The organism is uncultured Psychrobacter sp., from assembly GCF_947495825.1.
Taxonomy (GTDB): Bacteria; Pseudomonadota; Gammaproteobacteria; order Pseudomonadales; family Moraxellaceae; genus Psychrobacter.
In genome coordinates this window covers 57,672-115,342 of record NZ_CANMAH010000008.1, presented here as the reverse complement: position 1 = coordinate 115,342, position 57,671 = coordinate 57,672, and the positions used below count along the sequence as shown (strand labels likewise).

54 protein-coding genes and 1 other RNA gene (2 of these 55 cut by a window edge) are annotated in these 57,671 nt (G+C 40.3%); 37 read left to right on the top strand and 18 right to left on the bottom strand.

Annotation, left to right across the window (positions count from 1 at the left end; translation table 11 throughout):
• Positions 1–1,187, top strand: the 3' portion of a protein-coding gene (locus Q0895_RS09915; RefSeq protein ID WP_299188386.1) for an NAD(P)/FAD-dependent oxidoreductase. 196 nt of this gene lie to the left of the window's left edge; only the last 1,187 of its 1,383 coding nucleotides appear in the window; the start codon falls outside the window, past its left edge; the stop codon is at positions 1,185–1,187.
• Between the two features lie 106 nt (positions 1,188–1,293).
• Here Q0895_RS09915 and Q0895_RS09910 read toward each other — a convergent pair whose 3' ends face one another.
• Positions 1,294–1,896 carry a LysE/ArgO family amino acid transporter gene (locus tag Q0895_RS09910; protein WP_299188383.1) on the bottom strand — a complete coding sequence of 201 codons (603 nt, stop codon included), beginning with the start codon at positions 1,894–1,896 and terminating at the stop codon, positions 1,294–1,296.
• 175 nt (positions 1,897–2,071) lie between these two features.
• On the opposite strand from Q0895_RS09910, the gene Q0895_RS09905 reads away from it, so the two are divergent.
• The 3 genes from Q0895_RS09905 to Q0895_RS09895 all read left to right on the top strand — a co-directional run bounded on the left by Q0895_RS09905 (position 2,072) and on the right by Q0895_RS09895 (position 4,271).
• On the top strand, positions 2,072–2,794 hold the full coding sequence (locus tag Q0895_RS09905) for a hypothetical protein (RefSeq protein ID WP_299188380.1): 723 nt from the start codon (positions 2,072–2,074) through the stop codon (positions 2,792–2,794).
• 141 nt (positions 2,795–2,935) lie between these two features.
• A complete protein-coding gene (locus tag Q0895_RS09900; protein WP_299188377.1) occupies positions 2,936–3,547 on the top strand; it encodes a hypothetical protein in 612 nt (203 codons plus the stop codon).
• A 166-nt stretch (positions 3,548–3,713) separates the two neighbouring features.
• Positions 3,714–4,271 carry a hypothetical protein gene (locus Q0895_RS09895; RefSeq protein WP_299188374.1) on the top strand — a complete coding sequence of 186 codons (558 nt, stop codon included), beginning with the start codon at positions 3,714–3,716 and terminating at the stop codon, positions 4,269–4,271.
• A 164-nt stretch (positions 4,272–4,435) separates the two neighbouring features.
• On the opposite strand, the gene rluB is transcribed toward Q0895_RS09895, so the two are convergent.
• Positions 4,436–5,374: a 23S rRNA pseudouridine(2605) synthase RluB gene (gene rluB / locus Q0895_RS09890; protein ID WP_299188371.1), complete on the bottom strand. Its 939-nt coding sequence runs from the start codon at positions 5,372–5,374 to the stop codon at positions 4,436–4,438.
• A 544-nt stretch (positions 5,375–5,918) separates the two neighbouring features.
• Here rluB and Q0895_RS09885 point away from each other — a divergent pair.
• The 19 genes from Q0895_RS09885 (at position 5,919) to Q0895_RS09795 (ending at position 28,313) form a co-directional block, all read left to right on the top strand.
• Complete coding sequence (locus Q0895_RS09885) at positions 5,919–7,043, top strand: polysaccharide biosynthesis/export family protein (RefSeq protein ID WP_299188368.1); 1,125 nt, start codon at positions 5,919–5,921, stop codon at positions 7,041–7,043.
• Between the two features lie 15 nt (positions 7,044–7,058).
• Positions 7,059–7,490, top strand: coding sequence for a low molecular weight protein-tyrosine-phosphatase (locus Q0895_RS09880; RefSeq protein ID WP_299188365.1), 432 nt, complete (start codon positions 7,059–7,061; stop codon positions 7,488–7,490).
• A gap of 15 nt (positions 7,491–7,505) precedes the next feature.
• Positions 7,506–9,713, top strand: coding sequence for a polysaccharide biosynthesis tyrosine autokinase (locus Q0895_RS09875; RefSeq protein ID WP_299188362.1), 2,208 nt, complete (start codon positions 7,506–7,508; stop codon positions 9,711–9,713).
• Positions 9,714–9,740: 27 nt separating this feature from the next.
• Positions 9,741–11,702, top strand: coding sequence for a nucleoside-diphosphate sugar epimerase/dehydratase (locus Q0895_RS09870; protein WP_299188359.1), 1,962 nt, complete (start codon positions 9,741–9,743; stop codon positions 11,700–11,702).
• A 73-nt stretch (positions 11,703–11,775) separates the two neighbouring features.
• Positions 11,776–13,053: a Vi polysaccharide biosynthesis UDP-N-acetylglucosamine C-6 dehydrogenase TviB gene (tviB, locus tag Q0895_RS09865; RefSeq protein ID WP_299188357.1), complete on the top strand. Its 1,278-nt coding sequence runs from the start codon at positions 11,776–11,778 to the stop codon at positions 13,051–13,053.
• A 31-nt stretch (positions 13,054–13,084) separates the two neighbouring features.
• Entirely contained in the window at positions 13,085–14,116 is a 1,032-nt protein-coding gene (locus Q0895_RS09860) for an NAD-dependent epimerase/dehydratase family protein (protein ID WP_299188355.1), read from the top strand.
• Positions 14,117–14,146: 30 nt separating this feature from the next.
• A complete protein-coding gene (locus Q0895_RS09855) occupies positions 14,147–15,382 on the top strand; it encodes an oligosaccharide flippase family protein (RefSeq protein ID WP_299188353.1) in 1,236 nt (411 codons plus the stop codon).
• A 267-nt stretch (positions 15,383–15,649) separates the two neighbouring features.
• Positions 15,650–16,720, top strand: a complete 1,071-nt coding sequence (locus tag Q0895_RS09850) for a sugar-transfer associated ATP-grasp domain-containing protein (RefSeq protein WP_299188350.1) — start codon at positions 15,650–15,652, stop codon at positions 16,718–16,720.
• Between the two features lie 247 nt (positions 16,721–16,967).
• The gene (locus Q0895_RS09845; protein ID WP_299188348.1) at positions 16,968–18,008 is read left to right on the top strand and encodes a hypothetical protein; all 1,041 of its coding nucleotides are present in this window, start codon (positions 16,968–16,970) and stop codon (positions 18,006–18,008) included.
• A 139-nt stretch (positions 18,009–18,147) separates the two neighbouring features.
• Positions 18,148–19,119, top strand: a complete 972-nt coding sequence (locus tag Q0895_RS09840) for a hypothetical protein (protein ID WP_299188345.1) — start codon at positions 18,148–18,150, stop codon at positions 19,117–19,119.
• A 165-nt stretch (positions 19,120–19,284) separates the two neighbouring features.
• A complete protein-coding gene (locus Q0895_RS09835) occupies positions 19,285–20,277 on the top strand; it encodes a hypothetical protein (RefSeq protein WP_299188342.1) in 993 nt (330 codons plus the stop codon).
• A complete protein-coding gene (locus tag Q0895_RS09830) occupies positions 20,270–21,400 on the top strand; it encodes a glycosyltransferase (protein WP_299188339.1) in 1,131 nt (376 codons plus the stop codon). Before Q0895_RS09835 ends, Q0895_RS09830 begins: the two co-directional genes overlap by 8 nt.
• A 23-nt stretch (positions 21,401–21,423) precedes the next feature.
• Positions 21,424–22,587, top strand: a complete 1,164-nt coding sequence (locus Q0895_RS09825; RefSeq protein WP_299188336.1) for an O-antigen ligase family protein — start codon at positions 21,424–21,426, stop codon at positions 22,585–22,587.
• A gap of 21 nt (positions 22,588–22,608) precedes the next feature.
• On the top strand, positions 22,609–23,736 hold the full coding sequence (locus Q0895_RS09820; RefSeq protein WP_299188334.1) for a glycosyltransferase family 4 protein: 1,128 nt from the start codon (positions 22,609–22,611) through the stop codon (positions 23,734–23,736).
• Between the two features lie 6 nt (positions 23,737–23,742).
• Complete coding sequence (locus Q0895_RS09815; protein WP_299188331.1) at positions 23,743–24,345, top strand: sugar transferase; 603 nt, start codon at positions 23,743–23,745, stop codon at positions 24,343–24,345.
• Positions 24,342–25,310 carry an ATP-grasp domain-containing protein gene (locus tag Q0895_RS09810; RefSeq protein WP_299188328.1) on the top strand — a complete coding sequence of 323 codons (969 nt, stop codon included), beginning with the start codon at positions 24,342–24,344 and terminating at the stop codon, positions 25,308–25,310. Before Q0895_RS09815 ends, Q0895_RS09810 begins: the two co-directional genes overlap by 4 nt.
• A gap of 108 nt (positions 25,311–25,418) precedes the next feature.
• Entirely contained in the window at positions 25,419–26,366 is a 948-nt protein-coding gene (locus Q0895_RS09805) for a DUF4184 family protein (RefSeq protein ID WP_299188325.1), read from the top strand.
• Positions 26,367–26,676: 310 nt separating this feature from the next.
• Positions 26,677–27,012 (top strand): hypothetical protein, encoded by a 336-nt coding sequence (locus Q0895_RS09800; protein ID WP_299188323.1) that lies wholly within the window; start codon positions 26,677–26,679, stop codon positions 27,010–27,012.
• A gap of 95 nt (positions 27,013–27,107) precedes the next feature.
• The gene (locus Q0895_RS09795; RefSeq protein ID WP_299188321.1) at positions 27,108–28,313 is read left to right on the top strand and encodes a DegT/DnrJ/EryC1/StrS aminotransferase family protein; all 1,206 of its coding nucleotides are present in this window, start codon (positions 27,108–27,110) and stop codon (positions 28,311–28,313) included.
• Between the two features lie 27 nt (positions 28,314–28,340).
• Here the strand turns inward: Q0895_RS09795 and scpB are convergent, their stop codons facing one another.
• From scpB to mrdA, 8 genes are all read right to left on the bottom strand, one after another.
• Positions 28,341–28,886: an SMC-Scp complex subunit ScpB gene (gene scpB, locus Q0895_RS09790; RefSeq protein WP_299188318.1), complete on the bottom strand. Its 546-nt coding sequence runs from the start codon at positions 28,884–28,886 to the stop codon at positions 28,341–28,343.
• Positions 28,887–28,909: 23 nt separating this feature from the next.
• On the bottom strand, positions 28,910–29,710 hold the full coding sequence (locus Q0895_RS09785) for a segregation/condensation protein A (RefSeq protein ID WP_299188529.1): 801 nt from the start codon (positions 29,708–29,710) through the stop codon (positions 28,910–28,912).
• Between the two features lie 188 nt (positions 29,711–29,898).
• Complete coding sequence (gene trpS, locus Q0895_RS09780) at positions 29,899–30,984, bottom strand: tryptophan--tRNA ligase (RefSeq protein WP_299188316.1); 1,086 nt, start codon at positions 30,982–30,984, stop codon at positions 29,899–29,901.
• Positions 30,985–31,094: 110 nt separating this feature from the next.
• Entirely contained in the window at positions 31,095–32,135 is a 1,041-nt protein-coding gene (locus Q0895_RS09775) for a lipid A biosynthesis acyltransferase (protein WP_299188526.1), read from the bottom strand.
• A gap of 364 nt (positions 32,136–32,499) precedes the next feature.
• Positions 32,500–32,886, bottom strand: a complete 387-nt coding sequence (gene rpsI, locus Q0895_RS09770; RefSeq protein ID WP_299188314.1) for a 30S ribosomal protein S9 — start codon at positions 32,884–32,886, stop codon at positions 32,500–32,502.
• Positions 32,887–32,896: 10 nt separating this feature from the next.
• Complete coding sequence (rplM, locus tag Q0895_RS09765; protein ID WP_075103600.1) at positions 32,897–33,325, bottom strand: 50S ribosomal protein L13; 429 nt, start codon at positions 33,323–33,325, stop codon at positions 32,897–32,899.
• Positions 33,326–33,521: 196 nt separating this feature from the next.
• Positions 33,522–34,205 (bottom strand): 16S rRNA (guanine(966)-N(2))-methyltransferase RsmD, encoded by a 684-nt coding sequence (rsmD, locus tag Q0895_RS09760; RefSeq protein WP_299188309.1) that lies wholly within the window; start codon positions 34,203–34,205, stop codon positions 33,522–33,524.
• Between the two features lie 12 nt (positions 34,206–34,217).
• On the bottom strand, positions 34,218–36,197 hold the full coding sequence (gene mrdA, locus Q0895_RS09755) for a penicillin-binding protein 2 (protein ID WP_299188307.1): 1,980 nt from the start codon (positions 36,195–36,197) through the stop codon (positions 34,218–34,220).
• 527 nt (positions 36,198–36,724) lie between these two features.
• On the opposite strand from mrdA, the gene Q0895_RS09750 reads away from it, so the two are divergent.
• From Q0895_RS09750 to adk, 6 genes are all read left to right on the top strand, one after another.
• Positions 36,725–38,059, top strand: a complete 1,335-nt coding sequence (locus tag Q0895_RS09750; RefSeq protein WP_299188304.1) for a hypothetical protein — start codon at positions 36,725–36,727, stop codon at positions 38,057–38,059.
• Between the two features lie 258 nt (positions 38,060–38,317).
• On the top strand, positions 38,318–40,330 hold the full coding sequence (locus Q0895_RS09745; protein ID WP_299188302.1) for a heme lyase CcmF/NrfE family subunit: 2,013 nt from the start codon (positions 38,318–38,320) through the stop codon (positions 40,328–40,330).
• 1 nt (position 40,331) lies between these two features.
• Positions 40,332–40,985: a DsbE family thiol:disulfide interchange protein gene (locus tag Q0895_RS09740; protein WP_299188300.1), complete on the top strand. Its 654-nt coding sequence runs from the start codon at positions 40,332–40,334 to the stop codon at positions 40,983–40,985.
• Positions 40,982–41,539 (top strand): cytochrome c-type biogenesis protein, encoded by a 558-nt coding sequence (locus tag Q0895_RS09735; protein WP_299188298.1) that lies wholly within the window; start codon positions 40,982–40,984, stop codon positions 41,537–41,539. The genes Q0895_RS09740 and Q0895_RS09735 overlap by 4 nt, the downstream gene beginning before the upstream one ends.
• Positions 41,536–42,816, top strand: coding sequence for a c-type cytochrome biogenesis protein CcmI (gene ccmI / locus Q0895_RS09730; protein ID WP_299188295.1), 1,281 nt, complete (start codon positions 41,536–41,538; stop codon positions 42,814–42,816). Before Q0895_RS09735 ends, ccmI begins: the two co-directional genes overlap by 4 nt.
• 198 nt (positions 42,817–43,014) lie before the next feature.
• Positions 43,015–43,671 (top strand): adenylate kinase, encoded by a 657-nt coding sequence (gene adk / locus Q0895_RS09725; protein ID WP_299188291.1) that lies wholly within the window; start codon positions 43,015–43,017, stop codon positions 43,669–43,671.
• Positions 43,672–43,822: 151 nt separating this feature from the next.
• Here adk and secB read toward each other — a convergent pair whose 3' ends face one another.
• The 4 genes from secB to rsgA form a co-directional block, all read right to left on the bottom strand.
• Positions 43,823–44,275 (bottom strand): protein-export chaperone SecB, encoded by a 453-nt coding sequence (gene secB / locus Q0895_RS09720; protein ID WP_058369127.1) that lies wholly within the window; start codon positions 44,273–44,275, stop codon positions 43,823–43,825.
• A 205-nt stretch (positions 44,276–44,480) separates the two neighbouring features.
• Entirely contained in the window at positions 44,481–44,744 is a 264-nt protein-coding gene (gene grxC, locus Q0895_RS09715; RefSeq protein WP_299188287.1) for a glutaredoxin 3, read from the bottom strand.
• 238 nt (positions 44,745–44,982) lie between these two features.
• Positions 44,983–45,438 carry a rhodanese-like domain-containing protein gene (locus Q0895_RS09710; protein ID WP_058369125.1) on the bottom strand — a complete coding sequence of 152 codons (456 nt, stop codon included), beginning with the start codon at positions 45,436–45,438 and terminating at the stop codon, positions 44,983–44,985.
• 151 nt (positions 45,439–45,589) lie between these two features.
• On the bottom strand, positions 45,590–46,693 hold the full coding sequence (rsgA, locus tag Q0895_RS09705) for a ribosome small subunit-dependent GTPase A (RefSeq protein ID WP_299188280.1): 1,104 nt from the start codon (positions 46,691–46,693) through the stop codon (positions 45,590–45,592).
• A 229-nt stretch (positions 46,694–46,922) separates the two neighbouring features.
• On the opposite strand from rsgA, the gene orn reads away from it, so the two are divergent.
• Entirely contained in the window at positions 46,923–47,510 is a 588-nt protein-coding gene (orn, locus tag Q0895_RS09700) for an oligoribonuclease (protein ID WP_299188277.1), read from the top strand.
• 129 nt (positions 47,511–47,639) lie between these two features.
• On the opposite strand, the gene Q0895_RS09695 is transcribed toward orn, so the two are convergent.
• Together Q0895_RS09695 and Q0895_RS09690 are read right to left on the bottom strand one after the other, a co-directional pair.
• Positions 47,640–48,482, bottom strand: coding sequence for a UDP-2,3-diacylglucosamine diphosphatase (locus tag Q0895_RS09695; RefSeq protein ID WP_299188275.1), 843 nt, complete (start codon positions 48,480–48,482; stop codon positions 47,640–47,642).
• 56 nt (positions 48,483–48,538) lie between these two features.
• Positions 48,539–49,054, bottom strand: a complete 516-nt coding sequence (locus tag Q0895_RS09690; protein WP_075103604.1) for a peptidylprolyl isomerase — start codon at positions 49,052–49,054, stop codon at positions 48,539–48,541.
• Between the two features lie 236 nt (positions 49,055–49,290).
• Here Q0895_RS09690 and Q0895_RS09685 point away from each other — a divergent pair, with 236 nt between their 5' ends.
• From Q0895_RS09685 to Q0895_RS09660, 6 genes are all read left to right on the top strand, one after another.
• A complete protein-coding gene (locus tag Q0895_RS09685; RefSeq protein ID WP_299188272.1) occupies positions 49,291–51,018 on the top strand; it encodes a glutamine--tRNA ligase/YqeY domain fusion protein in 1,728 nt (575 codons plus the stop codon).
• A gap of 126 nt (positions 51,019–51,144) precedes the next feature.
• Positions 51,145–52,158, top strand: a complete 1,014-nt coding sequence (locus Q0895_RS09680; protein ID WP_299188270.1) for a patatin-like phospholipase family protein — start codon at positions 51,145–51,147, stop codon at positions 52,156–52,158.
• Positions 52,159–52,300: 142 nt separating this feature from the next.
• Positions 52,301–53,059, top strand: coding sequence for a phospholipase D family protein (locus Q0895_RS09675; RefSeq protein WP_299188267.1), 759 nt, complete (start codon positions 52,301–52,303; stop codon positions 53,057–53,059).
• A 194-nt stretch (positions 53,060–53,253) separates the two neighbouring features.
• A complete protein-coding gene (locus Q0895_RS09670; RefSeq protein ID WP_299188266.1) occupies positions 53,254–53,892 on the top strand; it encodes a peroxiredoxin in 639 nt (212 codons plus the stop codon).
• 163 nt (positions 53,893–54,055) lie between these two features.
• Positions 54,056–54,712: a glutathione S-transferase family protein gene (locus Q0895_RS09665; RefSeq protein WP_299188263.1), complete on the top strand. Its 657-nt coding sequence runs from the start codon at positions 54,056–54,058 to the stop codon at positions 54,710–54,712.
• Positions 54,713–55,148: 436 nt separating this feature from the next.
• Positions 55,149–56,015, top strand: coding sequence for a DUF4377 domain-containing protein (locus tag Q0895_RS09660; RefSeq protein WP_299188261.1), 867 nt, complete (start codon positions 55,149–55,151; stop codon positions 56,013–56,015).
• Between the two features lie 124 nt (positions 56,016–56,139).
• Here Q0895_RS09660 and ruvC read toward each other — a convergent pair whose 3' ends face one another.
• Positions 56,140–56,724: a crossover junction endodeoxyribonuclease RuvC gene (ruvC, locus tag Q0895_RS09655; RefSeq protein ID WP_058368404.1), complete on the bottom strand. Its 585-nt coding sequence runs from the start codon at positions 56,722–56,724 to the stop codon at positions 56,140–56,142.
• 152 nt (positions 56,725–56,876) lie between these two features.
• On the opposite strand from ruvC, the gene Q0895_RS09650 reads away from it, so the two are divergent.
• Positions 56,877–57,497, top strand: coding sequence for an FxsA family protein (locus tag Q0895_RS09650; RefSeq protein WP_299188258.1), 621 nt, complete (start codon positions 56,877–56,879; stop codon positions 57,495–57,497).
• A gap of 112 nt (positions 57,498–57,609) precedes the next feature.
• On the opposite strand, the gene ssrS is transcribed toward Q0895_RS09650, so the two are convergent.
• A non-coding RNA gene (ssrS, locus tag Q0895_RS09645) (6S RNA) lies at positions 57,610–57,671 on the bottom strand; it runs 134 nt beyond the window's last position.

The window sequence follows — 57,671 nt, the reverse complement described above, 5'->3', positions numbered from 1 at the left end:
GCAGTATGTACCGCTATCTATGGTCAAATGGTCCAAAAGAGTGCTTGGAGTTTGCGGATTACTCTTTTGATGAGCACTTTGGTGAGCCTATCCCCTCATATCCTCCACGTGAAGTCCTAAAAGACTACATTATGGGCCGTATTGATAAGCAAGATATTCAAAAGTATATTCGCTTTGAATGCCCAGTACGTTGGGTGGCTTTTGACGATGACACGCAAAAATTCACCGTGACGGTGATGAACCATAAAACCAATGAACAAGAAGTTGAAGAGTTTGACTATGTCGTGGTTGCGACGGGTCATTTTTCAACGCCAAATATGCCGTATTTTACAGGTTTAGAGACTTTCCCAGGTCGTATCTTGCATGCTCATGATTTTCGCGATGCATTAGAGTTTAAAGACGAAGATATCTTACTGATTGGCAGTAGCTATTCTGCTGAAGATATTGGCACGCAGTGCTATAAGTATGGCACCAAATCAGTCACTATCAGCTATCGCACGCAAGCGCTTGGGTACGACTGGCCAGACGGCATTAAAGAGGTGCCGTTAGTGACGCATTTTGAAGGTGATGTGGCGCATTTTGCAGATGGTACCAGCCAGAGCTTTGACGCCATCATTATGTGTACCGGCTACTTGTTCCATTTCCCATTCTTGCCGGATGAGCTGCGTTTGCAAACGCATAACTGCTTGTACCCTGCCAACCTTTATAAAGGTATCTTTTGGCAGCCAAACCCCAAGCTTATCTATTTAGGAATGCAGGATCAGTACTTTACCTTTAATATGTTTGACGCCCAAGCGTGGTATGCGCGTGATGTCATCATGGGTGAGATGGCGCTGCCGGATTTGGCAACGCGTGAGGCTGACGAGCAAAAATGGCTGGACACCTATGCCAAATGCGTCACGGTTGATGATTCTATCGATTTCCAAGCCGCATATATTCGCGACTTAACCGATGCGACTGACTATCCTGAGTTTGCAGTAGAAAAGCAAGGTGAGATCCTAAAAGAATGGCAAGAGCACAAAAAAGAAGGCATCATGACCTTTAGAGAAAAGGCTTATCGTTCTACTTTGACAGGTACACTAGCACCTGAATTGCCAGAGCCTTGGTTGGATGTTCTTGATGACTCATTAGAGCACTTTTTGAACTTAAGCTTTGTTAAGCCCAAAAAACGTAAAAAGGCATCATAAGCCGTAAATTATAAATCATTATCATTGTTAACCAAGCATGTTCAATGAACGTGTTTGGTTTTTTCGTTTTTGCAGCCTTTATTTATAGTTGGGTTTGCCCATTGTTTTAACTTTGATATAAATGCCATGCCAAGTACAGCATCAGTATGCCGACTAAAGCATCTAGTATATTCCACGCTTTTGGTTTGGCAAATAAGGGTCTGAGTAAGCGTGCACCATAGCCTAGCGCAAAAAAGAAAAAGAACGAGGCGCTGACCGCCCCAGCTGCAAAGACAACTTTACTGCTTGCTCCTGTTGAAACCATTCCAACTAGCACCAATGTATCTAGGTAGACGTGTGGATTAAGCCACGTAAAGCCAAAACAGAGAAGGAGCGCCTTTTTTAGACTGGTGACCACCTGTCCATCAACATCAAGAGCATGTGATACGCGCACACTGGCATATAAGCTTTGTAACCCGTAACCTAACAAAAAGATGACACCAGCGACTTTGGCAATATTGACCACTTGTGGATAGCGTGCTGTAACTGTACCAAAACCGCCAACGCCAGCAGATATTAAGATTGCATCACTGAGAGCACAAAACAGGCAGACGAAAAATATATGTTCGCGTTTGAGGCCTTGCTTTAAGACAAAAGCATTTTGTGAACCGATGGCTATAATGAGTGATAAACCAAGTAAGAAGCCAGAGATATAATCGGGAGCATTCATAATATGATAGTGATTCATGTTTTGAGGTGTAGGAATGTTGACATTTTGCGTACTGGCAGCGCTCTAAAAAGCTGTTAAGATACGCTATTGATTTAATCTATGCAATACAAGATAAACACAATCTGACTGCAAGGAATGAGGGGCACAGTACGTCATGGTCGTAAGTCTGACAAGAATGCTACAATCATTTGGCCAAGCTCAAGATGACTTGCCAACACTCGCGGCACAAAATGTCCAACAGACAGCGGGCAGCCCTGAGGTAGATACGACTGAGCTCAGCGATCAAAGCAGTAGTGAGCATTCTATATTGACCCCGCCTGAGCGTGCAGATCGTATCTGTGCTGCGCTGGCACAAGTTAATGACATTCAAACGCCAACGCCGTTAACGGATCGTTATTTGTCCAATCGATCCCAGATGCGCCCGGCGAATAGACCTCCTTTTGACCCAGATACGTTATGGTATCTAAAACATGGAAGCTGTCCGATTATGACCGAGCTTGTTGATGTGGTCGATGAAGCCACCCTAAATGCAATGCCCATTGAGGCTGTTGCAATACTAGACCGAATCAATGGTAAGCTTAAGCGCTACCGTGAGTGGAGTAGTGAGCTCAACGAGCAGCAACAACAGCAGCACAACGAACGTCAATTTGTCATCGATAAACTGGTGTCTGAGAGTATCCCAGAGGCATTGTATCATTATGAGCAACTTCAACGTTTTAGCCCGCACCGTACCAAAAACAATATGGTACAAGGAAAAATGACGGCAGGCGATATGTTGACAGATTTGTTTTTGGAGATTGATTACGAGCTTGATGAGTTATTGGATGAGTTGCATCAAACCGTTATGGATCGTCTTGCTTCAACGCATCGTTATGTGAAAAGCCGCACCCAAAGCTGACGTTACCAACATAAAGTAAGTTAGTAATATTAAATATAGTGTATTTAATGCATAACAATATAAGGCTTTAATACGGCCTTATTTTTTTGTTTAATAATAAGAGTTTGCCAAATAATTCTGCCAAATGACGAGGACAATCTAATGACCCAAGTAACTGCAATGTTAGTGATGTTTGTTTTGTATGGGTTGCTACCAGCAGCAGGATTATATTTGGGGTATCGTGGCATCAAAAAAGTAACCGCCCCTAAAATGCTAGAATATGAAGCAATGCCGCAACTGGGTTATATCCCCGAAAAAAGCTTGCCTATTGACGTCAAGACAGCGCTTGCTCAGATTAATCAAAAAGGCGAAAAACTGCGTGCTATCTATGGGGATACCAATAATGATGGCAAAATCGATGACACAGATATGGTCACAGAGACCTATGTCATGATCCAAAATTTGATGGACAAGCATATTCCAGAAGCGGTAGCTGATTATCGCCGCTTGCATGACTTGGATGAGGGTCGCGCTGATACCACCAAAATCAAGCATTCCAATGTCACTGGTAAAGAAGCGCTGCTTGAGGTGCTGAGCACTATCAATACACAGTTTGATGATTTGCTCAATGCCTCATATCACCAAGATGGTCAAAAGCTACTTGCAACCAATCGTTATTTGCAGCAGCGTTTTGATGGCCCTGTCTCTAATACTCAGAGCTTACAGGTAAACGATGATAACGATGCTAGCGATAGCAAAAATCAAAGCCAGTGAAAGTATAACGAGTGCAAGCATAATTGGTTCAATATAAAAGGAGTGATATATCCTAGTACTGCGTAAAAATACAACGTATCTATTTTATAGCTACTATATAAGCACTGAGGTACTAAACTACAAAGGCAAGGTGAGTATAGTAGAAGATCATAAAGAGTAAGCGTATATGAGTGTTTTAATAGGTGTTGGCATTGCGACCACGATTACTACTATTTATTTGGGTAAAAAAGGCTGGCAAGCATTTCATAAAGCGGTTGGCATTACACCAGGCGTGCTCAAATATCATGATTATAATGCACCATTGTCGTTATCTACGATGAATTGGCGACAGCTAAATTTGAATAAAAAACACTTGCAGGTTTTGCCAGATCATCAGTTACGTCAGTTGCAACGTATTGATGAAAAAGTAAGTAGCTATTATGACTATCAAAAAGCGCTCCAAACTCATAATAAAACGTCTGCGCCAACCGAGCCGCAGTTTGTAGTGGACAAGATGCTGCATACTCGCTTACCTGAAATGCTGGCCAGTCGTTATCATCTAGCAAGCGTTCGTACAAATGCCAAGCAGATGGATAATCAAAAAAACATAGAAGCCGATGAATTATTGCAGCAAGTATTGAATAATATTGAACAGCGCTTAGATGAGCTATTAGCGCAAATGCAGACGCAGCACTTGCAAGAGTTACAAGTCATGAAAAACTATATCGATAGTCATGATAGCTAACTTTTGCTTTAGTAATGTTATCGCAGAAGATGTACAAAAAAAGCTGCCAATGATTATGATTCATTGGCAGCTTTTTGCTGTTTCACGCTAAATTTTCAAAGTTTTATTGATCAAATACTTATTGATACAAGCTGTATTAAACAAAGCTTCGAACAATATTTAAATTAACGTTTATTGCTATTGTTGTTACTACGCTCTCGATTATTACGCGTACCACGGCTTGCTGGGCTAGCACTGCTCTTAGCTTTTGTGCTATTACCGCGACTGTCATTGCGATTATCACTACGACGCGCTTTTAGTGGCTTACTCTTAATGCGCTCTTGCTTTTCTTTAGCGGCGCCATGCAAACCAGTACCATAACGTGGACGTAAACTTACTAGGTCCGTTAACGTGTTGATATCTTTTTTATCGAGCTCTAAAAAGCGTCCAGTACGTAACTCTTTTGGTAGTGAAATCGTACCGTAGCGGGTGCGTAGTAGACGACTGACTTTGAGACCTTGCGACTCAAACAGACGACGTACTTCACGGTTGCGCCCTTCTTTTAGCTTGACGTGATACCATTTATTGACGCCTTCGCCGCCGCCTTCTTTAATATCTTCAAACTGTGCCATGCCGTCTTCTAACATGATACCAGCGGTCAAGTTGCGCGCGATATCAGAGGTCACTTCACCCAGTACACGAACCGCATATTCGCGAGTCACTTCGTTAGATGGATGCATCAAGCGATGTGCCATCTCACCATCATTGGTAAACAGTAACAACCCAGTTGAATTGATATCGAGGCGTCCAACCATCACCCAGCGATCGTGAGTCAGCTTTGGTAAACGTTCAAAAACCGTTGGTCGACCTTCTGGGTCTTTGGCAGAGCAAACTTCACCTTCAGGCTTATAATAAGCAATCACTCGGCGACGCTTCTCGTTTTCGGCTGTATATTTAATTTGGCGACCATCAACGCGAATCTCATCACCTTGCTCGACGCGATCACCAATCGTTGCGGGTCCATTATTGACAGTTACTCGCCCTGATTTGATGACTTCTTCCATCTGACGACGTGAGCCAAGTCCCATACGGGCGAGTGCTTTTTGCAGTTTTTCATCTTTCATAATCATGTCCTTGAGTCGGTTAGGTTACATTTCGCAATGTATCAACATCATTGAGTGAGTTTTAACGTGTATTCTACGCTATTTTAAAATATTTAGCGCATAAATTCCTTAATTTACAATTTTTTAAACATTTTTGTATGGTTCAGGTTGTTAATAAATGCTTTTTATTGACAATCATTCATACCTTAAATACTGCGTTCATATTTTATTGATTACGTTTTACAGATAATCTTTTATGGTTTAAACCGTTAAAAGAGATATTAACACCGTTCATGCTATTGGTTAATAATTCTATTTCTCTTAAGTTATGTCGGTTGTTACTATATAAGTTGTAAGAAAAGAAACCTTTAATGTTGTGAATTGCCCATCATGTAAGCATTCTTCCATTACAAAAGTTTATAGAATATTGCGTTGTATTTGATTTAAGTGTATATTCATCGGTAATTAATCCGCTATTTCGAATATATGTATTTTTTTAATCCGTTTTTGCGAATATATGTAATCAATATACTCGTTTTGAAGGATATAAGGTTGAGTAGACATTATGGTCAATAAGCATTTTACCCCTACGCAAAACTCCTCAAAGTTGTTGAACGCATTATGTTTATCAGCTGTTGTGTTTCTCACTGGTTGTGCGACCACTATCAACGCAGGTTTGCAGTCTGGAGATTTACCCCCTAATGGTACTTTTGTAGCAGAGAACGGTATTCGATTTAATGTTCAGCCATTAAATTTGGCCACGCTACCACCTAAGCAAGTGGCTGTGCGTAATGATGATGTGACACGTCTGATTCAATCCTCTAATCCAGTCAATTACCGTATCGCTGATGGCGATATTTTAAGTATTGATCTTGTTGGTTATCCAGATATTGCATCTGCATCCTCAGCCGGAAGCTCCAACCCTTATGCTTCAGGTTTTCCTGTCGATCAGCAAGGATTTATTCAGTTTCCTATGATAGGCCGTATTAAAGCAAGTGGTTTGAGCGTGCCGCAATTTACGAACAACTTACGCACAAGATTACAGAAGTATCTTAAGTATGCAGATCCACAAGTAAAAGTCGTTAATTATCGTGGTAATAAGTTCTTTATTGATGGTGCAGTCAGACAACCTGGTGAGTTTAATATTGACGACGCTCCTGTCACGCTTTATGGAGCGATTTCTATGGCGGGCGGTGCAACTGAAACTGGCGACTCAAACAATATCATATTAAATCGCAATGGGAAGAGCTACGAACTAGGTCTACAGTCATTACGTGAAATGGGTTCATCAGCCAACCAAATATACTTACAAGATGGTGATTCTATCCACGTCAACAGCCAAAGCCGTAATAGGGTGCTTGTTTTGGGTGAGTTTGGACAAATCGAGCCTATTCCAATCCTTGAGCAAGGACTAACCTTATCTAGTGTCATAGGAGAGTCAAGAGGACTCAATGCTAGTACTGCTGATGCTGCCAAGATCTACATCGTTCGTGACAATAAAGAAGCGCAATATACCAACATTTATTATGTCGATATGCAGACTATTACAAGCTTTGCCTTGGCCAATCGTTTTGAGATGCAGCCAAATGACATCGTCTATGTCGATCCAACCGGTCTTACTCGCTGGAACCGTGTGATTAGCGCCTTATTACCATCGACTTCTGCAGCAAACCTAATTTCAGGTTTATAGATAAAAGCGTCGATTATGGCATTTGATAATATTTTAATCGTTTGTGTAGGCAATATATGCCGTAGTCCGATGGCAGCTGCAATGCTAGCCAAGCGCTATCCACAAAAGCATATCGACTCCGCTGGCGTGTCAGCATTGGTAGGTTATCCTGCTGACGCCAAAGCAATTGAAGTAATGGCCACTGACGATACAGATATTGAATCACACATTGCCAAACAGATTAGCGAAGACTTAGTACGACAGGCTGATTTGATTTTGACAATGTCAACCAGTCAAACCAAGTGGATTGAAGACAAGTGGCCACATTGCCGAGGCAAAACGTTTCGAATTGGTCATTGGATCGGTAAAGATATTGAAGACCCTTATGGGTTACCTACATCGGTGTTTGAGATTGCTAAGAGCAATATTATTGATAGTCTCGAGCAATGGAATGAAAAAATCATTTAAGTAGCGGATATAAATATGAATACAGACTCACAGAAATTATCAACAGCTGACAGTGATCGAGATAATAAAGAAATCGATCTCTCAAGCCTACTTGGGTCGTTGTTACGTGGCTGGAAAACCTTGCTTTTTTTCACTCTGTTGGGGTTAATAGCAGGAATATTATATACCCGCTACGTCAATCCAACGTTCCAATCAGATGCCTTGGTACAAATTGATGCCAATCCGCAAGGTGTCTCAGCACTGGGTGAAAACATCTCTAACTTAGTTGGCTCTGGGATTAGTCAATCTCAAGAAGAAGCTCAATTAATAAAATCACGAATGGTATTAAAACCAGTCGTCGATTCTCTGCACTTACAGATTCGCTTAAAAAATCCTGAGATTAACGCGATAGATAGAATAGTAGAAGATCGAATCAACACACCTGTGCATTCTGAAGAGGGAGTGTCATTACAGACTGAAAATGGCGAAGTAAAAGTCAGTCAGTTTGATGTAGCAGAAGAATACCTAGATCAAGGTTTCACTCTAAGCAGATCCGATACTGGTTTTGTATTAAGTAGTGGCGCTGATACTTTTAAAGGTCAGCTTAATCAGCCTCATCAATTTAAAGGCACAAAAGGTCCAATTGAAATTACGGTAGAAGAACTGCCTGCCAAGGGTCAGCCTATTGGTATCACTAAGCAATCGTTAAAAATCACAACAGATGCCATAAACGGTAATTTGACAGTTGAAGAAACAGGCAATATGACCGGCCTTATTCAGTTGTCTTTGACCGGGCCAAATCAGCAACAAACGACCTTGATTCTAAATGAAATCGTAATGTCTTATGTCAATCAAAATAAGGCTCGTAGCTCTGAAGAAACCACCAAAACGCTCGACTTTATGGAAACACAGATTCCAGTTTTAAAGCAAAAGCTTGAAGAGTCTGAATCAGCGTTTAATGAGTTTCGTAAAAGATATGGCACTATCGATGTTGCTCAAGAAGCCCAGCTATTGTTAGCTGAGGAATCTCGAATCGATGGTCAATTGAGTGATCTAAAGCTTCAACAAGCAGAACTATCTACTTATTACACTGATGAGCATCCATTGGTTGTTCAGATCAACGATCAATTGAGAGTATTAAACAACAGAAAGCAAGAGATCAACAATACGGTTGCAGGCTTGCCTGAGATTCAAAGAGAGTTTTTGAAGTTATCAGAAGATGTCGATATCAATAGAGAGATTTATCTCACTATGCTCACAAACTATGAGCAACTAAAAATCGTCAAAGCAGGTCAGATCGGTTATGCACGCATTGTTGACTTGCCTGTTAGTACTTATAACGCTATCGCACCAAAAGATAAGTTAGTGATTTTGTTAGCTACTGTATTAGGCGCGATATTAGGTGCCCTGATAGTACTACTTAGAAGTGCAATGCGTAACGTGGTTCGAGATCCTGAAATGGTCGAGTCTAATACGGGTGTTCCAGTGATAGCAACAGTGCCGCGCTCAAAAGCACTAAACCGTCTAGGCAAAAACAAGCGCGTGACTAACAGATTATTGTCTTACTCTGATCATAATAGTGCGACTTATGAAGCCATAAAAAGTTTAAGAACCTATTTAATGTTTGGTATGCCAAGCGTTGCCAAGACCAATCAGCGCAGCCGTATCATTGTTGTCACAGGCGAGAGTCCAAACGTTGGTAAATCCTTCATTGTCGCAAATTTAGCAGAAGTCTTTGCCCAATTGAACAAAAAGGTTTTGGTCATAGATGCAGACATGCGCCTTGGTAGTCTTCATAACGTGTTCAATATGGAACAAGACACAGGTCTTACAGACTTCTTTACAGAAGAGCAAAGTACAGCGGTGAGCATCACTCATCCTACCAATATAGACAATCTTGACTTTATTTCACGTGGTCACAATGCTCGTAACCCATCTTCAATGCTAGCCAGTGAAAAGTTTGGTGGTTTGATGAACGAACTGGCGGCTCATTATGATTACATCATTATTGACACACCACCTGTGCTCGCAGCCACAGATGCCGTCATACTTTCTAAATATGCTGATCAAGTAGTAATGGTAACTCGTCACAACGATTCGCTAGAAGGTCAGTTGAATTACGCTGTCAAGCAGATGAATAAAGCAAATATCGAGGTAGATGGCATTATCATCAATGATCTGCAGCAAGGTATCTTGAGTAAGAATAGCTATCACTATACTTACACTTACGGTAACGCCCAATAATATCGATAACACAACCAGTTGAGTATTATGTCTATGAAGCCAGAGCTTAATAAAACGTATTCTGCAAATAACAACACTGGTAATCGGTTATATAGTACTGCCCAGCGATTGTTAGAGATGCCACGTGTTGCAAAGCGTGGGGTCTTTCTGACCACAGATATTGTGATGTCAATGGTCTGTTTATTCTTTGCCTTGGCCTTACGGTATGGCGACATTGCTAACCATCTGAGTCCTTTAGCACTGTTTTTATATGCCCTACCACCTGTTGTTGGCCTTTATTTCATAGGCTTTTACAGGGGTGTTGCCCGTATCTTCTCTGATAGAGTCATGCGCAATGTATTACAGTTATTTATAGTACTGATCATTGCGTATGAAGTGATGAATTTCTTCGATATCTTAACTGATATACCGCGTTCAGTTCCTATCTTATACCTATTCTTATTTTTTGTTTGGTTGTGGGGCAGTCGCTTAAGTATACGAGAGTTACTAGAGCGTAGTAATGGTGGTCAGCCTAACCGTCTTAGCGATAAAGAAACTCAAGAGAACGTTATCATTTATGGAGCAGGTGCAGCAGGTAGAGAGTTGTTCGATGCGTTAGAGCGCTCAAATAAATACCGTACGGTCGCTTTTGTCGATGACAATCAACAGCTGGCTGGTGGTTACTTATTGGGTAAGAAGATTCATGACGCTGCTGAAACCGTAGAGTTGGTAGATAAGCTAGAGGTCTCACAAGTATTTTTGGCCATGCCTTCTATTAGTCGCGCACGTCGCCGACAGATTATTGAAGAGTTTGCAGAAGTATCGGTCAAGATTAAACAGCTGCCAAGCTTACATGAGATTGCTGCTGGACAAGTGACCGTAAGCACGATGCGTCCTGTCGATATTTTGGATGTACTAGATAGACAAACCGTTGAGCCTGACGCTGTTTTATTGAGCAAAAATATATCAGGCAAAAACATACTGGTTACTGGTGCTGGTGGATCTATTGGTAGTGAGCTATGCCGGCAAATAATCAAAAACAAACCTCAGTGCCTAATTCTTTATGAGTTGTCTGAATACGCTTTATATAGTATTCATCAAGAGCTTAAAAACCAGCAAACGCTCAACCCTGATTATAGTGATATTCAAATCATTGCCATGATTGGTAATGTGACCAATGAAGATAAGCTTATTAGAGTCTTTAAGAAGTATAAGATTCATACGGTATATCATGCTGCGGCATACAAGCATGTACCTATTGTTGAGCATAATCCTTTTGAAGGTGTCATCAATAATGCTAAAGGGACTTACCACTGTGCTTATGCCGCACTGCAGGCCAAAGTTGAGACCTTTGTACTTATCTCTACTGATAAAGCGGTAAGACCTACCAATGTCATGGGCGCATCTAAACGTTTGGCTGAGCTTGTATGTCAAGGCTTGAGTCAAGTTAATAGTAAAACCTGCTTTAGCATGGTGCGTTTTGGAAATGTACTTGGTTCTTCAGGGTCGGTCATTCCATTGTTTACCAAACAAATCGAACAGGGCGGTCCGATTACCGTGACTCACCCAGATGTAACCCGTTACTTCATGACTATTCCAGAAGCGGCAAGTTTGGTTATTCAAGCAGGTGCGATGGCGACAGGTGGTGAAGTATTCGTATTGGATATGGGAGAGCCTGTCAAAATCGTAGATCTTGCTAAACGTATGATCTATCTGACAGGTTGCAAGCTTAAAGACAAGAACAATCCAGATGGTGATATGGAGATTGTCGTCAGCGGACTCAGACCAGGAGAAAAACTCTACGAAGAGCTTATCATCGGTGACGATAACGTAGAGCCTACGCAGCATCCCTTAATTCGCCAAGCGATGGAGCAAAGCTTCCCGCTAATGGACATCGAAAACATGCTGTCTCAACTGAATCGTAGATCACAGCCACATGATGTTAAATGGCTAAAAGAAGAGTTCAAATATTTTGTAGAAGGATATCATGAAGGTTCAGCACCTTCGTAAACCTTTTCACGCACATCAAGCGTTACGTTAAATGATCAAAAATATTTTATAAACTTATATAGTAAGGAATGTTATGAGAGACATCAAAGATATAAAGATAGCAGTTATTGGCCTAGGTTATGTGGGTCTACCTCTAGCAGTTGAGTTTGGCAAAAAAGTCCCTGTCATAGGCTTTGATATCAATGCCGGTCGTATTGCAGATTTGCAATCAGGTACAGACCATACCCTAGAGGTGAGTGACGAAGAATTGGCTCAAGCGACCCATCTAAGCTATACCTCAGATATTCAAGCGCTCAAAGACTGTAACTTTTTTATCGTTACCGTACCAACGCCTATTGATGATTTTAAACAGCCTGATTTGACACCTTTAATTAAAGCTTCAACAGCGTTAGGTGGCATTATCAAAAAAGATGACATCGTTGTCTATGAGTCTACCGTTTATCCAGGGGCAACAGAAGAAGTCTGTATCCCTGTTCTTGAAGACGTGTCCGGCTTGGTATTTAACCAAGATTTTTATGCAGGTTACAGTCCTGAACGTATCAATCCCGGTGACAAAGAGCACAGAGTTGTCAATATTTTAAAAGTCACTGCAGGCTCTACACCTGAAATAGCAGATTTTGTAGATGATGTATACAACCTAATTATCATCGCTGGCACACATAAAGCTGCGAGCATCAAGGTTGCAGAGGCGGCTAAAGTTATTGAAAACACTCAAAGAGATGTAAACATTGCGCTGATTAATGAGTTGGCCGTCATTTTTAACAAGATGGACATCGATACCGAAGCGGTACTTACCGCAGCAGGTACTAAATGGAACTTTTTACCGTTCCGTCCAGGTTTAGTTGGCGGGCATTGTATCGGTGTCGACCCTTACTATCTAACGCATAAGGCACAAGCTATCGGTTATAACCCTGAGATCATTTTGGCTGGTCGTCGTCTTAACGATGGGATGGGAGAGTATGTTACAACTCAGCTTATCAAAAATATGATCAAAAAACGTATTCAAGTAGAAGGAGCAAAGGTACTCATACTTGGACTAAGTTTTAAAGAGAACTGTCCTGACGTACGTAATACCAAAGTTATCGATATTGTCCATGAGTTAAAAGAATATAACATTGAAGTCGATATTTATGATCCTTGGGTAGATAAAGAAGAAGCTCAGCGTGAATATGGCATCACACCAATCAGTGAGCCTCAAGCAGGAAACTATGACGGTATTATTCTAGCAGTTGCTCACTCACAGTTTACCGATATGGGCGTCAGCAGTATCAGAGAGTTAGGTAAAGAAAAACATGTGCTTTATGACTTAAAATACGTATTTGCAAAAGATGAAGCTGATATTCGCCTGTAAATACAAGTTGTACTAATAATAAGGAAGTACCATGACGCAATATGAACAAACAACACAAGAACTAGCAAACAATCCAAAGCACTGGTTGATTACCGGCGTGGCAGGTTTTATTGGCTCAAACTTACTTGAGACCTTATTAAAGCTGGATCAAACCGTCGTAGGCTTGGATAACTTTGCGACAGGCCATCGAAAAAACCTAGATGAAGTACAGTCATTAGTGACTGCAGAGCAATGGCAACGTTTTCGCTTTATTGAAGGCGACATAAGAAAAGTAGATGACTGCCATAAGGCTTGTGAAGGTGCAGATTACGTATTGCATCAAGCTGCGCTAGGCTCTGTTCCTCGCTCTTTGGCAGACCCTATTGCCACTAATGAGACTAACATTTCAGGATTTTTAAATATGTTAGTTGCAGCGCGTGATGCAGAGGTTTCAAGCTTTACTTATGCTGCAAGTAGCTCAACCTATGGCGATCATCCTGCATTACCTAAAGTAGAGGACGCTATTGGTAAGCCACTGTCTCCATACGCTGTGACCAAATACGTCAACGAGTTGTACGCAGAAGTGTTTGCCCGCAGTTACGGTTTTAAGTCTGTCGGTTTGCGCTATTTCAATGTATTTGGCAGACGTCAAGATCCAGACGGCGCTTATGCTGCGGTTATTCCAAAGTGGACAGCAGCGATGATTGCTAATGATGATGTCTATATCAATGGTGACGGCGAAACCAGCCGTGATTTTTGTTATATCGACAACACCGTACAAGCGAACATATTAGCAGCAACATCTACCAATCCTGAAGCCAAGGATCAAGTCTACAACGTAGCAGTAGGTGATAGAACGACGTTAAATGAGTTATTTAACTCCATTAAGTCAGCATTAGCAGAAAATAACGTGAAATACGATAAAGAGCCTGTATATCGGGACTTTAGAGAAGGTGATGTAAGACACTCTCAAGCGGATGTGACTAAAGCGAAAAACTTATTGGGATATCAGCCTCAGTTTGACATCAGTCAAGGTATCGATAAAGCCATGCCTTGGTATGTTAAGTCGTTAGCAAGTAAATAGTTGAGTTTTATGATTAGTAAAGTTCGCACCATGCTAGGTAATAAAGATACTAGCCAGCTGTTTAAAAACTTTTTTTCTCTGTCTTTATTGAAACTTATTAATTCAATTTTACCTTTCGTTACGCTACCTTATTTGATTAAAGTATTGGGAATAGGACAGTATGGTGCGATCGTATTAGGCATAGCTTTAATTGCTTATTTTCAGGCTGTAACAGATTATGGTTTTAACTTATCAGCTACTAGAGAAATTGCAAGAAGTAGAAATAGTCAGAAAAGTTTAAGCTATATATACAGTAAAACCATGATAACCAAATTCTATTTGTTGGTATTTTCTTTAAGTATATTAATACCAGTTATTTTTATCGTACCACAGTTCAAAGAAGACTTAGTAGTGTATTTATTAATGTGTCTAACACTCATGGGCCATACGCTATTTCCAGAATGGTTTTTTCGCGGTATAGAAAAAATGGGTTATATAGCTGTTTTAAACCTAATAGTTAAGATGTCATTTACCATAGGCGTATTCACATTTATTAAAAAACCAGAAGATTATTGGATGTATCCATTTTTACTGGGTGTTAGCTACATTATCGTAACTTGTATTTCACACTATATACTAATAAAAAACTTTAATTTGAAAGTGGTACCAATAAATCTTAATAGGGTAAGGAAGAATTTAAAAAATGGTTTTCCTTTATTTATAAACCAATTTCTTCCGAATCTTTATAATAATACTACAAACTTCTTAGTAGGTTTAATATTGGGTAAGTCGTTTGCAGGATATTTTGGCGCTACAAGACAAGTAGTAACTATATTAGGTGTTTTCAACTCCGTAGTCTCAGGTGTGGCTTTCCCATATTTGATCAGGCACAAAGAAAAATTTGAAATGTATAGAAAGTATTATTTAATTTTAATAATTTTTATAATAACTTTCTTGTTATTAGTACATCAATTTATTTTTGATATTATCGGTATAGAATATACTAATGATTCAAAGGTTTACTATATTTTAATGTTAGGGATGTTTTCTATCGTTGTTTATAATATACATTCTACAAATTATCTTATTTCAAGAGGATATGACAAGATAGTAATGAAAATTACAATAACGACATCAATAGTAGGGTTTGTCTTATCTTTTCCTCTTATTCATAATTTTGGATTAATAGGTGGGGCTGCAAATATATTTATTTCTCAGCTTATACTAGCAATTGGCGCTTACTATTTTTATAGGAAAATAGATAAGAAATTGCAAAGTGTAACTTAAAAAATAATAATTTTTAACTATTTAAAATAATATAAAAAAATTACAAAAGTATTTTTTCTATAAAAATATAAAAGAAATTATTTTATATTAATATGTAGGTTTTATAATAAATACGTTATTAATATAAGAATGCGGTTAATATATTTATGTATTATGTACTACATGTTTTAAGAAATGCATAAAAATTAAGTTGTTGAAAATACTAATTATTTTAAAAATAGATTAGTTTCGAATTTAGATTGAGAAAATAAGAATACTGGATAGAATATGAAAAGTAAAAAGCTAATAAAGAAAGCAGCTATGAAGACTTGGAAATTTTCTTCAGTATACTGCGCGTTTTTTAAACGTAATAAAATTATATATGACTCTCCTTATTTTGTAAAAAAGAAGCTAACAAAGAATGAGGAAAAAGAATATCTTGATTATTGGAAGGCAGTATCACCAATTGTTAATCTTAAAACAGTCGAAATTACTAAGTCAGTATCTGGAATTTTTGATAAAAGAATAGTTCCTGAAGAATTCTTACCACTATATATTGAGCCTAGTTTGAATAATGATAAAAGGGTTGCTTTTTTAGGAAATAAGAGTATTTATAATAAGTGGTTCGGTAGAGGTATTTTTCCGAAAGATTTTTTTCATAAGTTAAACAATAGTTATTATTCTTATGATTTCGAAGTCATTGAAGATATAAATAAATTTATCGAAAATGAAATAACGTCGAAAGATTTTCCAATAGTTATTAAGCCTAATAAAGATACCTATGGTGGTAAAAACATACACTTTGTTAACAATAAAGAACAAATGAAACAAATAATACAGCTATATCCTAATTTGGTAGTACAAGAAAAACTACATCAGTCTCAACTTATTGATGCGTTTAATGAAGAAAGTGTTAATTCTGTTAGGGTTTGTATATACAGAGATAATAAAAATGTACTACATGTAGTTAATGCCAGTATTCGTATGGGAGTCAATGGAAGCTTAGACAACTTATCGGATGGCGGAATTGTTTGTAATATTAAACCAGACGGAATGCTAAATGTTTATGCAAACGATAGATATGCTAAAAAATTTTTCAAACATCCTGATTCAGGTTTTATCTTTGACAACAAGAAGTTCCCTTTATATAACGACATGATTGATACAAGTATCAAAGTTGCGAAAAATATTATAGATGCTCGCTTAATTAGCCTTGATATGGCTTTAGACGCTAATAACATATGGCGTTGTATAGAAATAAATCTAGGTGGACAAACTATATTATTTGCACAGTATGCAGGAGAACCATTTCTAGGTGAATATACAGATGAAGTTATAAGAAATTTACAGAGTAAGTAGTACTATTCAATTAAAATCCAAAGTTTAGAATTAATATTTTAAAAATATATTTAATAAATATATAAATATTTTCTATAAAACTTTTTGTAAGTAGTGCTATTGAGTAGGATGATTAAGACGGTTTTTTTTAAAAACAAATGTTTACATAAATAAATATTTATTTAATTAAAACCAATGAACATTTGTGAATAAAATGTTATTCTTAATATTTACACAGTGGAAATATAAATTACAATAGGTTTACAAGATGAAAGTTTACATAGCAACATTACCTAATGGTTTTTTTGGTAGTACAGGACAAAGTTGGAAAAGCCTTGATGTATATAGATTGGCAGACTTATTAAATTATGAGACCGAAATAGTCACCATTAACGATTTAATGAATATCGATTTTAAGAAAACAGATACAGTTGTTTATACGTCTAGTGATGAAAAACATATAAGGTTCTATTTGCAAGATATTATGCACTTTATTAGTAAGAAGTGCCAAATCTTACCTAATTTCGATATCCTAATGTGTCATGAGAATAAGGGTTTTCAAGAATTAATGAGAACTGAACTGGGCTTTGGGAACCTACCTGGCAATTACTTTTATGATATTGATGATTCTATTCTCTCAATTCCAAAAGTATTAAAAACAGTTGATGGAGCCGGTAGTAGCGGAGTCTTTTTAGTAAAAGAAAAGAATGATTTACGAGATATAAAGCAACAGCATTTCGTTACCTGTAAAAAAAGCAGAAGAATGCAGTTACAAAGAAGAGTTAAATCAGAAAATAATAAGTTCTCGATATATAACTATAGACATAAAGGTTTTAATAGGTTCGTTGAACAAAATTTCATACCTAACTTAACTTATGATTTTAAAATATTGGTATTTGGCGATAGATACTATAGTTTAAAAAGAAATATTAGAGAAGGTGATTTTAGAGCCAGTGGGAGTAACCTTTTTGAGCATGTTAAACCTTCTGATGAAGTTTTAGACTATGCTAAAAATATATTTACTCAAATGAACAACCCATATGCTTCATTAGATATTGCTCAATCTACTGATGGTTGTCATTTAATAGAGTTTCAAGGCACCAATTTCTCTCCTGGCACGTTGTTAAAAGCACCTAGTAGATATCTACAGGTAGATGGAAAATGGATTAAAGAAGAAAATGACAAAGATCTTGAAGCAAATTATGCACATGCTTTAAACCTGTATATTCGAAATAATGAAGCAGTCTCTACCTCTACACCAGTACCGTTTAACATGGTAACTAGAGCTGAGTGTTCTAAAGTTATGTAGCTATTACACTATAGCTGCTTGTAAAGACAGTCTCATATTACTAGAGTTTAATTAAAGTCATTTATAGGTTAGATGATAATAAAATTAATAATTATTGATAAAAATTTAAAAGTGTTGATTAATATTTTAAGGATTTAACATGAAAGTGTATATAGCTACGCTACCTAATGGTTTTTTTGGTAGCACAGGTTGTAGTTGGCAAAGTTTAAATGTCAGTAAGCTATCAAAGCTTTTAAATTATGATACTGAAATTACAACGATAAATGACTTGACGCGTATGAATTTTAATCCAGATGACATTGTTATATATACGTCCAGTGATGAGGAAAATATTAGGTTGTATTTGAGAGATGTTATGTATTTTGTAAATAAAAAATGCAAAATATTACCAAGCTACAATATGTTATTGGCTCACGAAAATAAAGGTTTTCAAGAGTTGCTTAGAACTGAACTGGATTTTGGCAATTTACAAGGGAACTATTTTTTTGATATAGATGATTCTACGTTATCTGTACCAAAAGTCTTAAAGACTATATCAGGGGCAGAAAGTAGTGGGGTCTTTTTAGCAAAAGGTAAAAAAGATATTTCTACTATAAAAAGTAAGTATTTCGAGGTTTCTAAAAAACGAAAAATTATAAAGTTACAAAGAAGATTTAAGTTAAAGGGTAGCGAATTTTCAATTTACAACTATAGACATAAGGGCTTTAACTTATTCATTGAACAAGAGTTTATACCTAATTTATTAAATGTTTTTAAAATATTAATATTTGGTGACAGATATTATTGTTTGAAAAGAGATGTGAGAGAGAAGGATTTTAGAGCGAGTGGTAGTGGTTTATGCAAATCTGTTAAGCCTCCTGAAGAGGTTTTAGACTTTGCAAAAAGTATATTTGATAAATTGGACAACCCTTATGCTTCTTTAGATATCGTGCAATCAGAAGACGGATGTCATTTAATAGAGTTTCAAGGAACTAACTTTGGTCCATTCACTTTATTTAATTCCTCTAGTAGATATGTTTACTTTAATAAAAAATGGAATGAAGAAAAAAACAATAAAGATCTTGAAGAAAACTTTGCTTACGCATTGAATACATTCTTGAGTAATAATTGATTTACTATCTACCGATAAACTTTGGTAGATATGGCTTCTAGACTTAATTGTTCCTACTTGAATGAGAACGTAGATAGAAGAATAGACACAAGTTTATTTAAATTTTGTTGATTTTTCGAAAAATTTTAAATCAACAATTATAACTACTTCTTAAAGGATGCAAGTATGAAAAAGAATATTTATCTAGCTTCACTACCAAATGGTTATTTTGGAAGTGCAAAAAACAGCTGGGATACTTTAAATCTAGAGCGTTTAGCAAGCTCATTCCCTACAAATGTTTATAATATTGAGTTTATAAGTGTTACTGATATACCCAAAATTCATTTTGATTCAAATGACGTTTTAATATACACATCTTTATACAACAATGAAGTAAGGTCATATTTAAAAGACATTCTTTACTATGTAAAAGATCAATGTTTAATAATACCCAGTTATGAAATACTGTTAGCTCATGAGAATAAAGGGTTTCAGGAAGTGATGAAACAGCACCTTGGTAATAATGATTTACCGGGTCAATATGTATTCGATTTGGATCAAGTAAAAAAGCCTATTCCTTTTGTTTTAAAGACTATAGATGGCTCGGGTAGCTCTGGGGTGCAATTGATTAAGAGTGAAAGTGATTTTGCTAAAATTAAGAAGAATTATAGCCAGCTGCCAATTAAACGCACAGTAAAAAAAGTAATACGTTCAAAACAATTGTCATCTGAAAGCTATGCATTATATTCTTATTTTTATAAACCCTTTAAAAGGTTTGTCGCGCAACCTTTTTTAGAAAAATTAAACTGTGACTATCGTGTCTTAGTTATTGAACAACGTTTATATGCTATGCGCAGGGATGTGAGAAAAGGTGATTTTAGAGCAAGTGGTAGCAAAAAATTCCATCATAACAAAGTACCTTGTGAGCTATTGGATTATGCAAAAGAAGTTTTTGACAAATTAGACAATCCTTTTATTTCAATGGATTTAGCTTTTAAAAATGGCAAACCCTATTTGATTGAGTTTCAGGGTACCAACTTTGGATCCTCTGTTATTAGACTGTCCAATGGTTATTATTGTAAAACAGCTGATGGTTGGGAGTTTTTAGAAAAAAAATCATTGCATGAAGAAACCTTATCTTATGGTTTATTGAACTATGTGGAACGTAAAAATGCCTAAGAAAATAGTACACGTTATTATTGGATTGAATGTAGGAGGTGCTGAGCTGATGCTTAAGCGTCTGGTACTTCACAGCCAAAAAACGGGAAAATTTCAACATATTGTTATTTCTTTAACGGATAGCGGTGTTATTGGTCCAGATTTAGAAAATCAGGGGATAAAGGTATATAGTTTGGGTATGACGTCTACTCCTTCAGTACCCAAAACCTTTTTTAAATTGAAGAAGTTACTTAAAGAACTCAAACCTGATGTCGTACAAACTTGGATGTACCATGCTGATTTTTTAGGTGGTATAGCTGCAAAAAGCGTAGGGATAAAAAATATTATTTGGGGTATACGTACGACGGACGTCTCACAAGGTCCTTCAAAGCAAACGGTCTATCTTAGTAAAGTATGCGCCAAGCTATCTTATTACGTCCCTAATTCCATAGTTTGCGCAGCCCATGTATCAAAGAATTACCATATCGGTATTGGTTATGATAAATCTAAGATGATGGTTATTCCTAATGGTTTCGATATAGAAGCCCTCTCTTCTACAAAGGAAGATGGACTCAATGTTCGTAAAGAGATTGGTTTATCCGCAGATGATACTGTTATTGGATCGGTAGGAAGATTTAATCCAGTTAAAAACCAAAAATTATTTGTAGACCTTGCTGCTAATTTAATAAAAGATTTTCCAGATTTAAAATTTATGTTAGTAGGAAGGGACAACAACGTAGAAAATACAGAGTTGATGTCTTGGATAACACAACATGATTTAGCAGATAATTTTAAACTATTAGGACAAAGAGACGATGTACCTAAGTGTCTAAAAGCGATGGATATCTTTTGCTTGCATTCAAAAACCGAAGGGTTTCCAAATGTAGTGGGCGAAGCGATATTAGCAGATACAACATGTGTAGCAGCTGATGTTGGTGACGTAGGTGTCTTATTGGACAAAGAGTCTATCACACCGAGTAACGATGTAGATGGTATTAGTCATGCCATAAAGAATTATCTTAGTTATTCAAAAAGTGCCTTGATAGAAAAAGCAGATGAAAATAAAGACAATATTATTACTCAATACTCTATGAAAGTGATCATAGATAAATTTCACAGTTTATATTCAAAAAATAAAAATTAATAGACGATACTGTAGCGAATAATATGAATATAAGAGCTCCTAACTTCATTAGTTTAAACTCCTTTGTATTGACATCAATACTGGTGATTTTTATTGTAAGTTTTTCAAGTCTGGCTTCATTGAGAGCACCTTTGGTAGTTGTGCATTTTACTTTATTTTATTTCCTTATAATGTATAAGCATCAAATGTTAATAATGAACAAAAGTTTAATATTTATTTTATCGCTTGTGATTTTTGTCGTTATACAAAGTATTATATTCCAAGGTACATTATTGATTATAGTTCAGTCTATAGCTTTGGTTTTATTTTTATTTTTTACATCTCAAATAGCTTTAGCCGAAGGTCAATCTTTTTATCAAAAAGAGCAATATAAAACTTTATCTAAAACTCTACTCATATCGCTTCCTTTTTTTCTTGTAAGCTTCACAAGTTGGTCTGATTTTCGTCAACCTGGGTTATTTATGAACCCAAATATTACTAGTCATCTTGCAATGATGTTATTACCTTTTATTCTATTGGGTTTGGATCATAGGAAATACAAGATTCTAGCGGTGATAATAGTAGCATTAATCACTGTCATTACTGCTTCTAGAAGTGCAACATTAGCATTCATACTAAGTTTATTGTCTTATATTTTCGTTACTAAATTCCCAAGAAGCAGTTTTTTCACGTTGTTTATATTGCTAGCGACTGTACTAGGGATATCTATTTATTCTGTTGAAATAGCAGATTGGGTAGCAGGTAACTTTTCGGGTTTAGCTAGCTCATCTGATTCACGTCTATTAGACACTGGTTATAATGGACGCGATATACTCATGCACCTAGCGCTCGAGAGATTTGAGAGTCAACCTATCATAGGTTTAGGTTTCGATGGTGTTAAATTCGATAGAGGCGGTGGACGTGAGCTTGGAACGCATAATGGACTGATAGAAACTTTGTTAAAGTTCGGTGTTATTGGTGCATTTATTTTTGCTCTATTTTGTTTGTCTTTAATATGGATGACGTCCAAGCATAATGCTAGATTTAAGGCTGCTACGATAATGTCACTTGCAGCAATATTTTCTTTATCTACAAATAGCTCAACTTTTTTTGTACTTAACTACTTGTTTATTTATTCAGTTCTCTTAGTTTATATAGGTTATAGAGTACAGAATAATTTTGAAAGAATGATTCCCGTCGAGCATTAATACATTTTATTAGAGTCGTTTATGAAATTTTTAATTGTAGCTAGTTTTGCCAGTTCTTTAATTGGTTTCCGAAAGCCCCTTATAGTTGCGCTCTTAGAGAAAGGGGTAGAGGTTCATGTAGCCGCTCCAGAACTATTAGATAATAAAGTTGTAATGACAGAACTAACAGAATTGGGCGTCATACCCCATGATATTTCAATGCAACGAACAGGCATCAACCCTATAGCAGATACACAAGCTTTAGTTTCTCTATATACTTTGATGAGAAAAATTAAGCCAAACTATATGATGGGATACACTATTAAGCCTGTCATTTACGGAACGCTTGCCGCTTGGCTTGCTCGTGTGCCTAAGCGTTTTGCCTTAATTACAGGTTTAGGCTTTGCTTTTACCGGAGAGGACGATGATAAGCGCAAACGCATACGTGCTGTCGCTCAAGGTTTATATCGTTCAGCATTGCGTCATTGCCAAGTGGTATTTTTTCAAAACCACGATGACGAGGCCTTATTTCATCGGTTGAATATTGTGTCTCCAAAAACACGTACATGTGTAGTAAGTGGATCGGGTGTAGATATTGAGGAGTTTGAGACTGTACCTTTTGATACGCAAAAACCGTTACATTTTTTATTGATTGCTCGATTATTAGGCGATAAAGGTGTGCGAGAGTACAATCAAGCAGCTCAACAAATTAAAAAGCTACACCCTGAAGTGCAGTTTGATTTAGTCGGTGGTCTTGATGCTAATCCAACTAGCATTACCCAAGCTGAATTAGATGAATGGATTAAAGCGGGTACAGTTAATTTCTTAGGTCGCTTAAAAGATGTACGTCCGGCAATACAAGCTTCCTCAGTCTATGTGTTGCCGTCTTATCGTGAAGGCACACCACGTACAGTACTAGAAGCGATGGCAATGGGGCGTGCAATTATCACCACTGATGCACCAGGCTGTCGTGAAACGGTTGTAGATGGTGACAATGGTTTCTTGGTTCCTGTCAAAGATGTAAATGCTTTAGTACAAGCAATGCTACGCTTTATTGAGCAGCCAGCCTTAATTGAAGGAATGGGTCAGCGTGCACGTTTAATAGCTGAAGAAAAGTATGATGTGCACAAGGTAAATGCTCATATGATTTCTGAAATGGAACTGGAGTAACAAAACATGATGAAAAGAATTTTTGATATTACTGCTGCTAGTGCAGCTCTAGTAATTCTATCTCCAGCTTATGCTCTTATAGCATACAAAGTCAAAAAAAATCTCGGCTCGCCGGTATTGTTTCGACAAATACGTCCTGGGATCAACGGTGAGCCTTTTGAGATGGTTAAGTTCCGTTCTATGAAAGATGCTAGGGACACCGATGGCAACCTTTTACCTAGTAATGAGAGACTGACACCATTTGGTAAAAAACTGCGCGCTAGTAGTTTGGATGAGTTACCTGAACTCTGGAATGTAGTAAAAGGTGATATGAGCCTTGTTGGCCCTCGTCCTCTACTAATGGAATACTTGCCACTTTATAGTGAGGAGCAAGCCCGTCGCCATTTAGTTCGCCCTGGTGTTACTGGTTTTGCCCAAGTCAATGGTCGTAATTCAATAAGCTGGGATGAGAAGTTTAAACTTGATACTTGGTATGTCGATAACCAATCCTTATGGTTGGATATAAAGATTTTATTTAAGACAGTGAAGAAGGTACTAATAAAAGATGGAATTAATACCGATGATGACAAGATCATGGGTAAATTTAAGGGTAATACTGGAGAACAATGATGAACATTTTGATAACTTCTGCTGGACAGAGAGTTTCCCTCGTTAGATCCTTTCAAAAGGAGTTAGCTGACATCGATGAGACAGCAAAGGTTTTTACTGCTGATTTTAATCCAATGTTAGCACCAGCTTGCCACGTTTCAGATGGTTTTTTTCCTGTACCGAAAGTAACTGAAAAAGAATACATTAACCAATTATTGAAAAATTGCTTAGACAATGACATAAAGTTAGTTATTCCAACTATAGATACTGAGTTAAATATTCTTAGTAAAAATATTTCAGAGTTTGAAGAAAATGGTATTCATATAGTAGTGAGTGATGCTTCTTTTATAAAGAAATGTCGTGATAAAAGAAAAACTAATGAGCTATTTGAGAAGTATGGAATAGATACGCCCACACAGTTTGATCAAGATAACCTTGATTTTCCTGTATTCGTAAAACCATATGATGGCAGTCGAAGTGAAGGTATATTTACAGCTTTTGAGCCAAGTGATATAAAAGTCGAGCATATAGATAATGAAAAGCTAATGTATATGGAGTATATCTCAGATACAGAATACGATGAATTCACCATAGATTGTTATTATGATAAAAACTCTACTTTGAAATGTGTGGTGCCACGTAAGCGTATTTTCGTTAGAGCAGGCGAAGTAAATAAAGGCGTTACTAAGAAAAATATTATCGTAGATGAGTTTACAAAGAAGCTTACTAAATTAGAAGGCGCTAGAGGGTGCTTAACTATTCAAGTATTTTTACATAAAACCAAAGATATTATGAAAGGTATTGAAATCAATCCGAGATTTGGTGGTGGTTATCCCTTGACTTATTTGTCAGGTGCAAACTATACAAAATGGATAATCGAAGAATATCTATTGAATAAAGAAGTCACAGATTTTGATGATTGGGAAAGTGATTTACTCATGTTACGTTATGATGCGGAAGTTTTAGTCAGCAATTATAATAAATAGTTTTAGCTTGTATAATATTTAGTTGAATAGAATTTAGCTAGAATGTTAATCGATTAAGTACAAGATTTTTGTCTTTTCGTTTGATACGAAGAATAGAGTGGACTATAAATGGCTTTTACACTAGCACATATGGCAGCTGCATTGCCACTTTATCGAAGTAATAATAAAAACCATAGCGTACGCTGGCTACAGTTCGATGCACTTCTTATTGGTACCATGTTACCCGATATGCATTATTATACATATATTAGTAGTTCGTTTTCTCGACAGTCACATGAATGGGTAGGTTTACTTACCTACAATTTGCCATTGGGCTTAGTGTTCTTCACAGTTTGGAATTGGGGTCTAAAACCTGCTGCTTTCGCTCTAGTCCAACCGTTTTTGATAAAACGGGCAGCAAAGTCTTTTAATCTAAAAGATGTAGACAGAAAAAATAGTCGTAATAAGGTTAAAAGGTATTTTACTGGCTATGCTGATAGATATTGGTCGTTTGCAGGTATCAAAAAACGAGTCCTACATAAGGTAAAGTCTTTTTATCTGCCAGTAGTACTAAGTTTAGTGTTCGGTGCATTTACGCATCTGATATGGGACGGAATTACCCATGCTGATGGCTCTATTGCTCGTCATATTGACTGGTTACAATACCCTTTGTACTTTTTCCCATTTAAGGGAACAAGTATCGCTAGGTTGTTACAATATCTAAGTTCAATAGTAGGGTTAGGAGCGTTGTTTTGGTTTGTCTTATTACGGGCAAAGGACTGGCAGATTAACACCAAAGACGTCGCTAAAGAGACAGAAACAGATACTATAGTAACGTTAGTGTTTTCCAAAAAACAGAGTGTAATAATCATTGCTTCAATGACTACTTTATGTTTGGTATGGGGTATACAGGCAGTCTTAAATTGGTATCCGTCTTTAACTAGCAGTCCTTATAGGTTTGCGGCAGGGGTGTCAGTCAGTTTACTAAAGAGAGTTACTTTATTGTGTGTTAGCTATGCTGCTTTATACCATCTGACATATTTTCTTCAAAATACATATCGGCAGTATAGAAAATAATAAAGTAGTTCGGTTGCATAATATAGTTCTAAAGGTTTTTACTGTATTGAAAATGCATAGGGATTTTCAGACAGAGCTTTGATGTGATAGTACTGGTTATTTTTTGTACAGTTAATATAAAATGATTTTTAAATTGTTTATCCACTTTACAAACCAAAAGTCATTACCAGAAATCTAACTAAAAGTGCATACAAAAATATAGCCAATCTATTTAATTTAATTCGTAATATGACTAGGATTTTCTAATATATTCGGATTTAAGAATATATAATTTTACTAGATTATTTACATATCAAAACTTGGAAACGTCATGATTCTTATACACAATGCGCTCATTAACAATATAAAACGCTCTGAAGCGGCTTATAAAGTTTATCAGAAAGGTTTGACCTATCATCAGGCCTTGCATGTTTTTCATGCTAATAAAAAGATATACGACGAGCTTATACTATTATTAAATAATAATAGCCTAGATGCTTCCATGAGCAGAAAAATCTTTAATTATATTTTTTATCTCGAAGATTGGTTTGTGCAGTTTTCAAAATTAGAAAAAGAAGTTAGTAGTCTTGAAGATCGTTTTTCTTTTGAGTCACTCAAGAATAGTATCGCTTATCCAGCCAGTTTTCTTGATGACGTTATAAAGTAGCGCATAACGAAGTAAGAGTGTTTAAGAATAGATAGTTAATTTAGAAAAAATGAAGTATGACTACCCATCGATTTTATAATAAATAAGGAAGCTATATGCTAAACTCGCCTTTTTCACCTTGGCCAAGTTTTACACAAGAAGAAGCTGACGCGGTCAGTAAAGTTTTATTGTCTAATAAGGTAAATTATTGGACAGGGCAGGAATGTCGTCAATTTGAGCAAGAGTTCGCTGATTGGGCAGATAGTAAATATGCCATCGCATTAGGCAATGGTACTTTGGCCTTAGACGTGGCTCTACAGGCGCTAGATATTGGCGAAGGTGATGAAGTCATTGTGACGCCACGTACCTTTATTGCCAGTATTTCTAGTGTGGTAAATGCAGGTGCTACGCCTGTGTTTGCTGATGTTGATGAGTCTACTGGTAACATTACCCCAGAGACAATTGCTGCTGTTATAACTGATAAAACAAAAGGTATTGTATGTGTGCATTTAGCAGGTTGGCCATGCGATATGGATGGCATAATGGCGCTTGCAGATAAGCATAATCTATATGTCATTGAAGACTGTGCGCAAGCGCATGGTGCTCATTATAAAGGCCGTAGTGTCGGTAGTATCGGGCATGTTGGCGCATGGAGCTTTTGTCAAGACAAGATCATGACAACTGGCGGCGAAGGCGGCATGGTCACTACAAACGACGAGAGTCTATGGCGTAAGATGTGGGCGTATAAAGATCATGGTAAGAGCTATGCTGCTGTGTATGAAAAAGAGCATCCACCTGGCTATCGTTGGTTGCATGAGAGCTTCGGTACTAATTGGCGCATGACTGAGATGCAAGCAGTAATAGGTCGCATTCAGCTTGAGAGAATGTCGGATTGGACCGCTAAACGTACTGCAAATGCCCAAGCAATTCTACAGGCTTGTACTCAATGGGAAGATAAAGGGTATTTGCATGCGCCAAAGTTAGAAGAAACGCCAGAGTTTGCAGATTCCAAGCACGCATACTATAAGCTCTATGTCTATGTGAATGCTGATAACCTGCCTGAGGGTTGGTCGCGTGATCGTATCATCGAGGAAATCAATCAGCTAGAAGTGCCTTGTTTTTCTGGATCTGCTTCTGAAGTCTATTTAGAAAAAGCATTTGATGGTACGGGTTTACGTCCTGAAACCAGGCTGCCAGTTGCAAAAGAGCTTGGAGAGACAAGCTTGATGTTCCTAGTTCATCCAACGCTTACTGAAGCTGAAATTGAAAAAACGGTTGAAGCAATCAACACAGTGTTCGATAAGATAGATAAATCAATTTAACCATAGAGCTAATATTCTAATCACAAATCAAGACCTGCCACCAATAGCTGGTATATCTGGCATTGGTGGTAACTCATCTAACTTAGTCAATCCAAATGCATCTAAGAATTGCGGCGTCGTATGGAGTAGGGCTGGGCGGCCCAATGTTTCTTTATACCCATCCTCAATGATCCAATTTTTATCGAACAGTTGCCGCAGTATATTGCTCGATAGCGCCACACCGCGTACATACTCTATGTCGCTGCGAGTCACTGGTTGTTTATAAGCAATGACACTTAGCGTTTCGAGTAGCGCTTGGCTTAGGCGTTCTTGACGTTGGGGAAAGACGCGCTGTATCAACGCACTGTAGCTATCCGCTATTTGTAGGCGATAACCGCTAGCTGTCTCATGCAAGCTGAGGACACCAGTGTCTAAGCGCAGCTGTAGTAACTCTAAAGCTTGGGTTAACTCTTTATCAGATAAAGATAAATGCTTCTTGATAGCATTTGCAGTGAGCGGTGCTTCTGAAGCATGTAACAGTACTTCTATGTGTTTGCTCATCTCTTCAAGATGCAGGTGATTAGTATCTGTCATTAAACATTCTCTTTTCAAAACTATCAGGCCAGCCACTGTAACGTTATTGGTTCGATTGGATTTGCAAGCTCGTTATTAATAGTGGCCTTATCTGTCAAATCAGTACTCACCACACCAACCAACTGCCGCTTTATCAGCTCTAGTACTGCGACGAAGCTGACTACAACACCTATCTTACCTTGTGCTTTATCTAATAGCTCATAAAAAGAGTGTGTGCCATCAGTGCTTAACTGCCGGCTAATACTAGCAATACGATCAGAGAGGGGGACAGTATCGACTTTGATAGAATGCATCTGATAATCGGGTTGTAGCTGCATTTTAAATAAGCTATCAATCAGTAAGTTTGGAGAGTAGCTGGGCAATTCGGCATTCATAACATCTTGATTAGGCATACTCACCATCGCCAAAAACACATCACGTTCAAGACGAATAAGCGTATCTAGACGCTCGCTGGCTGCTTTGATTTGCGCATATTCTTCTAAACGCTCAATGAGTTCTGCTTTTGGATCGCGCTCATCGCTCGGTGTTTCTGGAGAAGGTAGTAACAGCTCGGTTTTAATCTCAATCAGTGTAGACGCCATCAGCAGATAGTCGCCTGCCAACTCAAAATGCTCAGTATCCAACTCGCCAATATAAGCCAAATACTGCTCGGTGATAGGCAAAATCGGCATTTGAGTGAGATCAACGTTGTTTTTTTTGACCAAATACAATAAAAAGTCTAATGGTCCAGCAAACTGTTCTAGCCAAATGGCAAAGGCACCAGGCGGCACATACAGATCTTCTGGCAAGTGCTGCACTGGTGTCTGATAAATGCGTAAAGACATGTCATTGGCAACTGAGTCGTTATCTTCGCTTTTAGTATAGAAATGCTCAGTTGTTTGATACGCATTTACAGAAAAAACAGCCTTTGGTAAGGCTGCTTGTTTATCTTGTGGTTCAGTTTGCACGTTTAGCATCCATCCTGATACGACAAATTATACCAATAAACCAATCGTCTGCATTTAGCGAGTGGCTACTTAAGCTTGGCAAGGGGACGAATACCGATAGCACGGCGAGCTTTATCTAACTGCTTACGACTATGACGACGCGCCTTATTTGCCCCCATTTGCAGTATCTCTTCCAATTCCTTTGGATTCGCCATTAGCTCTTCATAACGCGCACGAAATGGCGCAATCTCGTCATTTATTTTATCAAACAAGACTTGCTTGGCATCACCCCAACCAATACCCGCGGCATATTGTGCGCGCATATCAGCAATCTCTGCAGGCGTTGCAAAGGCTTTATAAATCTCGAAGAGAGCTGAGTCGTCAGGGTCCTTTGGCTCATCAGGCAATTGGGAGTTGGTCACGATTTTCATGATGGCTTTATGCATCTGTTTTTCGGAACTGATCTGCGGGTTTGGCTCACCAAATAGCGGTATGGTGTTGCTATAGCTTTTACTCATCTTGCGACCATCAAGCCCTGTTAGCAGCGGAATGTCTTCATCAACGACTGCTGATGGCAGGGTAAAGAGTGTCTTATAACGATGGTTAAAGGTACCGGCAATGTCACGTGCCATCTCTATATGCTGTACTTGATCTCGCCCAACGGGGACGTGAGTGGCGTTAAACATCAAAATATCAGCTGCCATGAGTACAGGATAGCCAAACAGACCCATGGTAATACCCTGATCAGGATCGACGTCGGCTTTTTCTGTATTAATATCGACTGCAGCCTTATAGGCATGGGCGCGGTTCATCAAGCCTTTGGCGCATGAGCAATTTAAGATCCAAGCAAGCTCTGGGATTTCAGGTACATCTGATTGACGATAAAACGTCACGCGCTCAGGGTCAAGACCACAGGCAATCCATGTCGCGGCAATAACTTTGGTCGACTCATGGATGACGGCAGGATCGTAGCAGCCGATAATGCCGTGATAGTCGGCTAAAAAGAAAAATGCTTCGTGCTCACTGTTTTGGATAGATTTAATCGCTGGGCGAATGGCACCGACATAATTACCAAGATGGGGAATGCCCGTTGGTTTAATACCCGTTAGAATACGTTTGGCTTCGGTTGAGGCTTCAGAAGCTTGGTTGTCGGGATTGCTGTTATTACTCATGGAAAATCCGTTATATTGTTTGTCAAATTGTTATAAGCGCATATCATCAGTACGAAATATTAGCCGCAAAGTATAGCAAATTTTATCAGGCGTTTTTTGATAATCAAAACCTACTTGTAAATACCAGTTCGACCGTTAGGGCCGTGTTTAAATCGGCGGTGAAACCACATCCATTGAGTAGGATCAATACGTATAAGGCCTTCCAAGACTTCGTTCACGCGTGTTGCATCGGCCACCTCATCATCACTTGGATAGTTACTCAGCTCTGGTGTGATCGTCAAATGGTAATGAGGACGTTTGCCACGAGGCAAATTGTCTGGCGTTTGTCGATAAGTATGCAGCGCCATAACTGCTGGCGGGTTTTTCTTATTCCCCATTTTAGCCAAGCGCCTAGGTGCTGTAATCGTGGCTGCGGGTACACCAAAGAATGGTGCCATTACTCCTTGCTTAAGACCATAATCTTGATCAGGTGAATACCAAATAACATGTCCAGCTTTAATAGAGGAGACTAAGCTGCGCATATCACGGCTAGAAATTTGCTTACCAAAAATGCGCGTACGACCATTATAGATAAACCAATCAAGAAGTGCGTTGTTTTGTGGGCGGTACATACAGTCAGCGGCGAAAAACTGTGTACATAACAATCCACCCAAATCTAGCATCGTATAATGTGCCCCTAATAAGATAACAGGACGCTTCTCATTCTGTGCGTTCACCAAATGCTGTAGTCCTGAGATAGAAACCGTTCTGGTAAAAACATTTGGCCGGAACCAAGCGCATAAGGTCTCAAATACACCAATACCTTGATTGACGAAGACTTGTTTTGCCATCAACTCACACTCAGCTTTTGGCTTTTCAGGAAAAGCCAGCTTAAGATTAATCAGCGTATCACGTCGGCGCGAACCGGCCACTTTATAAATCAAGATACCGAGCTTACGGCCCAACCAAAACTGCCAACCCAGCGGTAGATAAATCATTGGTAGAAAAACGAATAACAACAGCCAAACTCCCCAATATTTAGGGTGTAAAAACTGCCATTGGAATGGCTTTTTTTCCGCTTGTGCTGTGCTTTTATGCGTTTGCGTAATTGTTGGCATGCCAGCGGGTATAGCTGGCGACTTAGCAGACTGCTGCTTGCTTTGCGGAGGCATGGCAGACTTTACAGGTTTGCTAGGATCGTATCGTTCGGGCGCTTTCATAATGTCCTTTTACAGCACTGTTTATAGCATCTATAGTGACGAGGCTAATGATGAAAAGTTACTATCATGATGGGGTAGCGGTAGCTGGTTTGCAAGTTGGTTTTGACTATAAAAGCAAAGTGTTTAACAGTTTATAAAGCCAGTTTATTAGGTGCACTAGCGTTTAATACCATTAAGCATTAAGCATTAAGCATAAAAAAACCTTACAAGCTGTGACCAGCTTATAAGGTTTTGCAAATCTAGCGTTTTACTTAATGCTATTAGTATAACTCTGAGAAAAAGACAACCATAACAGTAAAACGATAAACAGCTTTTATTAACGCTTCGAGAATTGTGGACGCTTACGTGCTTTACGTAGACCCAATTTCTTACGTTCAACTTGACGTGAATCGCGAGTAACAAAACCAGCTGCTTTTAGCGTAGATTTGTTGGTGTCATCAAGTTCGATTAATGCACGAGTAATACCGTGACGAATAGCACCTGCTTGACCACTAATACCACCACCTTTTACAGTGATATAAAGATCATAGTCGTTAGGAGTATCTAGTAGCTCTAATGGCTGACGAACGACCATACGTGAAGTTTCACGGCTAAAGTACTCATCAAGTGGCTTGCCGTTGACAACGATGCTACCAGTACCTTTTGCTAAAAAGACACGAGCAGTAGACGTCTTGCGGCGACCAGTTCCGTAATTGCGTTCCATAAGTGACTCCTTAGATGTCTAGTTCTTTAGGTTGCTGTGCAGTATGTGGATGTTCAGCACCTGCATATAGCTTTAGCTTTTTAATCATCGCATAGCCAAGAGGACCTTTTGGAAGCATACCCTTAACTGCTTTATGTAGAACATCTTCAGGCTTATGTGCAATCAGCTTTGTGAAGTTGGTTTCTTTAATACCGCCTGGATAACCACTGTGACGATAGTACTTTTTGTCTTGCGCTTTTTTACCCGTTACCGCGATTTTTTCTGCATTGATGACAACGATAAAGTCACCAGTATCTACGTGCGGAGTATAAGAAGTTTTATGCTTGCCACGTAAGCGAGTAGCGATTTGGGTGGCTAAGCGACCAAGGGTTTTGCCGTCAGCATCTACGACATACCAGTCATGGGTCACTTCAGCTGGTTTTGCACTAAGTGTTTTCATGATAAAACCTTAAAATTAGAATTTATTGAGAGTTTAGCTGGGAACGGGGCTCTCAAAAAACAGACTGCATATTATAAGCAGTAGCGCCTACGCTTGCAAGCTGCATTGGGGTTTATTTTCGCCTTATATACATTAAACTGCAGCGTTAGACCAGTTTTTCAGCGGTTTTTAGCATTCATTAATGCAAGTTGCATGATTATGACGACTCTAGTCTATAAAGTCCAGCCACAACTTGTCCCACTTTGGTCTGTTTGATTGTCTCAAACCCGCTTAACCCTTGCGCTATAAAGACTGAGCTTAGAGACTGAGCCAATTCATTTAATTGCTCATTTAAATCTTTATCTGCTTCTAAATAAATAAGCGTCTTTGTCGTGATTAACGACTGTTCGATTAAAGTGGTCAAAATAGGTTGCCATAACTCTTTGGCGTAGGGCGGATCAATAAAAACAATGTCGAACGGATGGTTAAAATGACTGTTTTGAGACAAAACGTGCTCAGCATTGCCATGCAAGATTAGACAGCTGTCAGTGTCGATGTTCAACTGCTGAGAGCTTTTCAGTAGCATTTGGTACTGAGATTGATTGGTTTCGATAAAAGTACAGTGTGCGGCTCCGCGAGATAAGGCTTCAAATCCTAGTACGCCGCTGCCTGCACAGCTATCAAGGACACGTGCGCCATGCATATCGGCAAGCAACCAGTTAAACAGTGTTTCTCGTAAGCGATCTGGCGTCGGTCGTAAGCCATCAGCATCGATAAAATTGATGCTACGACGTTTAAATTGTCCACCAACAATGCGTACCTTGCCCGCAGTGGTTTGTTTTTTATGATTTGTGTCACGCTTTGGGCTGCGCGATGTCGATGTTTTTGTGTTTCTTTTCATAATTGCTATTCTTTATTCGGTCGCTGTAGTAGTTGCTGCCTGCGCTTCTGCTTGTTCTTTTAATGCTAGTTCTTGATCGCGAATGGCATCACGTTTAGCTTTTTCCAACGCCTTTTGATATTTAATAGCTTTTAGCTCATCGGGAGTTGGTGGCGTAATAGGGTCGCTTTTACGCTGTAATACCCAATAATCAAATAACGCGCGTCCAATAGGGGCTGCCACTGCACTACCGCCGCCGCCATTTTCAACCAGTACCGCAAGGGCAATTTGAGGGTCCTCTACAGGCGCAAAACCATTAAACCATGCATGATCCCAATGACGTTTATCTAGTGCCGATTTGTTGTAGCTTTTACCTTGAGCGATAGATTTGACCTGTGCAGTACCTGTCTTGCCAGCGATACGATAGCGCGTGGTATAAATACCACGTGCCGTACCAGCTTTGACGGTATCTTCCATCGCATCATGCATACGTGTCCAATCAGAAGGTTTGCCATTATAGTCAATCTTGCCATCAGGTTTGCTGATGACATCAATTTCTGCCGCACCATCGCTACTTTTTAGCAGATGCGGCGTAATATGATTGCCTTTACTTGCCATCATGGCTGTCGCATTAGCAATCTGTAGCGGCGTGGCCAAAAAATACCCTTGTCCAATACTTACTGAGATGGTCTCGCCCGGTAACCAACCTTTATCATACGTGTCTTCTTTCCATTTTGGTGAAGGCATAATGCCTGATTTTTCATTCGGCAAATCAATACCCGTATCTTTACCAAAACCAAAGCGTATCATCCAGTCATGCAAGCGCTGAATCCCCATCTCATACGCCAGCTTATAATAGTAAGTATCCACTGACATCATAATTGATTTTTTAAGATTCACTGAACCATGGCCACCGCGCTTCCAATCACGAAAACGATGTGAGTCGCCAGGCAAGCTAAAATAGCCTGGATCATAGATAGTCGTCTCCCAGTTTCTCAAGCCATAATGCAGCGCACCTAATCCTTCAAATGGTTTGATGGTAGAGGCTGGTGGATACATACCTTGTAGCGCGCGGTTGTATAGCGGCTGATCGATATCTTCTCTTAATGCATCGTAGTCTTTAAAAGAGATGCCTGAGATAAAAGGGTTGGGGTCATAACTTGGATTACTCACGAACGCTAACACATCCCCGTTCTTTGGGTCTATCGCGACAATAGCACCGCGGCGACCGTCAAGCTGCTGCTGAGCAATCGTTTGTAAACCGTAATCCAAACTTAAGGTGATATCGTTACCAGCGACAGGAGGCTTGGTATCTAATTGGCGTAGAATATTACCATGAACATCCGTCTCCACCGACTGATAACCTGGCTGCCCAAGCAAAATATCTTCGTAATACTGTTCAATACCAATCTTGCCAATCAAATCAGTACCTGCATAGCGATCTTTATCAATACGCTTGGTCTCTTTGTCATTGATGCGGCCAACATAGCCAATAACGTGGGCAAACAGTTCATCGTAGGGATAAGAGCGAGTCAGTTTACTTTGGATAGTAACGCCCCTAAAAAAAGGCTTACGTTCACTAAACTGTGCGACCTGCTTTTCTGTCAAATCAATCTTGATGGTCACAGGATCGTTTTTACTTTTACTCAGTCTTGCCAAGATATCAGTAATATCAGTGTCTGTTAGATCAAAGATAGGCGCAAGCAAGCTTAAGGTACGTTCTGGATCTTCTACCTCATCGGGGCTCAGCATGGCAGTAAATACAGGCTGATTGTCAGCAAGTAATACGCCGTTACGATCATAGATATAACCACGGCTTGGCGGTGCAGATATGAGCTTGATGCGATTATTGTCGGCCTGAGTCTTGTATTTATCATGAGCGTACACTTGCAGATATCCGTAACGCAGTAATAAAACGCCCATACCCAAAAATATGAATAAACCAAGAATAAGAATACGGCGCATAAAAACGCGGTTGACCTGCTCGGTGTCTGGGATAAGCGATTTATTCATGTAAAGTTAGTACCAATGGGCGCAGTGGATAAAGCAAAAATTACTTTGGTAAAGGAATGCTGGGACAAGTCATTTAAGCAAATGCAGACGATAAAAACAATCATTTCAAATACATAGAGTAAATACCCCTATAATAATGAAGCACAGATTTAAAAGCATATTGCCATTATTGCTATGCGACAAATTATAACAGAATGTAATAAATTGCGCTGAACCTGTCAGCTTATTTGTTCATAGATTCTCATATGCTATGAACAGTACTATTCGTAGGTTATCTTATAGGGAAAGTGTTAGGTAACAAATCTAAGTCAGACGCATGATATTGTCATGTATAGTCACAACTTGGCTTAGGTGCATATGTGCTAATGAACGACAAGTATGCTAAAATCAGGCGATTTATTTTGTAGTGTTTATTCATCATTAAGGTGCTGTTTTTATCAGGACCTATAGTCCCTAAGCGTTTTTTAAAAATACCAACAAACGACAATAGATTAACGAGAATCGTTACGTCAGAGGCAGGAAGAGTCATGGTCGCAACCTCAATATGGCAAACGCTCGCCGAGCATCCAGAATTTTTTGCCATGCTGACCATCCCACCAGTGACAGCGTTGGTCACTTGGTTGCATGTATGGATGGCATTAAAAATGCTGTTTCACCCCATTCGGTTTTGGGGTATACGTATACCTAATTTCTCTTTTTTTGGTTTGCCTGGAATTGGCTGGCAAGGTATTGTCCCACGTAAAGCTGGGAAAATCTCTGGAGTGATTGTCGATCAGACACTCTCAAAGCTTGGTTCACTTGAAGAGTTTTTTCAGGCGATGGAGCCTGAGCAGATGGCGGCTTTTATCACTGATACGGTTGATAAAAACCTTGAGCCACTTATTGATGAGATTATGCTTGAGCATTCAGGGGCGTTATGGAGCAGTCTGCCGTATGCATTAAAACGCCGCATCTATACACAAGCGCACCAAGAGCTGCCGGACATCATGCAATCTTTGGTGACTGATCTGACATACCATGTCGAAGATTTGGTCGATATGCGTCAAATGATCGTGAACAAGATGGAAAGCGATCGACGTTTAATGGTAAATATGTTTTTGAGAGTTGGTCAACGCGAAATTAATTTTATTTGGCATATCAGTGCTTTAATCGGATTGGTCTTTGGTATTATCCAAATGTTTATCTTTTTGGTCGTACCACAGCATTGGACAGTGCCATTTTTTGCTGCTATTTGGGGCTTGCTGACGAATTGGATTGCAATTTGGATGGTATTTAACCCAGTAGAGCCTCGCTTTGTTTCTTATATAAAAGTTTTTGAGCGTTGTAATGGTTTTCCTTTTATAAAGCCGACGCTACCGCATATCGCGCAGTTTCGTTTTCAAGGCGGCTTTATGAAGCGCCAAGAAGAAGTATCTGAAGTGTTCGCTGAGATCGTAGTTAACGATCTTGTGACTTTAGAGAATATTATGCATGAGATGATGTATGGAGACCGAGCGGCGCAAACGCGTGAGCTGATGAAGTCGCACCTTTATCAGATATTAGAGTCGCCAGTAGTCAGAACGACTTTACGTATGGGACTGGGTCGCCGTGAGTATGGACAATTAAAAAATACCATTATCAATAAGTCGATCACTGCTACGATGGTGCCACTCCGAGATCCTGAACTCAATGAGAGCCGCGCAAGCAAAATATTTGGTCTGTTTCGTGATCGTATTCGTGCTTTATCGCCTTATGAGTTTCAAAACTTATTACGTCCAGCATTCCGTGAAGATGAGATGACGTTGATCGTGCTTGGTGGTTTGACTGGATTTTTAGCAGGTTGGTTGCATCTTGTTTTAGTGTTTTTCCCAGCTGTGCAATAACCTATGATTTTGATGTAAAAACATTTTGTAATTCTAAATAGTCAATAAATACATATAGAAAATCAGTATTAAGTTAGATAGTCAATTCGAAATTTATCTTTACAAGGGAATTGGAGGCTAATCGTACAGGTGTATGGTTGGCAAAGCTTGCGTTGTTTTGATTTTGACATGAGTAGACTATAGGTGCTTTTCAATGAATAAAAGCCCAATCCGCCACAGTAAACTATGATCGTATTAGGGTAAACAGGGTTAGATTGTATGTTAATCACAGAATTGGGTTATTTTGCCTTACTGGCTGCCTTTGTGTTGGCAATTTTGCAAGTTGTATTGCCAACTATTGGTGTTATGCGTCATCAGATCGCTTGGCAACGTCTTGCGCCAAGTTTGGCTTGGGCACAGTTTGCAGCGATGCTCATATCGTTCGCAGCGCTAATGGCAGGCTTTTATTATAATGATTTTAGCCTAGTCTATGTTGCACAGCACTCTAACACTTTATTGCCTTGGTATTACAAGCTATCGGCAACTTGGGGTGGTCACGAAGGGTCTTTACTGCTGTGGATGACCATCATGGCAACATGGTGTGCGCTTGTGTCTTACTTTAGTCGTGGCTTGCCGTTATCGATGCGAGCACGAGTGTTGGTTATTTTGGCAGCGGTACAGATGATGATGTTAGCGATGCTTATTTTTACCTCATCGCCGTTTAATCGTACTTTGCCAAACATACCTGTTGATGGCGCGGACCTGAATCCGGTACTGCAAGATTTTGGTCTGATTATTCACCCACCTATGCTATACATGGGTTATGTGGGTATGGTTGTACCCTTTGCTTTTTGTATGGCGGCATTGTGGGAGGGGCGTCTGGATGCAGTATGGACGCGCTGGTCACGTCCTTGGGCTTTAGCTGCTTGGGGGTTTTTGACCATCGGTATCGCGTTAGGTTCATGGTGGGCTTATTATGAGCTTGGCTGGGGTGGTTGGTGGTTTTGGGATCCAGTAGAAAACGCCTCACTCATGCCTTGGCTTGCTGGAACGGCATTATTGCATTCGTTGGCAGTGACCGAGAAGCGCGGTGTATTCAAAGCTTGGACAATCATGCTGGCGATTTTCTCGTTTGCATTGAGTTTATTAGGAACGTTTTTGGTACGTTCAGGGGTCATCACTTCGGTACATTCGTTCGCCGCCGATCCCACACGTGGTTTAGTGATTCTAGTGATTCTTGGTATCATCGTTGGCGGTGGTCTATTGATGTTTGCAGTACGAGGTTGGCGCTTGACGGTTGAGAGTCAGTATCAGCTTATCTCGCGTGAGTCATTCTTGGTCATTAACAACGTCATTATTCTGATTGCGACTTTAGTGGTACTGCTTGGTACACTCTATCCAATCATTGCAGATGCTTTTAGTTTAGGTCAAGTATCAGTCGGCCCTCCTTATTTTAATGCATTGTTTGTACCTTTGACTTGGTTATTACTGCTTGCCATGGGTATGGGCTCTAACATCCGCTGGAAAAAGGACAAGCGTCCGCTGCTTGGCGTCGGTATGGTCATCGCAGCCAGTAGTCTCGTGCTAGCTGCGATCATTGCTTATTTTGTCCATCCATCATCTATGCTAAATATTGGTGTGACTTTGGCAGTAAGCTTTTGGGTACTGTTATGGATGATTATCGATTTTAGAGATAAGACTAAAAATGCATCAAGTATGGTCAGTGGACTGCGCCAACTGCGTCTTAGTTATTTGGGACAACAAACTGCTCATATTGGGGTTTTAATCGCAGCGATTGGCGTGGCCTTTACCAGTAGCTTGAGTATTGAGCGCGATGTGGCTCTTGGACCTAATGATGCTGTCCATGTTCAAGGTTATGATTTTACTGTCAAAGACTTTCGTGAAGTAAAAGGAAGTAATTTTGATAGTATTCAAGCACAGGTAGCAGTCACGAAAGATGGGCGCGACGTTACAGTCTTATACCCTGAAAAACGTACCTACATCATTAGTATGATGCCAATGACGGAAGCTGCGATTGATGCGAGTCTCATGCGCGATTTGTATGTCGCGCTTGGCGAGCCGATCGCTGAAGGTAGCAATCAATGGGCAGTGCGTATCTATGTAAAACCCTTGATTCGCTGGATATGGTTAGGGTCGATTATTATGGCTTTAGGAGCGCTGATTAGTATGTTGGATAACCGCTATCGTATTAAGAAAGTCAAAGCGTCACATAAGGTTGCTGATACTGTTAATAGTACAGCCGTACCCGCAACGACGCTTGGGGAGAAATAAGATGAGTCAATCGGATAAAACCCCTAACAACCAGCAGAACAAGGCACAGCATCATAAGACGATGAATAAAAAACAACTCAAAGTATGGTTTTTAGTGCCGCTTATTGTGTTTTTGGGACTAATGGTAATGCTTTATATGCGCTTGGGTAAGCCTACTGATATCGTGGCTAATATGGCTCTTGAGCGACCAGTACCTGCATTTGAGCTACCGTTGTTGTCAGACACTAGCCGTATTATGACCAATGACAATTTGCCCGATAAACCGTTTTTGATGAATATCTGGGGCTCTTGGTGTCCAACTTGTGTTATTGAACATCCGTTTTTGATGGAGCTAGAAGAGCGCGGTGTCAATTTGGTTGGTGTCAATTACAAAGATGATATTGGTGATGCGCTAAGCTATTTGAACCGAGGTGGCGATCCGTTTTCGATGTCCATTCAAGATTTATCAGGTCAGTTTGCACTAGATCTAGGTTTAACTGGAGCTCCTGAAACCTTTATCGTCGATGGCGAGGGTATTATACGTCAGCACATTGTTGGAGAGGTTAACGAGGCCAACTGGCAAGAACGTATCATGCCTTGCTTGATGGTACTTAATGAAGCCAATAAAAATGGCAGCAGCCCAGATCCAAGTCAAGTTGGGGAGGCATGCAAATGAAAGCCGCTCAAATAACAACGGCTATTGTACTAAGGTTAGTAAGCCTTGTATTGGCGTGCCTACTGAGTATGACAGCTTACGCAGCAATCGATGTTTACGACTTTGATTCAGTGCAGCAAGAAGCTCAGTATCGCGGACTGATTGAGGAGCTGCGTTGCCCTAAATGTCAAAACCAAAACCTTGCAGGCTCTGATGCGCCGATTGCACAAGATTTAAAGCAAAAAACTTACGACATGGTTAAGGATGGACGTAGTGACGCAGAGATACGCAGCTATATGCAAGAGCGTTATGGTGATTTTATTACTTACAAGCCGCCTGTCCGCCCATCAACATGGATACTGTGGTTTTTTCCACCGTTATTATTGCTCTTTTTGATTGCCGGCTGGTTTTGGCAGAGTAAACGTCGACAACTGGCGGCTCAAGGCGTTACTAATAAGATAGTTGATAGCCCTGCCGCAGCGTTGACGCCTGCAGAAAAGGCTGAACTGGATCGTCTGTTATCACGTTCAAACAGTAGTGATCACGATGTCACAAGCAAAGAGGACAAAAAATGACCCTATTTTCTACTGCTGGCTTATTTATTGCCCTAAGTTTACTCGTAGCCTTAATTCTTGCAGTCATCGTGATTACACCATGGCTACGTGCCACACGTCTAAAAAACAATCCTGTAGACAATCAATTGTTAGATATCAACGTAACTGTGTTTCGTGAGCGTCTAGCAGAGCTTAAAAGTGATAAAGACAGCGGCACTATTGATGATAGCCATTATCAAAACCAAAAGCTTGAGCTTGAACGTCAGCTATTAGATGCGCAGCGACAAGTGGCACCAATGATAAATCCAGGTGTCAAAAGTCGTTTAATAATTATTGTCTGGGTGCCAGTGATGGCAGCGATGGCATATTTAATGATAAGCGATCGCACTCCAGTGTTTGAGCTATGGCAAGCAGAAGATAAAGTTGGACAGGTAGCCGATGATCTCCTGACAGGTAAGATTGATCAGCCACCAGAGTGGGCTATTGAAGATGGTCGTCAACTGATTACTGCTATGCAGACCAATGTCCATCGTCATGCTGACGATCCTGATCGCTGGATGCGCCTATCAGAGCTGTTTTTATCCCTTGAGGTGACTGACTCTGCATTAGAAGCTTTATCTAGAGCGTATCGTTTATCTCCTGACAATGAAGAGATCGCAACCACTTATGCACAAATTAGCTTTTTTGCTAATGAAGGCCAACTGGATGCAGATAGCCGCCGCGTATTACAAGGTGTGTTGCGTAATAACCCGCAGCATGAAGGCGCGCAAATGCTAATGGCAATGGGTGAAGCACGTGCTAGTAACTTTGAACAAGCACAAGGCTGGATCAAAAGATTACGAGCAAGTATTGCAGCCAAACCAGGCGATCATACCCGAGCGCTGGCAAGTTTGGATGAGTTGAGTGCCAACGTAACAGGGCAGCAGCAGCGAGCCGCTGAAGGGGTTAATGTCAATGTAAGCGTCAATCCTAGCTTATTGCCATTGGTTAAAGGCGATGACGTGTTGTTTGTTGCTATTCGTGATGTCAACGGTGGTCCACCGTTTGCAGCCAAGCGTTTGCCGATTAGTGTGATTAAACAAGGTGAGGCCAATATAAGTTTAAGTGACATTGATGCTATGATACCTGAGCGGACGCTACAATCAGCACGTGCCGCAAAAACCCAACTGGCTGTTATTGCTCGCATTAGTCATAGTGGCAATGCCAGTGCAGAGTCAGGTGATTTGTCAGGTAACCCTGTGGTGATTAGTGCCGATCAAAAACAAGTCAATGTTGAAATTAATCAGCAGATACCATAACTTTAAAAAGCTCAACAATCTAAGCGCTATAGTCGTTGCTATAGCGTGCAATTGCGTTATATGAACAGCTAAGTCATACCTACATACGGTACTAATACCAAAAAAACTTGAGCTTTATAAAGTCACAAGGTAAGGTGTATCTGGCATTCGCGCAATTAACCAATCCCTAACATCCCATCCATCAAGGAGAGACGTATTATGATGCGTATTATTTTGCTAGGTCCACCTGGCGCTGGTAAAGGTACTCAAGCACAGTTTATCTCTAAAGAGTTTGATATTCCGCAAATCTCAACGGGCGATATGCTACGTGCAGCGATTAAAGAAGGCAGCGAGCTTGGTAAGCAAGCTGAAGGCATTATGAATGCAGGTGGTCTGGTTTCTGATGAACTTATCATCAACCTAGTAAAAGAGCGTATCTCTAAACCTGATTGTGCTAATGGCTGTATTCTGGATGGTTTTCCACGTACAATCCCGCAAGCTCAAGCACTTGCAGATGCTGACGTCGCTATCGATCATGTAGTCGAGATTAGTGTGCCTGATGATGAGATCGTAAAGCGTCTATCTGGTCGCCGCCAGCATCCAGGCTCAGGTCGTGTATATCATGTCGATCACAATCCACCGAAGGTCGATGATATCGATGATGTCACTGGCGAACCACTTATCCAGCGCGAAGACGATAAAGAATCTACTATTCGTGAGCGCCTTGCTACATATCATCAGCAGACATCAGCATTGGTTGGCTTTTATCAAGAAAAAGCCAAAGAAGGTGAAAACGCACCTAAGTATGACAAGTTTGATGGTACTCAAGCTATCGATGACGTCAAACAGCAAGTTTTATCGGCGTTAAAAGGGTAATCGTTTTCTCATACCCTTTGGATTAATAAAAACCCTGCTCATTGGCAGGGTTTTTTGATGGCGTCTTATAACCACGTAATACTATAATAATTTATCCATAAAAAAACCGTCTATCATAATGAGGCGACGGTTTTAAAATGAACAACAATATTTATGCGTTACCTTCAGCATCGACCTGCGCTTGCTGTTGGCTTTGCGCGTAGGCTTGATCAAAATTGACTGGAGCAAGCAGTAACTGCGGGAAGCTACCACGAGTAACGATGTCACTAATAACTTCACGCGCATAAGGGAACAAAACATTAGGGCAATAAGCGCCTAGAATCTGTCCAATTTGATCGTCAGGGATATTCTTTAACAAAAAGATGCCAGCCTGATGAACCTCAGCGATAAACGCTGGTTCTTCCGCATTCTTAGCGGTAACGCTTACTGTTAAGATAACTTGGTAGTGATCGTCATCAAGCTTTTCGGCATTACTTGATAGATTGATGTCCAGCTCAGGGTTCCACTCTTTGGTGAATACACTCGCGCCTGGTACTTCAAGCGACATATCTTTTACGTAGATGCGTTCTAGTGCTAATTGCGGTTGTGCTTGTTCTTCAGCCATGTTCATTCCTCGAATAAATAATACAATGTGTCGTTATTGTCTTAATAACATCGTTTTAATAACAACGTACAATATCAAGCTACATTATTACAAGCTGGGGCAAGAATAACAATAGTCTGTCATCTATTGTCTAATACTATAATTAGAATTAGCCAAAGATGATTAATATAGTCGTTATGTCTTCATATAGTACATGTAAGGCAGATTAACCTGCTAATAACTCATCAAGCTTGCCTTGCTGATTCATTTGATTCAATTCATCAAAGCCACCAATAAAAGTATCACCAACAAAGATTTGTGGCACAGTACGATAGTTATTGGTTTTTTGCATCAATGCACGGCGCTCATCACTACTCATATCGTGCATGCCAATTTCTTCATAGTCAACGCCTTTATTCTTTAGTAATTGTTTGGCGTTTGTGCAATAAGGGCAGATAGGCGTTGTATAAACTTTAACTGAAGCAGTCATAAGATATCCTTAATTATTAAATATTATATAAAGTATCTATTGTCTTGGATTAAATAGATTTATGATAAGTGTATATTTGATTGCGCTTACTATAAAGTGGGGATAGGTATGGTAAATTCAAGCCAGCCCGTTATAAAAGGCGATTAAACACTGCAAAGCGCCTATAATCGTTGAATCGGCTTCCATAAAAAAAGACACAACGGGTAGTCATGTCTTTTTATTCATTCTGAGAATAGGCTTACTTATGTAAGCTAGGCTTCGTCTTACCTTTGCCCTTGGGTTTGGCATCTTTTAGTCCTACTAAGGGCATACCCGCTGCTTGCCAGCCGCCCACACCGCCTTCTAAGCGATAGACGCTATCTTTACCAATCATCTGGATAGCCGCACCTGCTTGTACACCCATATCACAAATGATAATCACTGGCTGTTCAATTGCGCGAATCTCATCTAAGTGATCTTTGAGCTCTGTAAAAGGGATATTACGACTGCCTTGGATGTAGCCGGTGGCAAACTTCTTTTTGGCGCGAATATCAATCAGCTGCGCATTTTGAGAGTTGACCATCATACCGAGGGTATTTGGCGACACTTTTTTGCCGCTACGTTTGTTTTCAATGGTAAAAAACAGTACGGCAAGTACGGCTAAGATGCCAAATAAAAACGGGTGGTTGCCCACAAATTCAAGCGCACGATCCAAACCAAACCTCCAAGAAAATAAGTGTTCTATTAAGCTGAGAAGACAGCTTAATGATTTTGAACAAGGCGCTATTATACCGATTAGGTCATCTATAGTAAATGTATGATGAGCAACCTACGTTTTAATAGTGCGGATTTGATAAATAGCGTTATTAATATGGCTTAGTATCAGCCTCTGCTTGCAAGGTCACAAGGTTTTCGACACGACGCTGTAGCACATCACCATCAGCTACCGCTTGCCATAACGCGCAACCTTTGCTGTTATGAGTATGTTTGCAATCACGAAACTTACAGTCACCGGCAAGCGGCGCAAGCTCAATAAAACCTGAAATAATATCGTCAGGATCTAAATGCCAGATACCATATTCGCGAATACCAGGCGTATCGACGATGCCGCCTTGGGCAAGATCGTCTGGATTAAACGGCAATAAACGACTGGTGGTGGTGGTATGCTGGCCAAGTTTTGAGTTTTCAGAAATGATATTAACGCTCTGCGCCGAATCAGGTAGTAAAGCATTAATTAAGCTGCTTTTACCGACGCCAGACTGACCGGCAAAAATAACCAGTTTTTTGTCTATGTAGCGTTTTAGCTCATCAAGTCCCTGCTGCTCATCATTATTGGCAATGTTTTCGGGGCAATCAACTGAAGTCAGCACGCTCTCATAACCAAGAGCCGCGTATTGTGCCAATAGCTCACTGGTATCGATGCCGTTTTCTTGCGCCAGTAGGTCGGCTTTGTTAAGCACTAATAATGGCTTGACGCCAGCGTGATGACAGACGACCAAATAGCGATCGATAAGGGTTGGCGCAGCAGCTGGCAGCGGCGCAAACACAATTGCTAAAATATCGACATTGGCGGCGACAGGTTTGAGCTTATGATAACGATCTGGGCGTGAGACAAGAGAGGTACGCGGTTGTACAGATTCAATACGCCCAAAACCAGTATTGGGGTCTGCCGTCCAGCGTACGTGGTCGCCTGCCGCCAGCATAGGAAGGTTGGTACGCACATGACAGCGCCATATATCGCCCATCTCAAGCGCTTGCCAAAAAGGCTCAGGATCATCGGGTGCAATCTTTGGCTGTACGGGCATGTCTGCTGGCAAGCTTGTGATTTGTACTTCTAGCTGCTTACCATAATGCGCCATGACCACACCATCCATCAAGCTCTCATCGATGCTCTCTTGACTCTCGAGCTGCTGCTTGTCAATGCGACGAATCTGTTGTTTAGTCAGTTTGCGTTGCCGGATTAGTGCCATGGGTTTGTGACCTATTATAAAAATATTGCTAAGTGTAGCGTGAAAATTTGCTAACATACAGCCTAAAGCGTCTATAGCAGATAGGGGTTTTGTAATATTTTGAACTTTTTAGTTTTTTTACACCAACAGACGTGCAGTGATGCTAAACAAACATCATCATCGTTATGTAATTTATACAACGAAACTTACTTAAATATTGTTTCAAACTTTATTGACCATAGGACAGAATATGAGTACCGATGACCATCCCAATAAAATCAAAATTAAAAACCAAGGTAAAAAAGGGTTGGTATGGATTGATTTAGAAATGACTGGGCTCAACACCTTAACTGATGAGATTATCGAGATTGCTACTGTCGTCACTGACGAAGATTTAAACGTCCTTGCAGAAGGGCCAGTGTTTGCGATTAAGGTATCTGATCGGGTATTAAATGGTATGGATGAGTGGAATACCAAACAACATGGACAATCAGGCTTGGTTGATCGTGTACGTCGTAGCAGCGTGACGCTAGCAGAGGCTGAAGCTGAAACCATTAAGTTTTTGAATAAATGGGTCGATAGCGGTAAGTCGCCGATGTGCGGTAACTCAATCTGTCAAGATCGTCGATTTTTGGCGCGGCAAATGCCAGAGCTGGAGCGGTTCTTTCATTATCGCAACCTTGACGTGTCATCGATTAAAGAGCTGTGCTTTCGCTGGCGTCCCGATATCTTAAAAAACTTTGAAAAAGGCGGCAGTCATCTCGCGTTAGATGATATCCGTGACTCTATTCGTGAGCTTAAGCATTATCGTCAGCACTTTTTTAAACTCATGCTTTAATAAGATTGATAAGTTAAGCTCGATAAGTAATGAGCCTGCACTTGATAAGTGAACAACCAACTATAAAGGGTCTGCTAAATAGTTAGCAGACCCTTATTTTATGACATCATTTAGTTTATAAAAAAGAAGCTAGACCTGTAATTTAAATTCAACCAATTCAAATTTAGCTTTATTGCTATCTGAGTGTTCATTAGCGAACACTACACCGATCACTGCGCTGACCATTGGTTTACGGGTGTCTTCGTTCAGCCGCCGCCAATCACCCAGCACGTAGCGTTTTTTATTAATGGTCGCTTGATGGATATCTGGACGATGGGTATGGCCATGTAGCAGCGCATCGCTATTAGCCACGGCTTGTATCACCGCCTCATCGTTGACATCCATAATGTGAGCGGCTTTATTAGCATTGTTTTGTTGGCTTTTTTGGCGCATTTTTTCCGCGATGGCCAAGCGTTTTTCTAGGGATTTATTCAGCAGATACCACTGGGTCAGACGGTTGCGCATGATTTTACGAAAAAACTGATATTTTTTATCATCAATACAAAGCGCGTCGCCATGCTCGAGACGGTAGTGTTGCTGCCCGATGGTTAACAAATACGGCTCATCAATCAGCTCCCCGCCAAACAGGTTGCAAAACGGCTGACCCAGTAGAAAATCACGATTGCCATGCATCACCAATATCTCACAGCCCTTGATACGCAGTTGTTTTAATTTAGCGATAAGCGGGGTGAGCCAGTGGGTTTGGCGCGCGTCATCTGACAGCGTCAAATAAGCGTCATCACCGATCCAGACCTCAAACCAATCGCCTAAGATAAATAAACGTTTGAGGACGGGCAGGGCCAGACAGTCATCGAGCAGTGCCAAAAAAGCCTGCACTAAGGCAGGCTCCTCTGGCGATAAATGCAAATCGCTGATGAATACTTGCCGCACCTCATGTGGGCGGGTCGTTATCAGATGATTAAACGTTTGCATTTATCATAATCCTTGTCATCTATTATCAGACTATCAGTAACACTTACTTATATGACTTACTGAGAAACGATGGTTGCGGAGTTGATAACGACAGGCTCTTTTGGCACATCAGCATGCATGCCGAAGCGACCGGTTGGTACACCGCGCATTTTGTCGATAACGTCCATACCGCTGGTGACTTTACCAAATACTGTATAACCCCAGCCTTGCATGTTTTTGCCAGAGTGATTTAGGAAGTCATTGTCTTTGACGTTGATAAAGAACTGGCTGGTCGCTGAATGCGGATCTTGCGTACGCGCCATGGCGATGGTGCCTTTGTCGTTCTTTAAGCCATTGTCCGCTTCGTTTTCGATGGGAGCATTGGTTGCTTTTTCATTCATCTCAGCGTCCATACCGCCGCCTTGAATCATAAAGCCATCGATGATGCGATGAAAAATCGTACCGTCATAATGGCCAGATTTTACGTAGTTTAAGAAGTTTTCGACGGTTTTTGGCGCTTTTTCTTCGTTGAGTTCGATGACAATCGCACCCATATTGGTGTCTAGTTCTACTACTGGTGGCATGTCTACCATGTGATATTCCTTTTTGGTTGCAGCGCCTTAAATGACGCTGTCAAGTGGTGGTTGAAAGTGGTTGAAAAGTTATGGCTAGTCTAACGGCTTTTTTGTCGTCTGTCATGTATCAGGCTGTTAATGCCTTTGCGAAACCTGATAGAATAACGCAACGTTATCTTTTATCAGTCTTTTTTAATTTATCATTTTTGAGCGTGGTAACACGCGCTGAATACTTGCGCTAGGAGCAATGAGTAATGAGTGAGCACTCAAGCAATAATGCACAAAAAAACGACTTTATTCGTAATATCATTCGTGATGATGTCAATGCGCAAAAATATCCCCAAATCGTAACGAGATTTCCCCCTGAGCCAAACGGCTATTTGCACTTGGGTCATGTCAAATCAATCTGTTTAAATTTTGGTATTGCTGAGGAGTTTGGCGGTGTTTGCAACTTGCGTTTTGATGACACCAACCCAACGGCAGAAAAACAAGACTTCATCGACAATATCGAAAATGATGTCAAATGGTTAGGGTTTGAGTGGGCAGGCGAGGCGCATCATGCCTCAGGCTATTTTGATCAGCTCTATGCGTGGGCGGTGCAGCTTATCGAGCAGGGCGACGCTTATGTGGATTTGCAGTCGCCTGAACAAATCCGCGATAACCGCGGCTCATTTAACGAGGCGGGCACACCATCGCCGCAGCGTGATGCCAGTGTCGCAGAAAACTTAGCGCGCTTTAATGAGATGAAAGACGGCAAGTTTGCCGAAGGCGAAGCGGTGCTACGTGCCAAGATTGATATGGCAAGCCCAAACATGAACATGCGTGACCCGGTCATTTACCGCGTCATGCACCAAGCGCATCATCAAACCGGCGATAAATGGTGCATCTATCCGATGTATGATTTTGCCCATCCGCTCTCTGATGCGCTCGAAGGTATTACCCATTCGTTGTGTACGCTGGAGTTTGAAGACCATCGTCCGTTTTATGATTGGGCAGTAGAAAAAATCGGCTTTGAGGTACCGCCGCATCAGTATGAGTTTAGCCGCTTAAATGTCGACCACACCATGACCAGTAAGCGTAAGCTCAAACAGTTGGTCGATGATGGGGTGGTGAGCGGCTGGGACGATCCGCGTATGCCGACCATCGCGGGCATGCGCCGCCGTGGTTATACGCCAGAGGGTCTACGCGATTTTTGTGAGCGCGTTGGCGTGACCAAAGTCGATAGTGTCGTTGATTTTCGTCTATTAGAATTCAGTATCCGTCAGTCATTAGAGACCACTACAGCTCGTGGCATGGCGGTGCTCAAGCCCTTGAAAGTGACGATTACCAACTTTGCGGAAGCGGTCAGCAGCTGGGAGTCACAAAAGGCCGATAGCGTCAATGCACGCTGGGATGAAGATGCTCAGACTCTATGGCTCAAGCAGCCAAAACATCCTAACGTCGATATGGGCGAGCGTGAGATTCCCTTTACCGAAACCCTTTATATCGACCAAGGCGACTATGAGATTGAGCCGCCAGCCGGTTATAAGCGCCTGTCACCAGAAAAGCCAGAAATCCGCCTGCGTAACACTTATGTGCTGGCCGTGACTGAGCACATTACTGATGATACTGGCAATGTGACCGAGCTTAAAGCGACGATTGATCCTGCGACATTGGGCAACAACCCTGAAGGCCGCAAGGTCAAAGGCGTGATTCATTGGGTGTCAGCCAGCCTTGGCGTGCCTGCGACCGTGCGTATGTATGAGCAGTTATTTAGTGTCGAGGACCCAGGTAGCGCCAGTGATGTGCATCAAGTGCTCAATCCCAATTCATTGACTGAGCTTGCAGCAGTGGTCGAGCCGTCATTGGCCAATAGCGAGGCGGGCACGCGCTTTCAGTTTGAGCGTGAAGGCTACTTCATCGCCGATAGCGAAGAGCACACCAGTGACAAGCCGGTATTTAACCAAATCGTCAGCTTACGCGACAGTTATAAGCCGGCTTAATTATCGCCTACCAAACTCTTGAAAGTACGATGTCTAGATTAGGGATGCAGGCCAATAGTAAGATGTGTTGATTGTTTGACCCAATAGACATGCTCGACGATACATCTAAGGGAGAGTAAAGAGATTATGATTAAAAAGTCGATCAATCTAGCATTACAAGGCGGCGGTTCTCACGGCGCCTTTACTTGGGGTGTGCTGGACTATTTCATGGAAGATGGCCGCGTCAGTGTAGAAGGTATCACTGGGACAAGTGCTGGTGCCATGAATGCAACGGTATTGGCACAAGGCTATATGAATGGTGGAGCAGATGGAGCACGTGAGGCGCTTGAGCAATTTTGGCGCCAAGTGGCCTACATGGGCATGATGAACCCCGTTAAACGTAGCCCTTTGAGTATTTTGACTGGCAAATGGGATGTGGACGACTCTCCAGCATACCTAATGCTGGATCTATTTAGCCGAGTAGCGTCACCTTATGACACCAACCCTTTGAATATTAACCCGCTACGTGATTTGGTTGAGTCTACCATTGACTTTGAAAAGGTCAGGGCATGCAGTCAGCTCAAGCTATTTGTAGCGGCAACCAACGTGCATACGGGTAAAATCAAAGTATTCAACCGTGAAGAGCTGACCGCAGACATGATCTTGGCTTCGGCATGTCTACCTTCTTACTTCCAGGCTGTTGAAATTGATGGCATACCTTACTGGGATGGTGGTTATGTTGGCAATCCTCCTTTGTATCCTTTGTTTCGCACCACTAAGTCTCAAGATATCGTGATCGTTCAAATTAACCCGATTGAGCGCAACGAAACGCCGACAAGTGCCATAGAAATACAGAACCGCATTAATGAGATTTCGTTCAATTCATCTTTGTTAAGAGAGTTACGAGCGATCGATTTTGTGACCCGTCAGCTACAGAAAGACAATCTAGATAGAGAGCGTTATTCTGAGGTGTTCTTACACCGTATTGAAGCCACTGAACAAATTAATCCACTGTCAGCGTCTAGTAAAATAAATTCCGAATGGGCGTTTTTAACGCACCTGCGTGATATTGGTCGTGAGTCTGCAAAAGCCTTTCTTAATCAACACTACGAAGGTTTAGGACAACAATCTACCCTAGACTTACGCAGTGAGTTTTTATAAGTGAGACATAGATAAGCCAAAGTATTGACGCTATAGATTAAACTCGACAATAGTAGTTTGCAATTGTGCCCATTTCTAGTACGCTAGAGATGGGCTTTTTTGTGCATAAGTATAATTTTAATAATAGATATTGGAGGTAAAAATGGCAAAATTTTTGAACAGTAGTGGCACAACTTATCATTTAGAAGAATTGATTAAAAATGCATCAGATAGGTTGGTTATTATTAGTCCATATTTAAAGCTTAATGAACGTATTAAAGAGTTGTTAGAAGATCGTAATCGTCTAAAGATTGATATTCGAATCGTTTATGGCAAAAACGACTTGCACCCTGAAGAGATAAATTGGCTTAAAAACTTGACCTTTATTCGTACCAGCTTTTGTAAAAACTTACACGCCAAGTGCTACCTTAACGAAAACGAGTGCATTATCACAAGCTTAAATCTGTATGAGTTTAGCCAAGTCAACAATAATGAGATGGGTGTACTTATCTATCGGAATGAAGATGCCAAGCTCTATGCCGATACTTATGAAGAAGCACAGCGTATTATTCGTATTAGTGATGAGGTGCGCATGTCGCTTGAAAAAGTAACTAAGTCTGATAATAAGACTGAAAACAAATCTGTCGCTGCTAAAGAAACAGTAAACTCTACTACTGACATGTCCGTTAAAGCCAGCGCAGAAACCGTAACTCTAAATTATTCAAAACTCACCACCGCAAAGCTTGCAAAAGAGCTGGGTCTAAAGACGCAAGTGTTAAACGACAAACTACTCGCAGCGGGTTACTTACAAGAGCAAGATGGGGCTCTTATATTAACGGATGCTGGCCGTGTGGCTGGTGGCACTAGCAAACGGGGAAAGTTTGGTGAGTTTTGTTTGTGGGATGCTGGAATGGTAATTTAGTCTATACTAACTTGCTTAGAGACAAACGGAATAACCGCATTACAATCCGTCACAAGACATTCATAACCAGTTTGTTAATATAAAATAGAATTCTTACTGATGCTAGCCGAGTCATTGTTTCTCGGCTACGTCTACGATAATAACAGAGCGCTTCGAGACACTTTAGCGCTCATTACTAATATAAGGAATTAAGTATGGCAAATTTACGTCTAGGTGATACCGCACCAAACTTTGACGCTACAACAACAGATGGTGATATCAATTTTTATGACTGGGCAGGGGATAGCTGGGTTGTGTTGTTCTCCCATCCTGCCGACTATACGCCAGTGTGTACGACTGAGCTTGGACGCACTGCAGCATTAGGCGGTGAGTTCCAAAAACGCAATGTCAAACCCATTGCGCTGTCAGTTGATGGTTTAGAAGATCATAAAGGCTGGGTAGGTGATATCGAAGAGACTCAGGGTACTGCTGTCAACTTCCCTATTATTGCTGACTCAGATCGCACGGTCGCCGATCTTTATGACATGATTCATCCAAACGCTGATAATACCGCCACAGTCAGAAGCGTCTTTATCATCGATCCAAATAAAAAAGTACGTTTGACGCTAACTTATCCTGCCAGCTGTGGTCGTAACTTCGATGAAATCGTTCGGGTTATCGATGCGCTACAATTATCTGATGAATACAATGTCGCAACGCCTGTAGACTGGCAAGATGGTGATGATGTCATTATTCCACCAAGTGTCAAAAACGAAGACATACCGGCCAACTATCCTAAAGGACATACAGAAGTTAAGCCATATCTACGTACAACGCCTGCACCAAATAAATAAGCTAAGCGCTGTAGTCCGCTAAAACAACTGAAGCAAGCCAAAAACCTCATAACGCAAAGTTATGGGGTTTTTTACTAATATTCTGACAAGTATTGGTAAGGCTTTGCTATGATAACTAGAGTAGGCTATAACTAATATTGATTATCCTTCCACGGAGTTTGTCATGAAGACATTGTATGTAACTCGTACTGCCCCTAATCCACGTAAGGCACTTATTCTATTAGCGTCAAAAGGTATTGACGTTGATGATATGGATGATATAAATGTCGTAGATATCGACTTTGCTGCCAATGAGCAAATGTCAGATGATTTTACCCAAATGAATCCTATGCAAACCGTACCAGTATTAACCTTAGATGATGGTACCGTCCTTAACGACTCTCAGGCGGTTTGCGAATATCTTGATCGCGTCTATGGTGAGCGCTCAGTGATGGGCAATGATGTGGTACAACGTGCACAAGTCTGCTCTATGCGTCGTATCGCTGAGTTTGAGGTTCTATATAACCTTATGCTGGCATTTCAGCACAGTCATCCATCTAAAGCGCAGCGCGTTGAGCAAGTACCGGAGTTTGTAAAGCCATCTATAGACCGTGCTGTCAAAGCGCTTTCTTATTTTGAAAAAGCATTAGACGGTCGTGAGTACCTAGTTGGCGAGCAACTAAGCTTTGCAGATATCGTGCTGTATTTAGGATTGGATTTTGGCAAACTTCTTAAGGTCAATCCTAATGAGCAAGGGAAAAACCTAGCGCGTTTTTATCAAATGATGAATGAACGTTTTAATATCAAAAAAACGGCCAAATTTGTAAAGGACAATGAGTAAATAAAACCCGTATAAAACCATACTATAAATATACCTAACAAAGGATAGTTAAGTCATTGGCTATCCTTTATTAATTGGGGAAACAAAACTAAAAGTTTTATATAGAGGCAAAAACTGCTGGATAATAAAACTAAAACATTTAGTTACATAAGGTAACGTAGTTACTCTTATAGTAGTTATACTATTTGTTATCTGTCATACCGACTTAAGTGATTAGAGTTTGTCTTTGGAAATTAGATAAGTCTTCTTAAGTATTTATCTACACAAGTCTTAACAACCTATAGTGAGAAAAGTATACGTTGATTTAAACGCTTTATACTTTGTCTGTATCTGTGCGATATATATTTTCGTACGATGGCTGTGTTCGTATGACAAATTGATTAAAAAAGTGAAATGCTTCTAAAGAAGTTTAAAAAAGCCATAAGAGAGATGTAACATGGTAAGTAAAATTTTGAAATCCTCTTTGCTGCCAAGTTTGCTAGCATCTAGCTTAGCGTTAACTGCCTGTAATAATACTTCAACCAGTAATAATGCCAACGATACCACTGTAGAAAACGCGGCTATCAATCCTGATTCCCAATCGGCGCCTGCTACTCAAAAACTAAGTGCTGAAGAAAAAATGAGTGCCAAGCTTGCTCGTTACCGTTGGACGTTGGTCACTGCAAATGATGTCGATAACCAGCCTATAACATCATTAATGGATATTAATGACCAAGTTGTTTTAAACTTTAATAAATATCAAGGTCAAAATATTATCAGCTATAGTGTAGGCTGTAATACTGTTAATGCGGTTTATCAGCTACAAGACAATATACTAATGACTGAAGACGGCATGGGTACAAAAATGCTGTGCCAAGATTTAAATACAGCTGAAAATAAACTGAATGAGCTGATGCAGGGCGAGAGCCAGCTAAGTTTATCAAATGAGGCGCCTTTAATCCTGACTCAAACCACAAGTGACAAGGCAACCCTCGTTTGGAGAGGTAGAATGACGGCGCAAGCGAAATATAATAGCAGAGGTGAGACGATATTTTGGGCAGTGGATGCAAACACCAAACCTTGTCCTAACGATCCGGCGCAGAGTTGTCTACAAGTAAAACCAATTACCTACGACGATCAAGGTATAAAGATAAACGAAGGTGAGTGGAGAGCGTTCAAGGGCAGTATTGATGGTTATGAGCATAACCCTGATCATGATGAAGTGCTGCGTCTACAGCGTTATAAACTTGAAGCGGATGACGGTTCAGATGCAAAGTATGCTTATGTGCTCGATATCGTGATAGAAAGTTCAATGGCCAGTTAAGTACGGTTGTTCGAAAAAATATGACCATAAAAAGCACGTGCCCATATAGCGCGTGCTTTTTGTTTGATGGTTACCGATATAGCAATGTATTGCTTACTAGCTCATACAGCAGACAAGCAAGTGTTTAGCGCAAGTTGCCTAAGTCATCTTCAGTTAGGCGCCAGCGGCCTTTTTTCTTAGAGGCACCGCGCCCACGCATTGAGCTATTAAGTAGTAGTTTGTTCATCGAGTGACTGGAGTGCGCATGGCAAATAGCACAAGCTAGACCATCAGCGGCATCGGCTTGTGGCACCACATCTAAAGACAATATGCGACAAACCATTTCTTGGACCTGCTCTTTGGCTGCTGCGCCATAACCACAAACTGCTTGTTTGATTTGACGTGCAGTATATTCTGATACCTCCAAATCCAGTGCGACCATTGCTGCAATAGCGGCGCCGCGAGCTTGCCCAAGCTTAAGCGCAGAGTCAGGATTTTCTGCCATGAATACTTGTTCAATAGCAGCGTAAATAGGTTCATTAGCATATTTTAGATGATATTGAGTAATACGAGTTAGGCCGTTAAAGATACGCTTAAGGCGTTCAGGCATCTCTTTTGTGTCAGTACGAATAGTACCTGCATCAATATAGGTTAGCTTATCGCCCGTTTGTTGAATGACCCCGTAGCCCGTCATACGTGAGCCAGGATCGATCCCTATAATAATTGTCATAGTATTCTGTCTTACTTCCATTTTATTTTATGGCTTAAAAATCAGCCTTAAGTTTGATAGTATAGCAATCAATCCCCATATACATGACATGTTAGCCATTTTAATTTTATGGCACTTAATTTTATAGTTTTTATTTGATAGGACGACGCTTTATGGGTCAGATAGTTGGTATTGCCATCGTTTGGTTTATTATTGAGATGCTAATATGGTATTTGCTTGCTCAGTTCATGAGCGGCTGGCTTGTGTTTATGTGGTTTATTGTCGCCGCTGTTATCGGTATCTCACTTATTCGTAAAGGTATGTCGGCTCTTAATCCGATGGCGCAGCAGATGAAAGCAGGAGGTATGATGAACCCTGCCATGCGTCCGCAAGAATCAACCATGCTCAAAAGTGTGGCAATGGCAGCGGCAGGAATTTTATTATTAATTCCAGGTATTATTAGCGATGTGTTAGCGTTGCTCGTCGTACTACCTCCCGTCCAAAAGAAGCTTAAAGATATAGCCAATAATTATGTCATGAATAATCAACAAAAAATGATGGAAATGATGGCAAAACAAATGGGTGGACAGATGGGCGGTCAAAACCCGTTTGGTGGTATGGGTGGACAAAATCCATTTGGCGGTGCAGGCGGAATGGGCGGTCAAAACCCCTTTGGTCAGCAGTCACAAAATCCGTTTGGTGATGTGTTTAAACAACATACTACGGTTGATGGCACGGCCAAAAATGTTCCAAAAGATGTAAAGAAAATTACCAAGTCTGCCAATGACGAATAGTTTATAAATATTGCAACATAAGGTTGTATAAACATAAGATTATAGAAAAAGCCCCTTTTGTCATCGACAAAAGGGGCTTTTAATGGTCATAACCTAGATAGCATAACCGAATATAACAACCAGAGTGCCGCCGTAAGATGGTGACCCATGAACCGTGAAGTTCAGGGCGGATGT

Bases quoted from the DNA above. Each gene is read 5' to 3' on its own strand.
- Q0895_RS09690 (WP_075103604.1), bottom strand. From the start codon at position 49,054: ATGGTAGACATGCCACCAGTAGTAGAACTAGACACCAATATGGGTGCG.
- Q0895_RS09665 (WP_299188263.1), top strand. From the start codon at position 54,056: ATGAAGACATTGTATGTAACTCGTACTGCCCCTAATCCACGTAAGGCA.
- Q0895_RS09870 (WP_299188359.1), top strand. From the start codon at position 9,741: ATGTCTATGAAGCCAGAGCTTAATAAAACGTATTCTGCAAATAACAAC.
- ruvC (WP_058368404.1), bottom strand. From the start codon at position 56,724: ATGACAATTATTATAGGGATCGATCCTGGCTCACGTATGACGGGCTAC.
- tviB (WP_299188357.1), top strand. From the start codon at position 11,776: ATGAGAGACATCAAAGATATAAAGATAGCAGTTATTGGCCTAGGTTAT.
- Q0895_RS09855 (WP_299188353.1), top strand. From the start codon at position 14,147: ATGCTAGGTAATAAAGATACTAGCCAGCTGTTTAAAAACTTTTTTTCT.
- Q0895_RS09775 (WP_299188526.1), bottom strand. From the start codon at position 32,135: ATGCCTCCGCAAAGCAAGCAGCAGTCTGCTAAGTCGCCAGCTATACCC.
- rsgA (WP_299188280.1), bottom strand. From the start codon at position 46,693: ATGGCACTAATCCGGCAACGCAAACTGACTAAACAACAGATTCGTCGC.
- Q0895_RS09895 (WP_299188374.1), top strand. From the start codon at position 3,714: ATGAGTGTTTTAATAGGTGTTGGCATTGCGACCACGATTACTACTATT.
- Q0895_RS09805 (WP_299188325.1), top strand. From the start codon at position 25,419: ATGGCTTTTACACTAGCACATATGGCAGCTGCATTGCCACTTTATCGA.
- Q0895_RS09850 (WP_299188350.1), top strand. From the start codon at position 15,650: ATGAAAAGTAAAAAGCTAATAAAGAAAGCAGCTATGAAGACTTGGAAA.
- Q0895_RS09845 (WP_299188348.1), top strand. From the start codon at position 16,968: ATGAAAGTTTACATAGCAACATTACCTAATGGTTTTTTTGGTAGTACA.
- rsmD (WP_299188309.1), bottom strand. From the start codon at position 34,205: ATGAAAAGAAACACAAAAACATCGACATCGCGCAGCCCAAAGCGTGAC.
- Q0895_RS09885 (WP_299188368.1), top strand. From the start codon at position 5,919: ATGGTCAATAAGCATTTTACCCCTACGCAAAACTCCTCAAAGTTGTTG.
- Q0895_RS09880 (WP_299188365.1), top strand. From the start codon at position 7,059: ATGGCATTTGATAATATTTTAATCGTTTGTGTAGGCAATATATGCCGT.
- Q0895_RS09650 (WP_299188258.1), top strand. From the start codon at position 56,877: ATGGGTCAGATAGTTGGTATTGCCATCGTTTGGTTTATTATTGAGATG.
- Q0895_RS09785 (WP_299188529.1), bottom strand. From the start codon at position 29,710: ATGTCTTTACGCATTTATCAGACACCAGTGCAGCACTTGCCAGAAGAT.
- grxC (WP_299188287.1), bottom strand. From the start codon at position 44,744: ATGACTGCTTCAGTTAAAGTTTATACAACGCCTATCTGCCCTTATTGC.
- Q0895_RS09745 (WP_299188302.1), top strand. From the start codon at position 38,318: ATGTTAATCACAGAATTGGGTTATTTTGCCTTACTGGCTGCCTTTGTG.
- rluB (WP_299188371.1), bottom strand. From the start codon at position 5,374: ATGAAAGATGAAAAACTGCAAAAAGCACTCGCCCGTATGGGACTTGGC.
- Q0895_RS09735 (WP_299188298.1), top strand. From the start codon at position 40,982: ATGAAAGCCGCTCAAATAACAACGGCTATTGTACTAAGGTTAGTAAGC.
- Q0895_RS09905 (WP_299188380.1), top strand. From the start codon at position 2,072: ATGCTACAATCATTTGGCCAAGCTCAAGATGACTTGCCAACACTCGCG.
- trpS (WP_299188316.1), bottom strand. From the start codon at position 30,984: ATGAGTAATAACAGCAATCCCGACAACCAAGCTTCTGAAGCCTCAACC.
- Q0895_RS09875 (WP_299188362.1), top strand. From the start codon at position 7,506: ATGAATACAGACTCACAGAAATTATCAACAGCTGACAGTGATCGAGAT.
- ccmI (WP_299188295.1), top strand. From the start codon at position 41,536: ATGACCCTATTTTCTACTGCTGGCTTATTTATTGCCCTAAGTTTACTC.
- Q0895_RS09860 (WP_299188355.1), top strand. From the start codon at position 13,085: ATGACGCAATATGAACAAACAACACAAGAACTAGCAAACAATCCAAAG.
- Q0895_RS09910 (WP_299188383.1), bottom strand. From the start codon at position 1,896: ATGAATGCTCCCGATTATATCTCTGGCTTCTTACTTGGTTTATCACTC.
- Q0895_RS09825 (WP_299188336.1), top strand. From the start codon at position 21,424: ATGAATATAAGAGCTCCTAACTTCATTAGTTTAAACTCCTTTGTATTG.
- rplM (WP_075103600.1), bottom strand. From the start codon at position 33,325: ATGAAAACACTTAGTGCAAAACCAGCTGAAGTGACCCATGACTGGTAT.
- Q0895_RS09835 (WP_299188342.1), top strand. From the start codon at position 19,285: ATGAAAAAGAATATTTATCTAGCTTCACTACCAAATGGTTATTTTGGA.
- Q0895_RS09795 (WP_299188321.1), top strand. From the start codon at position 27,108: ATGCTAAACTCGCCTTTTTCACCTTGGCCAAGTTTTACACAAGAAGAA.
- Q0895_RS09820 (WP_299188334.1), top strand. From the start codon at position 22,609: ATGAAATTTTTAATTGTAGCTAGTTTTGCCAGTTCTTTAATTGGTTTC.
- Q0895_RS09685 (WP_299188272.1), top strand. From the start codon at position 49,291: ATGAGTGAGCACTCAAGCAATAATGCACAAAAAAACGACTTTATTCGT.
- Q0895_RS09810 (WP_299188328.1), top strand. From the start codon at position 24,342: ATGATGAACATTTTGATAACTTCTGCTGGACAGAGAGTTTCCCTCGTT.
- Q0895_RS09675 (WP_299188267.1), top strand. From the start codon at position 52,301: ATGGCAAAATTTTTGAACAGTAGTGGCACAACTTATCATTTAGAAGAA.
- Q0895_RS09900 (WP_299188377.1), top strand. From the start codon at position 2,936: ATGACCCAAGTAACTGCAATGTTAGTGATGTTTGTTTTGTATGGGTTG.
- mrdA (WP_299188307.1), bottom strand. From the start codon at position 36,197: ATGAATAAATCGCTTATCCCAGACACCGAGCAGGTCAACCGCGTTTTT.
- rpsI (WP_299188314.1), bottom strand. From the start codon at position 32,886: ATGGAACGCAATTACGGAACTGGTCGCCGCAAGACGTCTACTGCTCGT.
- Q0895_RS09800 (WP_299188323.1), top strand. From the start codon at position 26,677: ATGATTCTTATACACAATGCGCTCATTAACAATATAAAACGCTCTGAA.
- scpB (WP_299188318.1), bottom strand. From the start codon at position 28,886: ATGACAGATACTAATCACCTGCATCTTGAAGAGATGAGCAAACACATA.
- Q0895_RS09750 (WP_299188304.1), top strand. From the start codon at position 36,725: ATGGTCGCAACCTCAATATGGCAAACGCTCGCCGAGCATCCAGAATTT.
- orn (WP_299188277.1), top strand. From the start codon at position 46,923: ATGAGTACCGATGACCATCCCAATAAAATCAAAATTAAAAACCAAGGT.
- Q0895_RS09830 (WP_299188339.1), top strand. From the start codon at position 20,270: ATGCCTAAGAAAATAGTACACGTTATTATTGGATTGAATGTAGGAGGT.
- secB (WP_058369127.1), bottom strand. From the start codon at position 44,275: ATGGCTGAAGAACAAGCACAACCGCAATTAGCACTAGAACGCATCTAC.
- Q0895_RS09695 (WP_299188275.1), bottom strand. From the start codon at position 48,482: ATGCAAACGTTTAATCATCTGATAACGACCCGCCCACATGAGGTGCGG.
- Q0895_RS09660 (WP_299188261.1), top strand. From the start codon at position 55,149: ATGGTAAGTAAAATTTTGAAATCCTCTTTGCTGCCAAGTTTGCTAGCA.
- adk (WP_299188291.1), top strand. From the start codon at position 43,015: ATGATGCGTATTATTTTGCTAGGTCCACCTGGCGCTGGTAAAGGTACT.
- Q0895_RS09680 (WP_299188270.1), top strand. From the start codon at position 51,145: ATGATTAAAAAGTCGATCAATCTAGCATTACAAGGCGGCGGTTCTCAC.
- Q0895_RS09670 (WP_299188266.1), top strand. From the start codon at position 53,254: ATGGCAAATTTACGTCTAGGTGATACCGCACCAAACTTTGACGCTACA.
- Q0895_RS09815 (WP_299188331.1), top strand. From the start codon at position 23,743: ATGATGAAAAGAATTTTTGATATTACTGCTGCTAGTGCAGCTCTAGTA.
- Q0895_RS09740 (WP_299188300.1), top strand. From the start codon at position 40,332: ATGAGTCAATCGGATAAAACCCCTAACAACCAGCAGAACAAGGCACAG.
- Q0895_RS09840 (WP_299188345.1), top strand. From the start codon at position 18,148: ATGAAAGTGTATATAGCTACGCTACCTAATGGTTTTTTTGGTAGCACA.